Raw genomic sequence first — 57,671 nt, 5'->3', positions numbered from 1 at the left:
TTTTGTTGTCGGCCTGACCTTTTTCTGACGGCAGCCGCTCACTTTTAAGGAACAGAAGATGAAAAATTGTGTCATCGTCAGCGCAGCACGTACCGCCATCGGCAGCTTCAACGGCGCGCTGGCAACAACCAGCGCCATCGATCTTGGCGCAACCGTGATTAGCGCCGCGCTGGAACGCGCACAACTCGATCCGCAGCGCGTGGATGAAGTGATCATGGGCAACGTGCTGCAGGCCGGTCTTGGACAAAACCCGGCGCGCCAGGCGCTGCTAAAGAGCGGTCTTAGCGAGACGGTCTGCGGTTTTACCGTCAACAAAGTCTGCGGCTCCGGCCTGAAAAGCGTCGCGCTGGCTGCCCAGGCGATTCAGGCCGGTCAGGCGCAGGCGTTGGTCGCCGGCGGCATGGAAAACATGAGTCTGGCACCGTATCTGCTGGAAGCGAAAGCCCGCTGGGGCTATCGCCTCGGCGACGGTCAGTTATCAGATGTGATTTTGCGCGATGGCCTGCTCTGTGCCACCCACGGCTATCACATGGGGATCACCGCCGAAAACGTCGCCCGCGAATACGGTATCAGCCGCGAAATGCAGGATGAGCTGGCGTTGCTCTCCCAGCAAAAAGCGGTAGCGGCCATCAATTCTGGTGCCTTCCAGGCCGAGATTGTGCCGGTCAGCGTCACGTCGCGGAAGAAAACCATCGTCTTTGACCGCGATGAATTCCCCAAAGCTGACTCAACAGCGGAAGGTCTTGCCGCGCTACGTCCGGCATTTGATAAAGCTGGCACCGTCACCGCCGGTAACGCCTCAGGGATCAACGACGGTGCGGCGGCGCTGGTGGTAATGGAAGAATCTGCGGCACTGGCGGCGGGGCTGAAACCGTTGGCACGCATTAAGGCCTACGCCAGCGGCGGCGTCGCCCCGGCGCTGATGGGAATGGGTCCGGTGCCCGCCACGCAAAAGGCGCTGCAATACAGCGGACTACAGCTTTCGGATATCGATCTGATTGAAGCCAATGAGGCGTTTGCCGCGCAGTTCCTCGCCGTCGGCAAGACGCTGGGCTTCGACCCAGAGAAGGTGAACGTTAACGGCGGCGCGATTGCTCTTGGTCATCCGATCGGTGCCAGCGGCGCGCGAATTCTGGTGACATTACTGCATGCGCTTGCCGCGAGAGATAAAGCGCTGGGTCTGGCGACGCTGTGTATCGGCGGCGGTCAGGGAATAGCCATGATTGTGGAAAGGATGAATTAATACCTGGAGTCCCCCGGTTATACACAACATCATTCAGTTGGCATGGATGCCGCTCCTGTAAACCCCTGGCACAGAGATAACGATGTGTCAGGGGTTTTTTACAACCCGGCAAAGCGACGGTCCGTAAGAACGAGGTTCATGGATGAGCCGAGTAATGCCGTAGCCAACACAGAGGCCGCTTGAAGGATAAAGTGTATCTGTCATAATAAACAAAACCGAGGGACCTTAATGAACATTATCGAACAACTTCAGTTACTGGTAAAAACAGGCTCGCACGCGGAACAAACAATTAGCCGTTACATTCTGGCTACATTATCGGGCGCGGAAAAACTGACGTCGACGGCAATTTCAAAAAAGACACAGACCAGCCAACCCTCCATCGTTCGTTTTGCGCAATCTCTCGGTTATACGGGTTTTACTTCATTTAAATATGATTTAATTAAATGTCTGCGTAGTGAACCTGAGACGCTACTCCCGGCCCAGGCAACGAAGAACAACGTTATCCTTAGCGAGTTTATTAATAATAATAACCCGGCGGCACTCAATACCTTCTTTGAAATTATTAATTCCAGTCGTAACCTCTATTTCTGTCATCCACGGGAATTGAGTTCCTTACTCAGCAATATCATTCAGGACTATAGCGATATTGGTAAAGTCTGTATTCCCGTGGAGTACCAGAATGCCCATTCACTGTTGACAAACGCCCTGACGGATTGCGATTCGGTGATCCTGCTGCCAGGACTTAAAGATGAGCCGGATAATCAATTGATTACCTTGATTCGAGAGCATGAGGCAGCCTCGCTGGCGGTTGCCTGCCATCAGAGCGGCGCGTCGCTGGCCGATGTGACCTTATATACGCCGCAGTCCAGCGCCAGCCCACTGAGTTTTGCCGCGCTGAAAATGTCATTGCATACGCTTTTTTTCCATGCGCTGCAATATTGCTATCTGAATATGAATAATGAAAAGACACCTCATAAACGCTGATCATCGACCGGGTTGCGGGGGAATAAAGAACCCTGCCTTAATCAGAGAAATTAAAGCCAGAAAAGACTGTCTATGAGGCGTAAATTGCAGATTAATTATAACTGTACAATACTTCCTGTTGATAACGAGTGATGCACGGCTTCGCAAATTAACGTGGCTTGCAACCCATCGTCTGCGGTTGCCAGATAAGGGGTATCAAATAAAACGTGCTCAACAAAATCATGTATTGGCTGAATTCCGTAACCGCTAGCCTTATTATTAACGTAGTTAATAAAATTATAATTTGGCGTTGCGCTGCGCTGTGGCGTAAACATTTCATAACCCCGCAACTGCGCGTCGGCACGATAATAGTTATTCTCTGTGATAACAAAACTACGACCGTCATTTGCTTTGGGGAAGGAAGGAGGCAAGCACCACCCCACTTCAACAGTCCATTGCGCGCCATTATCAAACGTGACGAAAGACTGAATGGTGTCCCAGGAATCGATGCCTTCCGCAACCAGCTTCTTCTTCTGTCCTATCGCATAGACGCTCACTGCATTGGCGCCATTCATATAATATCGAATCAAATCAAAACAATGTGTTCCAAGGAAATGAACGGGAGAGCTCTCGTTCGCCCATGACAGCCAGTTTTTCGGCACGTCGATGATGTCGTCCATGCTCATGTAGCCACGCAGGACCTGGCCGGTTTCGGGTTTCAACAGTTCATGATGAATATGCTGTGCCATTCCGTCCCAACGCTTGTGGTAATCGACACCAATCTTCACCCCCTGCTGCTGTGCACAACGGATGATTTCCCGACATTCCGCTGACGTTGTCGCCATCGGTTTTTCAATCAGCACATGTTTACCCGCGTTGATGGCCTCAATGGTGGCATCAAAGTGGAACGGATCCGGTGTGGCAATTGACACCAGATCAACCTCCGTCGCGGCAAATAACTCTGCCAGCGAGGCATAACCCGGCACCTGAAACTCCGCCGCCACTCTGGCGCGGATTTCCGGATTGATCTCGCAAAAACCCACCAGATTCACCCACGGATTATAGTGATACGCATTGATATGATGTTTGCCGTAAATACCCGCCCCCACCACTGCGGCATTGATTTTGTTCATTACACGATTCCTCAGTTAAACAAGCCAAACGAAAACAGATAACCGATGGCCACCGCCAGAGGTGCGGTAATCATCCGTGATAACAAGAACGAGGGAACACCGAGACGGATGGTCTTCTCTTTCGCCTCCTGCATGGAAAGCCCAACGGGAATGAAGTCAGCCCCCACCTGGACGTTAATCGCGAACAGCGCCGGCAGCGCCATCAGAGGCGAAACCACCCCGCTACCGATTAACGTTCCCACCAGCACGCCAACAACCTGCGCAATCGCCGCGCCGGGAGCCAGAATGGGAGAGATAAAGGGCAGGCCACAGATAATTGCAATCACAAACAGCCCGGTTAACGATCCGGCAAGCGGCGATAGCGCATTCCCGGTCCACTGACCAATCGCCGTCTCCTGAACCAGGGCGATCAGCACCGAGATAAAGGCCATAAAGGGGATCACGTTTTTAATGCACAACTCAACCGATTCACGCGCAGAGGAGTAGAGAAGGCTGACAAAGTTACCGATCCCCGTCGCAAAACGCGTCATCAACTCCAGCGCGGTGTTAGTTGCTGAGGCGCGTGGTTTTACCGCCTCGGTATCGCGAGCAACCGCGAAGACGTCGCCTGCGGGGAGTGGCTCAATGTGCTCAACGTTTTCCTCCCCGTTTACCGGTTGATTAATGGTCTCAATCAGCGAAAGCGAGTCAAGGCTGACATCCGAGATGTAGATATCCTCGGTGATATATTTCGCCAGCGGCCCCATCGCACCGGTAGGCAGCACGTTGATCGTCTTGATTCTTTTTTGCGGATAGATGCCACAGCGAAGTGAACCGCCGCAGTTGATCACCACACAGAGGATTTTCTTATCATCCGGCATGGCATCAAAACCGTTAACCACGGTCATCTCCAGCATTTCACCCAGTTTTTTCGCGACCGGATCAATGGTTTTTCCGGTTAGCGACAGAATCACCATGCGGGTATCGCGATATAAATACATATCATCGCCAATCCCTGAATGACCTTTTTTAATCAGTACGGTTTTCATTGGTTTTCCTCATTATTTTCAATGGGCCAATCAATTCATTTACGGATGGAGAACAATGACTGTTTACGTGTAATGAACCATAGGCTATTGGCTTTTCAGCCCCGTCAAATACCACCGTCACATGACCTAACTCGCATAAATTTTGCCATGCAGCCTCCCCCCAGCAGGTTATATTCCAGGTGTGATGATTCATCTGCAGAACATAATCCATTGTTTTTTGTAATGGGGTAACATCACAAACAATATTCTTAATAACCAGCACGTAGTCGAGATAATCTTCCGGAGCGCGGTCATTAAAGGTAATCAACATGCCATTAAGCAGTCCCTCTTCCACTTTTCTTCCAGCTTTTACGACGTCAGCCGAAAATAGTACTTTCATTGTTTTCCCTTATTCCTGATTAAGTTCGCGTTTCTCCAGCCGGGTGAAGATATATTCCGTAAGAAAACCACGGATAAAGCCGAGTAGAATACCCGCGGCGATATAGCGCAAAGCCAGGTCGGCAACCGGAAGGTCGAGTCGGGTCAGACCGGCGGCGACGCCCAGCCAGATAAAGAGCTCCGATGGTACAATGTGGGGGAACAGAGACGTCAGCGGGTGTACGGTGCTACCCAGCGCATCCTGATAAGCAGGTTTACAGCGTTCTGGTAAAAATTTACCCATCGTCAGCGCACCTGGACTGCTGAGGAAGAACCAGGCAAAACTGGGTAAAATTCCATAGGTTAATATTTTTGATTTCCCCATCAGGGTGGCGACTTTTTCCATTCGCTGTTGGCCAATTAATTTCATAATAAAATTAACGGTCAAAATTAAGGTTATCAGCATCGGAATGGTACTGACGATCATCCCGGAGAATATCTTACCTGCGCTCTGAAAAAGATGGATAAAGCCTTCTGCAATTTCAACTATCATAGTTAACTCCCAACGTGTAGGTATAAGTATATTCATCCGTCAGAAGTGAACTGACAGACGAAGGCAGCCAACGCATTTTTCTTCAAAACCTCAGATGTTTTTATTTAATATTTTTTCAGCTCTCCTCCAGAAGTGAATCTTAAATATCGGTATTCGGTAACAGGAAAGTTAACGGTAAATGGCTGAACAAACAGTGAGCACCTTCACAGAGTTATAATTATTCATTTAATTTTGTATTTTTATACATAAAATACAAAACCACGCTGACACGAATGTTGACAAGGGGAATGGTGAATTCAGGACGTAAAAAAGGGAGGCTAAGCCTCCCTTTTGCGCAGTATTTAAACCCGCCGATTACTCGTCAGCATCATCTGCGACATCGTCGTCGGTTTCCGCTTCCGGAGCGATATCATCATCCCCTTCCGCTGCACTACCGTCGATAGAATCGAGGTCTTCGTCATCCACTGGCTCAGCCACACGCTGCAGACCCACTACGTTTTCATCTTCCGCGGTACGGATGAGGATCACGCCCTGAGTGTTACGCCCTACCACGCTGATTTCCGACACGCGAGTACGCACTAACGTACCGGCATCGGTGATCATCATGATCTGGTCGCAGTCATCGACCTGCACCGCGCCAACAACGGAGCCGTTGCGCTCGGTCACTTTGATAGAGATAACGCCCTGCGTCGCACGGGACTTGGTCGGATACTCTTCCGCCGCCGTACGCTTACCGTAACCGTTTTGCGTTACGGTCAGGATCGCGCCTTCACCGCGTGGGATAATCAGGGAGACGACTTTGTCTTCGCCCGCCAGTTTGATACCCCGGACGCCGGTCGCGGTACGGCCCATCGCACGGACGGCGTTTTCTTTAAAGCGCACCACTTTGCCCGCCGCCGAGAACAGCATGACTTCGTCGGAACCGGAGGTCAGATCCACGCCAATCAGTTCGTCGCCGTCGTTCAGGTTGACCGCAATGATACCGGCAGAACGCGGACGGCTGAACTCGGTCAGCGCCGTTTTCTTCACCGTACCGCTGGCAGTCGCCATAAAGACGTTCACGCCCTCTTCGTACTCGCGTACCGGCAGGATGGCGGTGATGCGTTCGTTGGCTTCCAGCGGCAGCAGATTGACGATCGGACGACCACGCGCGCCACGACTCGCTTCAGGCAACTGATACACCTTCATCCAGTACAGACGACCACGGCTGGAGAAGCAGAGGATCGTGTCATGGGTGTTGGCCACCAGCAGGCGGTCAATAAAGTCTTCTTCTTTAATACGCGCAGCAGATTTGCCTTTCCCACCACGACGTTGTGCTTCGTAGTCGGTCAGCGGCTGATACTTCACGTAGCCCTGATGAGACAGGGTGACAACCACATCTTCCTGGTTGATCAGATCTTCGATATTGATATCGGCGCTGTTGGCGGTGATTTCAGTACGACGCTGGTCGCCAAACTGATCGCGGATCAGTTCCAGCTCTTCGCGGATCACTTCCATCAGGCGATCGGCGCTGCCCAGAATGTGCAGCAGTTCCGCAATCTGTTCCAACAGCTCTTTGTATTCGTCGAGCAGTTTTTCGTGCTCAAGGCCGGTCAGTTTCTGCAGACGCAGATCCAGAATCGCCTGGGCCTGCTGTTCCGTCAGGTAGTACTGACCGTCACGCACGCCGAATTCAGGCTCCAGCCACTCCGGACGCGCGGCATCATCACCGGCACGTTCCAGCATCGCCGCCACGTTGCCCAGATCCCACGGACGCGCAATCAGCCCCGCTTTCGCTTCCGCCGGGGTCGGCGCGCGACGGATCAGTTCAATGATCGGGTCGATGTTCGCCAACGCAATCGCCAGCGCTTCGAGGATATGCGCACGATCGCGGGCTTTACGCAGTTCGAAAATGGTACGGCGGGTCACCACTTCACGACGGTGGCGCACAAACGCTGAAATAATGTCCTTCAGGTTCATGATCTTCGGCTGACCATGGTGTAGTGCCACCATGTTGATACCGAAAGAGACCTGCAGCTGGGTCTGGGAGTAGAGGTTGTTGAGTACCACTTCCCCAACCGCGTCACGTTTAACTTCAATCACGATGCGCATACCGTCTTTATCAGACTCATCACGCAGCGCGCTGATGCCTTCAACGCGTTTGTCTTTTACCAGTTCCGCAATTTTCTCGATCAGGCGCGCTTTGTTCACCTGATACGGGATTTCATGAACAATGATGGTTTCACGACCGGTTTTCGCGTCAGCTTCCACTTCCGCGCGGGCGCGAATGTACACTTTGCCGCGACCGGTACGGTAGGCTTCTTCAATGCCGCGACGACCGTTGATAATCGCCGCCGTCGGGAAGTCCGGACCCGGGATGTATTCCATCAGCCCTTCAATGCTGATGTCTTCATCGTCGATATACGCCAGACACCCGTTGACCACTTCAGTCAGGTTGTGCGGCGGAATGTTAGTCGCCATCCCAACCGCGATACCGGAGGAGCCGTTCACTAACAGGTTAGGGATTTTGGTCGGCATAACGTCAGGGATTTTTTCCGTGCCGTCATAGTTGTCGACAAAATCAACCGTCTCTTTTTCCAGATCCGCCATCAACTCATGGGCAATCTTCGCCAGACGGATTTCCGTATAACGCATCGCCGCCGCAGAGTCGCCGTCAATGGAACCGAAGTTCCCCTGACCATCCACCAGCATATATCGCAGCGAGAACGGCTGAGCCATACGAACAATGGTGTCATATACCGCAGAGTCGCCGTGCGGGTGGTATTTACCGATGACGTCGCCAACGACACGGGCTGATTTTTTGTAGGCTTTGTTCCAGTCATTGCCCAATACGTTCATGGCGTAAAGTACGCGACGGTGTACCGGCTTCAGGCCATCTCGGACATCCGGCAGCGCACGGCCAACAATGACCGACATCGCATAATCCAGATAAGAGTTCTTCAGCTCTTCCTCAATGTTGACCGGTGTAATTTCTCTCGCAAGGTCGCTCATCTAACCGCTATCCCTCTACTGTATCCCGGATTCAAAGGTCGCAAATTATAACACATCCGCACCGATTGAGGTAAACCAATAAGCTTTATTCACCCGCGTTGACTGATATACTCCTGTAACAAGCCATAGAAGGAGTAAAAGCCCCGATGAATGCCGTAAAACCACCGGTAAACCACAACGTTGACCACGAAGAAATTGCCAAGTTTGAAGCCGTCGCGTCACGCTGGTGGGATCTGGAAGGCGAATTTAAGCCATTGCATCGCATTAACCCGCTGCGACTGGGTTACATTGCTGAACGCGCAGGCGGCCTGTTTGGTAAAAAGGTGCTCGATGTGGGCTGCGGCGGCGGCATTCTGGCAGAGAGTATGGCCCGTGAAGGTGCCACGGTGACCGGTCTGGATATGGGCTTTGAGCCCTTGCAGGTAGCAAAACTGCATGCGCTGGAAAGTGGTATTCAGGTGGATTACGTGCAGGAAACCGTGGAAGAACACGCAGCGAAACATGCCTACCAGTATGACGTGGTGACCTGCATGGAGATGCTGGAGCATGTGCCCGATCCGCAATCGGTGGTCAGAGCCTGTGCGCAACTGGTCAAACCCGGCGGCGAGGTGTTCTTCTCAACCCTTAACCGCAATGGCAAATCCTGGCTGATGGCCGTTGTCGGCGCGGAATATATTCTGCGCATGGTGCCGAAAGGGACCCATGATGTTAAAAAATTTATTAAACCTGCGGAGCTGTTAGGCTGGGTGGATCAGACGGTATTGCAGGAACGCCATATGACCGGGTTGCATTTCAACCCTATCACCAACACCTTCAAGCTTGGCCCCGGCGTTGATGTGAACTATATGGTGCACACCACGGCGAACGCGGAATAATCCACTTGCCTGATGGCACTACGCTTATCAGGCCTACGGAAATATGCCCTGTAGGCCGGATAAGACGTTTACGTCGCCATTCGACATCTCTCGTCTGTATCCAGGTTACAAAACTTGCGCCAGGTCATAAGAAGATTCTACACCTTCGTTGAAGAAATCAGCACTCGATCAAATTATCTATTTTTTTTATAAATTATTGACATCCCCGCCAGGCCTTATAAGACGCGCACTTAGCCTTTCTTACCCTTTTGCAACCTCAATTTAACCTCAAAATCAACTCTTGTGCTGAAAAGAATCCCTACTAGAATACTCACCATATAGCGTTTACTTTAACACTCAACCCCTATATATAGTATTTATCCACAGAGTTAGTCACAAGGTGGCATTGTGGATAATGCAGGGGATATTTTTTCTTTCACGGACAGGTAAAAACCACATGAATCAGAGTCTGCTGGTGACAAAGCGTGATGGTAGTACAGAGCGCATCAATCTCGACAAAATCCATCGGGTTCTGGATTGGGCGGCAGAAGGACTGAATAACGTATCGATTTCTCAGGTCGAACTGCGCTCCCACATCCAGTTTTATGACGGTATCAAGACCTCCGATATTCATGAAACCATCATTAAAGCGGCGGCGGACCTGATCTCTCGCGAAGCGCCGGATTACCAGTACCTGGCTGCGCGCCTGGCGATTTTCCATCTGCGTAAAAAAGCCTACGGCGAGTTCGAACCGCCGAAACTGTTTGACCATGTGGTGAAAATGGTTGAAATGGGCAAATACGACAATCATCTGCTGGAAGACTACACGGAAGAAGAGTTCAAGCAGATGGACTCGTTTATCGTACACGACCGTGATATGACCTTCTCCTACGCCGCCGTTAAGCAGCTGGAAGGGAAATATCTGGTCCAGAACCGTGTCACCGGTGAGATCTACGAAAGCGCCCAGTTCCTCTATATTCTGGTGGCGGCTTGCCTGTTCTCTAACTACCCGCGTGATACCCGTCTGGAGTACGTAAAACGTTTTTATGACGCGGTCTCAACGTTCAAAATTTCGCTGCCGACGCCGATTATGTCCGGCGTTCGTACCCCGACGCGCCAGTTCAGTTCCTGCGTACTGATCGAGTGTGGCGACAGCCTGGACTCAATCAACGCCACCTCCAGCGCGATTGTAAAATACGTCTCCCAGCGTGCCGGTATTGGTATCAACGCGGGTCGTATTCGTGCGCTGGGCAGTCCGATTCGCGGTGGCGAAGCGTTCCACACCGGCTGTATCCCGTTCTATAAACACTTCCAGACCGCAGTGAAGTCCTGCTCTCAGGGCGGCGTACGCGGCGGGGCGGCCACGCTGTTCTACCCGATGTGGCATCTGGAAGTTGAAAGCCTGCTGGTACTGAAAAACAACCGTGGTGTGGAAGGCAACCGCGTTCGTCACATGGACTACGGCGTACAAATCAACAAGCTGATGTACACCCGTCTGCTGAAAGGCGGCGACATTACGCTCTTCAGCCCATCCGATGTTCCGGGGCTGTATGACGCCTTCTTCGCCGATCAGGATGAATTCGAACGCCTGTACGTGAAATATGAAAACGATGACAGCATCCGCAAACAGCGTGTCAAAGCGGTCGAACTGTTCTCTCTGATGATGCAGGAACGTGCGTCTACGGGTCGTATCTACATTCAGAACGTTGACCACTGCAACACCCACAGCCCGTTTGATCCGCAGGTTGCGCCGGTACGTCAGTCCAATCTGTGTCTGGAAATCGCCCTGCCCACCAAACCGCTGATGGATGTGAACGACGAAAACGGTGAAATCGCCCTGTGTACACTCTCCGCGTTCAACCTGGGGGCGATCAACAGCCTCGAGGAACTGGAAGAGCTGGCGGTACTGGCCGTTCGCGCCCTTGATGCGCTGTTAGATTATCAGGACTACCCGATCCCGGCCGCCAAACGCGGAGCGATGGGTCGTCGTACGCTGGGTATCGGCGTGATTAACTTTGCTTACTGGCTGGCGAAAAACGGTAAGCGCTACTCCGACGGCAGCGCCAACAACCTGACGCACAAGACGTTTGAAGCCATTCAGTACTATTTGCTGAAGGCCTCTAACGAACTGGCTATCGAACAAGGCGCCTGCCCGTGGTTTAACGAAACCACCTACGCGCAGGGCATCCTGCCGATCGATACCTACAAGAAAGATCTGGATGCTATCGCCGACGAACCGCTGCATCATGACTGGGAAGCGCTTCGTGAGTCCATCAAGACCTTTGGTCTGCGTAACTCAACGCTCTCTGCCCTGATGCCGTCCGAAACCTCTTCGCAGATCTCGAACGCTACTAACGGTATCGAGCCGCCGCGCGGTTACGTCAGCATTAAAGCGTCGAAAGACGGTATTCTGCGTCAGGTCGTGCCGGACTACGAGCACCTGGGCAACGCCTATGAACTGCTGTGGGAAATGCCGGGCAACGACGGTTATCTGCAACTGGTCGGCATCATGCAGAAGTTTATCGATCAGTCGATTTCGGCCAACACCAACTACGATCCGTCACGCTTCCCGTCAGGAAAAGTGCCGATGCAGCAGTTGCTGAAAGACCTGCTCACCGCCTATAAGTTCGGGGTCAAAACGCTGTATTATCAGAACACCCGCGACGGCGCGGAAGATGCCCAGGACGATCTGGTGCCCTCCATTCAGGATGATGGCTGCGAAAGCGGCGCATGTAAGATCTGATATTGTGATGCCGGATGGCGGCGTAAACGCCTTATCCGGCCTACAAATGCATCGTGTTGTAGGCCGGATAAGCGTAGCGCCATCCGGCATTAACGTGTTGTAAGCCGGATAAGCATAGCGCCATCCGGCATTAAAGCGTTGTAGGCCGGATAAGCGTAGCGCCATCCGGCATTAAAGTGTTGTAGGCCGGATAAGCGTAGTGCCATCCGGCATTAAAGTGTTGTCGGCCGGATAAGCGTAGCGTCATCCGGCATTAAAGCGTTGTAGGCCGGATAAGCGTAGCGCCATCCGGCATTAAAGTGTTGTAGGCCGGATAAGCGTAGCGCCATCCGGCATTAAACTCCAAACAGGACATATTCATGGCATACACCACTTTTTCACAGACGAAAAATGACCAGCTTCTGGAACCGATGTTTTTTGGTCAGCCGGTTAACGTGGCCCGCTACGATCAGCAAAAATATGACATCTTCGAAAAACTGATCGAAAAGCAACTCTCATTCTTCTGGCGTCCTGAAGAGGTTGACGTTTCCCGCGACCGCATCGACTACCAGGCGCTGCCGGAGCACGAAAAACATATTTTTATCAGCAACCTGAAGTACCAGACGCTGCTGGACTCCATTCAGGGACGTAGTCCGAACGTGGCGCTGCTGCCGCTGATCTCCATTCCGGAACTGGAAACCTGGGTCGAAACCTGGGCCTTCTCTGAGACCATTCATTCGCGCTCTTACACCCATATCATCCGTAATATCGTTAACGATCCGGCAATCGTGTTTGATGACATCGTCACCAACGAGCAGATCCAGAAACGGGCGGAAGGGATTTCCAGCTATTACGATGAGCTGATTGAGATGACCAGCTACTGGCATCTGCTGGGCGAAGGGACGCACACCGTGAACGGCAAAACCGTCACCGTGAACCTGCGCGCGCTGAAGAAAAAACTGTATCTGTGCCTGATGAGCGTCAACGCGCTGGAAGCGATTCGCTTCTACGTCAGCTTCGCCTGCTCTTTCGCTTTTGCCGAGCGCGAACTGATGGAAGGCAACGCCAAAATCATTCGCCTGATTGCCCGTGACGAAGCGCTGCACCTGACCGGCACTCAGCATATGCTGAACCTGCTGCGCAGCGGCGTTGACGATCCGGAAATGGCGGAAATCGCGGAAGAGTGTAAGCAGGAGTGCTATGACCTGTTTGTGCAGGCCGCGCTGCAGGAAAAAGAGTGGGCAGACTACCTGTTCCGCGACGGTTCGATGATCGGCCTGAACAAAGACATTCTTTGCCAGTACGTCGAATACATCACCAACATTCGTATGCAGGCGGTCGGACTGGATCTGCCGTTCCAGACCCGTTCAAACCCGATTCCGTGGATCAACACCTGGCTGGTGTCCGATAACGTTCAGGTGGCCCCGCAGGAAGTGGAGGTAAGCTCTTATCTGGTCGGGCAGATCGACTCCGAAGTCGATACCGACGATCTGAGTAATTTCCAGCTCTGATGGGACGCGTCACGCTACGCATCACTGGCACACAGTTGCTGTGCCAGGATGAACACCCTTCCCTGCTCGCCGCGCTTGAGTCGCACAACGTTGACGTGGAATACCAGTGTCGCGAAGGCTATTGCGGCTCGTGCCGCACCCGGCTGATTGCCGGCCAGGTCGACTGGATCGCCGAGCCTTTAGCGTTCATTCAGCCGGGTGAAATTTTGCCCTGCTGTTGCCGGGCAAAAGGCGACATTGAAATTGAGATGTAGCGTGCGCTACAGCGCGTAGTAATACGCCTTCACCTGTTCCCAGTCCGCTTTCGGGATGGGACTCAGGTACTTCTCAAGCTGGGAGAAGTCATGCTGTGCCGCTTTATGGCGACGTAAACGGCGGCGGCTTTTTTCCAGATCTAAAAACCCGGCTTCTACCGTCCCTTCCGTTTTCACATAGATATGACGTACGTAGCAGCAGCCGTGCTGACGATTGACGCTGTGCATCTTTTTAAAGGCCAGCGCGACCGCTTTTAGCATTGCATCACGCACCTCATCAGGATACGGCGTCACCGCATGCTGTTTATACCACTCTTCGATGCTCACAAAGCCTTTCATATCTTCGGTGATCAGCAGCGCACGCCACTCACCGTCAATTTTTGTCGCTTTGCCATAAACAATTTTCGGCACGATAACGCCCGCGCGGGCCAGTTCGTTGATCACCTCGATTTCACGCACAATCGTCGGACGTCCGAAGGGATAGCGTACCGAGTGAAACAGGTGTTGAGTCATCCGCTTCACGTACAGTTTCTTCCCGTCGCGCTCGATGCATTGCACACCGCTCATCCCTTTGCGTCGATAATTCGGTTCTTCGACCCAATCGCCTTCCGTTGCCCACCAGTGATTAAACTCTTCCTGCACCATTTCGGCCTCATCCGTTACCATAACGTCATAAACTATTCAGACAATTAATATAAATCGTCCGCTTAAGGATTTCTTAAGATATTTATGTTCTGGTCTGGATTTCTTGATCTGGTGTGCGTTTTTTATGGCTTATCGTGAAAATGAGATAAAAAAACTGCACCTTACTCAGCGGTTTCCCGCTTTTGGGGTGCAGTGGAGAGGGATAACGCGGTTTTTACTCTTGACGTAAGAACATCACCGCTTTGTCGGGGAAGTCGGTGAACAGCCCGTCCACACCCGCCTGGTTGTACAGAATGTCGTACAGTTGATTCACATCCGTCGTGTAGTCCGGCAACTGATCGGCGCGCACCGTATAAGGATGAACCGTCATCTTATTCTGATGGGCGTCCTGCACCATGCCAGTCAGCGCGATATTGCCTTTCGTCGACTTCTCATCAATCAGCATGTGGTAGTCCGGACCGATGCCGTCCGCATACTCCGCCACCTGCTTCATCGCCCCGGGTTTGAACATCCAGTCATAGTTGTAATTGACCCAACTGCCGTCCGGCTGCTTCTCCTGGGTTTCATTCCAGTCGGTATAGGCGATCAGCTGTACCAGGTTCAGATCCATCCCCATTTTGGGTTCCAGCTCATTTTTGATGCGCTTGAGTTCTGCTACATCAAAACTTTGCAGCCAGACCTTGTCCTGCTTGTCGCTGTAGCCGTACTGTTTCAGCACTTCCAGCGTCTTGGTCGCAATGTCCTTCCCTTCCTGATGATGGAACCACGGCGCTTTGATCTCCGGATAGATACCGATGTTTTTGCCGGTGGAATGGTTCAGCCCCTGAATAAACTCGATCTCTTCGGCAAAGGTATGCACGCGGAAGTCCGACTTGCCCATCGGGAAACGGCCTGGATAGGTCTGTACCTTCTTGCCGTTTTCCAGATCAAACCCTTCGGTAAACTTCAGGGATTTGATTTCATCCAGCGTAAAGTCGATGGCGTAGTAACGACCGTCTTTGCGCGCACGATTCGGAAAACGCTCGGCGACATCCGTCACGCGATCCAGATAGTGGTCATGCAGAACGACCAGTTGGTCATCTTTGGTCATCACCAGATCCTGCTCCAGATAATCCGCTCCCTGTGCATAGGCCATCGCTTTCGCGGGCAGCGTATGCTCCGGCAGATATCCGCTCGCACCACGGTGGGCAATCACCACTTTATCCGTAGCCGTGGCCGCCAGTGCATGACTTCCCATTACCGCGCCCGCCATCATCAGCGTCAGACTCAGGTTTTTCAGTGCTGTCTTCATTCACTTAGCCCCCGTTGCGTTTCAGTTGCATCTCAGCATGGTGGCGTTTCTCGCCGAACATCACCACAATGAGCAGGATAACCGCCAGAATGCTGCCGCCGATCATCACCATGAAGCCACCGTCCCAGCCGAAGAAGTCAACGGTGTAGCCGACAATGGCGCTGGCCGCCACGGAACCACCGAGGTAACCAAACAGGCCGGTAAAGCCAGCTGCCGTCCCTGCGGCTTTTTTCGGTGCCAGCTCCAGCGCATGCAGACCAATCAACATCACCGGGCCGTAAATCAGGAAGCCGATCACAATCATACAAATCATATCGACGGTCGGGTTACCTGCCGGGTTCATCCAGTAAATGATGGTGGCGATAGTCACCAGCGTCATAAAGAACACGCCGGTCGCACCACGGTTGCCACGGAACACTTTGTCCGACATCCAGCCACACAGCAGCGTCCCGGGGATCCCTGCGTATTCATAGAAGAAGTAGGCCGAGGAGGATTTATCCAGCGCAAAATGCTTCACTTCTTTCAGATAGGTCGGAGACCAGTCGAGAATGCCATAGCGCAGCAGATAGACGAACACGTTCGCAATAGCGATGTACCACAGCAATTTGTTCGGCAGGATGTACTGCATGAAGATCTGCTTCGCCGTCAGTTCTTCTTCCGCTTTTTCGTTGTAATCATCCGGGTAGTCGTTTTTGTACTCTTCGATGGGCGGCAGACCGCAGGATTGCGGAGTATCACGCATCAGCGCGAAAGCGAAAATTGCCACCAGAATGGCGCCGAACGCTGGCATATACAGCGCCGCTTTCCAGTCGTTAAACCAGGCCATCCCGAGCAGGAACAGCAGCGGAGGGATCCCGCCACCGACGTTATGCGCACAGTTCCAGACGGAGACGATTCCGCCACGTTCTTTCTGCGACCACCAGTGCACCATGGTGCGTCCGCACGGCGGCCACCCCATCCCCTGGAACCACCCGCAGAGGAACAGCAGCACAAACATCACGGCAATGCTCGATGTCGCCCACGGCACAAAGCCCATGAACAGCATCACTGCCGCGGCAAGAATCAGGCCGGCAGGGAGGAAAACGCGCGGATTCGAGCGATCCGAAACCGAGCCCATGATGAATTTCGAAAATCCGTAAGCAATGGAGATCCCCGAGAGGGCAAAACCTAAATCTCCCCGCGAAAAGCCTTGCTCTACCAGATAGGGCATCGCCAGAGCAAAGTTCTTGCGCACCAGATAATACGCGGCATAGCCAAAGAATATTCCCAGGAATATCTGCCAGCGAAGCCGACGGTAAGTCGGATCGATTTCCGCCGCTGGCAAGCGAGCTTTATGCGCCGCTGGTTTAAAAATACTCAACATAATGTAGCCTCCGTGGCCCGTCTTTTATAAGTAGTAAACACCGCAGGTAGTTCGAGCGCCCCCCGCAGATTCCCGTATGGCGGCGATGTTAGGTAAAGATACCTGTCGTGAATGTGAATTGCAGCACATATTGTTACAGATTTATGACAAATGTTCAGAAAGGCGCACGAAATCACGTTTCATTTTCGAATCATGAGCGAATATGCGCGAAATCAAACAAACCATGTTTTTTATGTGGCTAAATGATAAAAAACGAACTGTGAGGGAAAGCAATGAAAACTCGCGACTCGCAAACAAGTGACGTGATTATCATTGGAGGCGGTGCCACAGGCGCAGGGATTGCCCGTGACTGCGCGCTACGCGGTCTACGTGTCATCTTAGTCGAACGTCATGATATTGCGACCGGTGCAACCGGCCGTAACCATGGACTGCTGCACAGCGGTGCGCGCTATGCCGTGACTGACGCGGAATCTGCCCGTGAATGCATCAGCGAAAACCAAATTCTGAAACGTATCGCCCGCCACTGCGTTGAGCCAACGGACGGTCTGTTTATTACCCTGCCGGAGGATGAACTTTCCTTCCAGGCCACCTTTATCCGCGCCTGCGAAGAAGCGGGGATTCGTGCAGAAGCAGTCGATCCGCAACAGGCGCGGATTATTGAGCCGTCGGTAAATCCGCAACTGATCGGCGCGGTCAAAGTGCCGGACGGCACCGTTGACCCGTTCCGCCTGACCGCGGGCAATATGCTCGATGCGAAAGAGCACGGCGCCATCATCCTGACCGCCCACGAAGTGACTGGACTTATCCGCGAAGGCGCGACCGTCAGCGGCGTCCATGTGCGCAACCATCTCAACGGCGAAACACAAACCCTGCATGCGCCGGTGGTGGTTAATGCCGCCGGGATCTGGGGACAGCGGATCGCGGAATATGCTGATTTGAGTATCCGCATGTTCCCGGCAAAAGGATCGCTGCTGATTATGGACCACCGCATCAACCAGCACGTCATTAACCGCTGCCGTAAGCCGTCTGACGCCGATATTCTGGTGCCCGGCGACACGATTTCGCTGATTGGCACGACCTCAACCCACATTGATTACAACGATATCGACAGCAACAGGGTGACCGCCGATGAGGTCGATATTCTGCTGCGCGAAGGTGAAAAACTGGCGCCGATTATGGCGAAAACCCGTATTCTGCGTGCCTACTCCGGGGTGCGCCCGCTGGTAGCCAGTGATGACGATCCGAGTGGTCGTAACGTCAGCCGCGGCATTGTGCTGTTCGATCACGCGAAACGCGACGGCCTCGACGGGTTTATCACCATTACCGGCGGCAAACTGATGACCTACCGCCTGATGGCGGAATGGGCCACCGACGCGGTCTGCCGTAAGCTTGGCAATACGTGCCCTTGCATCACCGCAGACACACCGCTACCGGGTTCACAGGAACCGACGGAAAGCACGCTGAAGCGTGTGATCTCCTTGCCCGCCCCACTGCGCGGATCAGCGGTGTATCGCCACGGCGACCGTACGCCGGCGTGGCTGAGCCATGGCCGCCAGCACCGCAGCCTGGTCTGTGAGTGCGAAGCCGTCACCGCGGGTGAAGTACAGTACGCCGTCGAAAATTTAAACGTTAACAGCCTGCTGGATCTCCGTCGTCGCACCCGCGTAGGGATGGGCACCTGTCAGGGCGAACTCTGCGCCTGTCGTGCTGCCGGGTTGCTGCAACGCTTTAACATCACCACCGCTGCACAATCCATCACCCAGCTATCGGATTTTCTCAATGAACGCTGGAAAGGCGTGCAGCCGATCGCCTGGGGCGATGCGCTGCGCGAAAGCGAATTTACCCGCTGGGTGTACCAGGGATTATGTGGTCTGGAAAAGGAGCCGCGCGATGAGATTTGATACGGTCATTATGGGCGACGGTCTCGCCGGACTCTTGTGCGGTCTACAGTTGCAAAAGCGCGGCTTACGCTGCGCGGTGGTCACCCGTGGACAGAGCGCGCTGCACTTCTCCTCCGGCTCGCTGGATCTGCTCAGCGCGCTGCCGGATGGGCAGCCGGTGCATGATATCACTGCGGGCCTGAACGCCCTGCGCGAACAGGCCCCCACACACCCTTACACGACACTCGGCACCCAACAGGTGCTGATGCTCGCAGAGCAAGCGCAGGCGCTGCTAAACGCATCCGGTGCGCATCTGCAGGGCGAGGTTCAGTCGTCGCATCAGCGGGTCACCCCGTTAGGTACTCTGCGTTCGACCTGGCTCAGTTCACCGGAAGTCCCTGTCTGGCCGCTGGAGGCTAAACGTATCTGCGTAGTGGGCATTAGCGGCCTGCTTGATTTCCAGGCACACCTGGCTGCCGCCTCTCTCGGTCAACGCGACCTGGAGGTAGAAACCGCCGAGATTGATCTGCCTGAACTGGACGTTTTGCGCGACAACGCCACCGAGTTTCGGGCGGTGAACATCGCCCGTTTTCTGGATAACGAAGACAAATGGCTCCTGCTATATGACGCGTTATTGCCGATAGCAAAAACGTGCGAAATGATCATCATGCCCGCCTGCTTTGGCCTGGCGGATGACGGTCTCTGGCGCTGGCTCAACGAGCGCCTGCCCTGCTCGCTCAGGTTACTTCCCACTTTGCCGCCGTCGGTGCTGGGGATCCGACTGCATAACCAGTTACAGCGTCAGTTCGTCCGCCAGGGCGGACTCTGGATGCCCGGCGATGAAGTGAAGAAAGTCACCTGTAAAAATGGCGTGGTGAGCGAAATCTGGACGCGCAATCACGCGGACATCCCTCTGCGCCCGCGCTTTGCCGTGCTCGCCAGCGGAAGTTTCTTTAGCAGCGGCCTGCTCGCCGAACGTGAAGGTATTCGCGAGCCCATTCTGGGGCTGGATGTTCAGCAAGCGGCGGCCCGCGCCGAATGGTATCAACGCGATTTCTTTGATGCGCAACCCTGGCAGCAGTTTGGCGTCACCACCGATGAGACGCTGCGCCCGTCGCTGGCGGGACAAACGGTAGACAATCTGTATGCCATTGGATCTGTTCTCGGCGGATTCGACCCGATTGCCCAGGGATGCGGAGGCGGCGTCTGTGCGGTCACCGCTTTACATGCCGCCCATCACATTGCAGCACGTGCAGGAGGTGAGCAATGAGCGATACCCGTTTTGAAAGTTGCATCAAATGCACGGTGTGCACCACCGCCTGTCCGGTCAGCCGCGTTAACCCGGGCTATCCGGGCCCTAAACAGGCCGGCCCCGACGGCGAACGCCTGCGCCTGAAAGATGGCGCACTGTACGACGATGCGCTGAAATATTGCATTAACTGCAAACGCTGCGAAGTAGCCTGTCCATCTGACGTGAAAATCGGCGATATTATTCAGCGCGCGCGCGCCAAATATGACACGTCGCGTCCGTCGCTGCGTAACTTTATCTTAAGCCATACTGACCTGATGGGCAGCGTCTCCACGCCGTTCGCGCCAGTGGTCAATACGGCAACCTCGCTGAAACCGGTGCGCCAGTTGCTCGATTACGCGCTGAAAATCGATCATCGTCGTACATTGCCGAAATACTCTTTTGGCACCTTCCGCCGCTGGTATCGCAGCGTGGCGACCCAGCAGGCGCAGTACAACGATCAGGTTGCCTTCTTCCACGGTTGCTTTGTGAATTACAACCACCCACAGCTCGGCAAAGATTTGATCAACGTGCTGAACGCGATGGGCACAGGCGTCCAGTTATTGAGTAAAGAGAAGTGCTGCGGCGTACCGCTGATTGCCAACGGGTTTACCGATAAAGCGCGTAAACAGGCGGTATCCAACGTCGAGTCGCTACGTGAAGCAATTAGTGTGAAGGGAACTCCGGTGATTGCCACGTCTTCGACCTGTACCTTTGCACTGCGTGACGAGTATCCGGAAGTCCTGGACGTCGACAACAGCGGTCTACGGGAACATATCGAACTGGCGACCCGCTGGCTGTGGCGCAAACTGGATGAAGGAAAAACGCTGCCGCTGAAAACACTGCCGTTAAAAGTGGTTTACCACACCCCGTGCCATATGGAAAAAATGGGCTGGACGCTGTACACCCTTGAACTGCTGCGTCGCATTCCGGGGCTGGAACTCACGGTGCTGGATTCCCAGTGCTGCGGGATTGCCGGCACCTACGGCTTTAAGAAGGAAAACTACCCCACCTCGCAAGCCATTGGCTCTCCACTGTTTAAACAGATTGAAGAAAGCGGTGCGGATATTGTGGTTACCGACTGCGAGACCTGCAAATGGCAAATCGAGATGTCCACCAGCAAACGCTGCGAACATCCGATTACCCTGCTGGCGAAAGCATTAGGCTAAATGACTCGCCCGGCGGTACTGTGCCCCGGGCGTTTTTGCGTTTAGCATTCCACAAAATTGAATACGTTACCGTCGTACGTATTTATCTCCCGCCCCTCTTCGCAAAGACTGAATTTCGCGCATGCAGCCCTTAATATAACCTCGTATCGTCACGTCACTGGATTCTTTGGTGACGGACAACCATGGCAAAATCAACGACGTCAACACCGCACGATGCCGTGTTTAAAAAGATGATGACCCATCCTGACATTGCGCAGGATTTTCTTAAGATTCATCTTCCTGAGTCGTTATGCAAACTCTGCGATTTAACCACGCTCAAGCTGGAATCCACCACCTTCATTGAAGACAACCTGAGAACCTACTATTCCGATGTGTTGTGGTCGCTGAAAACACGCGAGGGTGAGGGTTACATTTACTGCGTTATCGAACATCAGAGTACCGCCGTGCCACACATGGCATTTCGTTTGATGCGTTATGCCACTGCCGCTATGCAACACCATCTTGATAGCGGAAATAAAACCCTGCCGCTGGTGATCCCGATGCTGTTTTATCATGGCGAACCAAGCCCATACCCTTTTTCACTGAACTGGCTGGACGAATTTGACGACCCACAGCTGGCGCGGCGACTCTACACGGAAGCCTTTCCGCTGGTCGATATCACGGTCATCTCTGACGACGAAATCATGCAGCATAAGCGCATAGCCCTGCTGGAACTGATGCAAAAACACATCCGCGATCGTGATTTGATGGGGCTGGTTGACCGACTGGTTTCGCTTTTAATAACGGGTACCGCTAATGACAGCCAGTTGCATACGCTGTTTAATTACCTGGTGCAGTACGGCGATGCGTCCCGCTTCAGTGACTTTATCCATGAGGTCGCCAGACGCGTTCCCCATCACAAGGAGAAATTGATGACGATTGCAGAAAGGCTTCGGCAGGAAGGCCACCACACGGGGCTGCAGAAAGGACTACAAAAGGGACTACAGGAAGGATTACAAAAAGGCACCAGGGAGGAGGCATTACGTATCGCGCGGATGATGCTGAAAAGCGGGATCGAACGCGACAAGGTACTGGTGATAACCGGACTGTCACTCGACGATATCATGGCAAACAGTCCGTAAAGCCTGACAGATAGCCCGGTGACACAGTGCCGCCGGGCTATGGATTTAGTAACTGCTTTTCAGTTTCGGCATCGTCTGACCGGGCTTAAACATTGCCAGCCGCTGGTCCAGCGCCTCGGTATACAGCATGGTATCAACGCCGACGGCGACAAAATTCGCGCCCCACGCCAGACATTTCTGCGCCATGAGCGGATCGACGGCGAGAAAGCCCGCCGCTTTTCCAGCCGCACGAATGCGCTGAATACTCTCTTTGATAATCCGCTGCACCTCCGGGTGTCCGCTGTTGTCCGGATACCCCAAAGACGCCGAAAGATCGGCAGGACCAATAAACACACCGTCAATACCGTCCACGTCCAGGATCGCATCCAGATTCTCCAGCGCGGCTTTACTTTCGACCTGTACCAGCAAACAGAGTGACGCATTGGCCTGCGCCATATAGTTGTCAATACGCCCCCAGCGCGCCGCTCGCGCCACGCTAGCCCCGACGCCGCGCTCGCCAACGGGCGGGTAACGGGTGGCCGCAACCACCTGCCGTGCCTGCTCTGCACTATCAACCATCGGAATCAACAGCGTCTGTGCCCCGATATCCAGAACCTGTTTGATCAGCGCCTTAGCGCCTTCGACCGGGCGGATCACCGGTTGGCTGGCGTAGGGAGCAATCGCCTGCAACTGATGATAGAGATCCTGCACCGTGTTCGGCGCGTGTTCGCCGTCGATCAACAGCCAGTCATAACCCGACGTTGCGGCAATTTCCGCCATGTAGGAGGTTGTCGAACTCAGCCACAGTCCGATTTGTACTTCCCCTCTGCGGAGCGCATCTTTAAAAGGGTTTGCTAACAATCCGTTCATAATGATCCTTACAACGTGGATAAAATTATTGATGCGCAGCACCCGGTTGCGTCGCGGGACGGTTCACGCTCAGCGTGAAGATAATCAATGAGCCGATAATCGCGACACCCGCCAGCGTCAGCAGTCCTGCGGCATCGCTGGCAAACATCGTTTCCGCCTTAACGCGCAGAATTGGCGCGATAAACCCGCCTACCGCACCAAACAGGTTCACGAAACCGATCCCCGCCGCCAGCGCTGTGCCGGAAAGCAGTTGCGTCGGCATTGTCCAGAACACAGGCTGTACGGCGATAAAACCCACAGCCGCCACGCAAAGCGCCAGAATCGCCACCACCGGTGATGCCAGGCCGGATACACCAATACCAATCCCCGCAGCCAGCAGCGTCAGCGCGGCGACATTACGGCGTTCGCCAGTGCGATCGGAGTAGCGAGGGATAAGCCAGGTCCCGAACAGTGCGGCAACCCACGGAATGGCGGTGACCACCGACGCCGTGAAGCCGACTTTGGTTCCCAGCAGCGCGGCAACCTGGGTTGGCAGGAAGAAAATCAGTCCGTACACCGCCACCTGAATCGTCAGATAGATAATCGCCAGTTGCCAGACGCGTCCGTTACGCAAGGCATCCGAGAGTTTTGACGTGGTCTTCTTCTCTTCTTCGCTCGCCAGCTGGCTAATGAGCGCCGCTTTTTCTTCAGCGCTGAGGAAACGCGCCTGTTGTGGGGTGTCATCCAGCCAGAAGAAGGTGAAAATCCCTGCGCCTACCGCCAGCAAACCTTCGATAACGAACATCCAGAACCAGCCGGGATGGCCCATAAAGCCGTGCATCTCCAACAGTGCGCCGGACAGCGGCGATCCCAGCGTCAACGCCAGCGGTGCCCCCATGTAAAACAGCCCCATAATGCTGGCGCGGTTACGCTGCGGGAACCATTGCGAGGTGAGATAGATCATGCCGGGGAAGAAACCGGCTTCTGCCGCCCCCAGCAGAGTACGGATAATGAGGAATTTCGCCTCGGTATCCGCCCACGCCATCGCGGCGGAGAGGAATCCCCACAGCAGCGTAGTGGTGCCAATCCAGGTTCTGGCCCCCAGTTTGCGCATCAGCAGGTTAGCGGGCACGCCGAGAAAGGCGTAGACCACAAAGAAGATCCCCGCGCCGAGCGCGTAGGCCTCATTGCTCAGCCCGGTATCGATCTGATAGGTCTCTTTGGCAAAGCCAATGTTCGAACGGTCCAGAAACGCCAGTACATACAGTGCCAGCATGAACGGGATCAAACGTGCGCGGTTTTTCTTCACTACGCCGTCAAGAAGAGTGGTACTCATAGCAAGATCCTCAAAGAAATGAGGGCGTTGCCGTCTCTGCGGCAACGCACAGGTCATTAGTGGCTATAAGGGCGTTTCAGGTTACAGTCGCGGTTAAGCTCGACGCCGAATCCCGGTTTATCCAGCACGGACTTATGAATGCGGCCATTCACCGGTACCGGCTCATCAAGCAGAATCGGGTCAAACTGCGGACGCATCGTTGAGCAGTCCGGACTGGTCATCAGGAACTCACTGAACGGCGTGTTGGTGAAAGTAATCACCGCATGGTGCGAATAGACCGACGAGCCGTGCGGTACGACCAGTTGTCCACGCGATTTCGCAATTGCAGCAATCTCGACCAGCGTGGTCAGGCCGCCGCACCAGCCGACATCCGGCTGCATGATATCGATTCCAGTTTCCGCCAGCGTGCGGAAGGACTGCAGCGTGCCGTGGTGCTCGCCGCTGGTGACCATCATTCCGGCTGGCGCATTGCGTTTCAGTTCGCGATAGCCTTCGTACTGCTGCGGCGGCAAACACTCTTCAATCCACTTCAGGTTAGATGGCGCGCAGGCGTGGGCCAGTTTCGTTGCGTAATTCACGTCCTGACTCATCCAGCAGTCCAGCATCAGCCAGAAATCCGGGCCGCATTTCTCACGCATTTCCGCTACCATGGCGGCATCTTTGCGGATCCCCGCGTCGCCATCGTGCGGTCCCCAATGGGTCGGCATTTTGCCGCCAATGAAGCCCATCTCTTTTGCCAGGTCAGGACGCGCGCCGGTGGCATAGAACTGAATTTCATCGCGCACCGCGCCGCCCAGCAGTTTGTAAACCGGCAGGCCCACCACCTTGCCAAACAGATCCCACAGCGCCAAATCAACGCAAGAGATGGTGTTCATCACCAGACCGCCGGATCCCGAGTAATACAGGGTCGCACCGAGCATCTGATCGTGAATGAGTTTGATATCGCTGACGCATTTCCCTTCGATAAAACGGTTGAGATGTTTTTCAACGATAAAGCAGCCCATCTCTCCTGCCGTGGAGACCGCAAAGCCCGTCTGTCCGTTTTCGGCTTCAACTTCAACAATCAGCGTACCCAGCACGTTAATCCCAAACGACTGACGCGACTGTTCGTACTCACGATATTTACTCATCGGCGTGGCGATGTGATCGTCAATCCAGTGGTTAGCGCCCTGGTCATGATAATCGCCGCCGCCGGCTCCTTTTTCTGCCGTTGCTCCACCGGTAAACCAGGCGCGGACATGTTTAATTTTGGGTAGGGTCATGATGTTCTCCATTATTATGATGCGAGTGAATCGAAGGGACTTTTCCATCCCAATAGACGTGAAATATCCTTCGCGCAGGCAATGGCTTTGCCAGCAAGATAATCACGATTCTCTTCGTTGATTTCTAAACGGGTGCCGACCACCGAAATGGCGGCGGCGGGTTCGTTATTGGCATTAAAAATGGGGGCGGCGACGCAGCGCACATCCGGATAATCTTCTCCGTTATCAAAGCTCCAGCCGCGCTGGCGGATGCGTTCCAGTTCGTCTCTGAGTTGCTGAGGTTGAGTGATCGTGGTGGGGGTCGCCTGCTCCCACACCAGTTGCTCAATGATAGCGTTGCGCACGGCAGCAGGCTGCCACGCCAGCAGACATTTACCAATGCCAGAGCGATACAGCGACAGGCTTTTCCCTTCATGGGAGCGCACGCTGATGGTCGAAGACGATTCCACCTTCAGAATGTAATACGCGCTCTCATGGTCGATGATCCCCAGATGGCAGAGCAGCCCTGTTTCATCCATCAGTTTCGTCAGGCGTGGACGCGCCAGTTCGCGCAGATCCATTTTGCTGAGCGCATGGCCGGAAAGCTCCACCAGCTTGGTCCACAGACAAAAGTTCTCCTGATGATCGACGCTGATAAACCGCTGACGCTTCAGTTCACTCAACAGCAGGTAAGCCGTGCTTTTGGGAATACCCAGCATTTCAATGATGGTGGCGGCGCTGCAGGGGCCAATCCGCGCAATCAGATTGAGAATATCAATGGCGCGGGTGAGCGCCGGGACTTTGCTTGATTCCAACATACTGGACTCCAGTCTGAGATACTGGAATCAGTGTGATCGGTCATGGCGGGTAAATTTGTGAAGCGCGTCATGTCGCGTCTTTCTTCCAGCAGAATGGAGAAATAACGTGCAAAAATGCGAGATGAATCACGGATTTTTTCGCGGGGAGTACAGCAGGTTGGACAAAAAGGGAATCAGCCCGAAAAGCACAGCGCCATCGGGCGATTAAAAACTACAGCGTCAGCGATTCAACCACGTCAATCCAGCCATGCTCGCTGGCAATATCCTGTTCGTTGAACCAGCGACGCAGCATGTTAAGCGCCATCATCGCGCAGACCTCCTGACGGACCAGCAGGCTGTGACGGGTCACGCTGAAATGCACGCGCAGAGCAAACGTCCCATCTGGCGTCGCCAGCGCAAAGTTCAGGTGATCGTTTTCCAGCCCGGAGATCGCCAGCGCCAGTCCGGCGTAATGTTTACCGCGTCGTTCCGACGTCCAGTGCGCGGTCTGCGCCAGCGTCTCTTCCTGCGAAGGCACCACTTCGCTGGCCAGCAGCGGCGCACCCACGCGAGAAAGCTGCAATGCCACCAGCCCGCCGGTGAACTGCTCACTCAACGTCAGGCTGAGCTGCCTTTTCTGCAACTCGCGCGCAATCTGCAAAGGAAGTCCTTCGGTGCCTTCAAAAATCAGATTTTGCCCGGCAACGCGCTTGACCTCCTGCCACAGGTTGCGCATCGCCTCGCGCTGGGCGTACGGTCCGGTCAGTTTAAGCTCGATAATTGGCATCGATGAGCGATAACCCAGGGTCACCCCTTCCGGTAGTGAAAGCGAGTCGAGGCTTTGCGCCAGATCGCTTTCCGAACGGCCAAAGGTGGTCAGACGCAGACACAGCGGCGGCTCGGTGAGAGAGAAACGCTCGCGCAAACGCGGCAGGATCTCATGTTCCACCATCACTTTAAATTCTGACGGTACGCCCGGCGTAAAGAACATCAGACAACGATTGAGCTGCACGGCAAAGCCGCAGGCGGTGCCGACAGGGTTATTGATGAATTCGGCGCTGGCGGGCAGTTCCGCCTGTTTACGGTTGCTGGGCGCCATCACTCTGCCGCGCTCCCGGAAGAATCGCTCCATCTCGGCAAGCCAGGCCTCGTGCAGAACCAGCCCTTCCCCTTTCGCCGTCGCCGCAGCAAGCGCGCTGAGATCGTCGCTGGTCGGCCCCAGGCCGCCGTTGACGATCAAAACATCAGCATGCTGACTCCGCTCGCGCAAAATGGCGACCAGATCGTTGAGGTTGTCGCCCACCGTATTACGGCGCGTTAAGGGCAATCCCTGATTAAAGAAAAAATCGGCCAGCCAGGCAGCATTCGTGTCGACGATTTGCCCGTGCAACACTTCATCCCCGGTGGATAACATCTCCACGTTTAACATCGTGTTCTCCTGCTTTTATGATGAAAATACTATAACGCAAAGGGGGAAGTGGCGTGGCAGAGAAATATCCTGAAGGGAATAAAAGTGGCGCGACAGGAGATCGCGCCACCGGGGTCAGAAGCTGGCGTTGACCCCAACGTATGGGCCGTCCGCAATGGCATTATCGCGATTGCCATCTTTACCCGCCAGATTCAGGTAGCGATAACCCGCTTCAATGCTAAGCGGACGCATGATCGTCAAGCGCGCGCCGGCATTTGCCTCTTCATAGCTCTGGATACCGCTGGATAACGAATCCGGAGAGTAGTAGTACTCACCGAACAGGCGGACGCTGTCGCCTATCGGCCACTGTAATCCACCGCCAACGGCTGCCGCATAACCTTCATCACTGTCGTTCGGGCTGGTATAGACCCCTTTGCCGCCCACGGTCGCCAGCATCGGGCCGAGTGGAATATTCATACCCAATCCCAGCCCCGCAGCGTCGCCGTCGTCATCGCTATGCATCCAGTTACCGCTCAAGGCCAGTCCGGTAGACTCCGTGCCAAACCCGACGCCAATGTTGGTATATTCTTTACCCGCCTGACCGCTGATGCTCATGGCACTCGCAGAAGCAGAAACGAACAGCATTCCAGCTATTCCAAATAATACGCTTTTCTTCATTTTTACCCTTTCCAGCAAGCAAATACATAACGTTTCCCAAAGCTGCGGGATTGTACTGCCAACGCCAAAGGAATCAATGAGCTAAAAAAGCGATCGCTCAACGTTTTGTAACCAAATAATACCAGTGCATGGGAAGAAGAGAGCCGTTAATTCCCTTTATCGACCCGGAGAGAGTCCGGGAACCATTTCTTATTTATCGCTATCCCTTACAGTACATTTCTCATGTGAATGGAAAATAAACATGTTATCTGATGTTGCCAGGGGATAAACTTTTCCCTGCTAACTCTACCTCTGCTTCAAGGAACATTACCGTGCGTCAAAGGACTATTGTTTGCCCCTTAATACAGAATGCAGGAAGTTATCTCCTGTGCCAGATGGCTAACGATCGGGGAGTTTTCCCGGGTCAATGGGCGCTGTCTGGCGGTGGCGTTGAGCCAGGAGAACGTATTGAAGAGGCCCTGCGCCGTGAGATTCGCGAAGAACTGGGCAGTGCGCTGGTTCTGACTGACATCAAACCCTGGACCTTCAGTGACGATATCCGTACGAAAACCTACCCCGATGGCAGTCAGGAAGAGATCTATATGATTTACCTGATTTTTGACTGCACCGCCGCCAATCGCGAAGTGCATATCAATGAAGAGTTTCAGGCGTTTGCCTGGGTCAAGCCGGAAGATTTACCGCAATACGATCTGAACGTTGCGACAGTGAAAACCTTAACGCTGAAAGGGTTATTATAATCTCTGATGACAGCTGTTGCGGCTGTCATCTTTTATTCATAATGTTGGTTAAGGTGTGACCAGTTTACCGTCAAGATACAGTTTCCCCTTATCAACATGCATCACCAGACCGTCCAGATAATCCGGTGTCAATTTTACGCCGCGCATATTTTTTGCCAGATAGGTCAGGCAATGATTATGAGTAAAAATAACCACGTCTTTATTTTCCGACTTATTTGCTAAACGCTCAATGGCCTGCCCGGTTCCCCGGCCACAGGCATGCATGCCTTTATCTACCGTCAGTTTTTTATCCGCAGAAAACCAGGTTGCTGACTGAACAGTGCGCACCGTATCGCTGGCATACAGATCGTAGTCTTTAATCTCTTTGTTAAACGAGGCGCCCAGCGCGCGAGCCTGCATCGCCCCATGCTCGGTGATGCCAGTTTTATCCGACAGACAGGTATTGTCTGACCGGTCACAGCGCTCAGCATGGCGAAACAGCACCACTACCGGATGCTGTTTTGCCAGTACCGCCAGGGTACGGGAATCGATTCTCGGTAGACCGTTGCTGCTCCAGGCGAAATGGCTGCCCAGCCCCACCATGATCGCCAGTGCCGATAGCAGAACAACGGTATATTTTTTGTATTTAACAAAATATTGGGATACTACAAACACATTAAACTCCACTTGATACCGGCAAACAGAAATATAACCTTGCAGCGTACTGCTTAATGAAAGGTACGATCGTTTATGTGGGAAAAATGCCCGAAAGCCACGGCCATTGCAAATGCAACGTGGGTAAAAAAGCATATATTTCCATAACGTTAAGTTCTTAAGGTTAATTTAATATTCATATACTACTATTTAGGTCTGACTGGATAATCCTCATTTAGCCTCCTGTTTATGACGCAATAAATAAGAGGTTCGCAGTATCCAAATGGCTGAAGGAAATATAATGTCTGATTTTCTGCCTTTCTCTCGCCCGGCGGTAGGTACGGAAGAACTTGCCGCTATCAAAGCGGTTCTCGATTCTGGATGGATTACCACTGGCCCGAAAAATCAGCAACTGGAAGAGGCTTTCTGCCAGTTGACGGGAAACCAACACGCCATTGCCGTGAGTTCTGCCACGGCAGGTATGCATATCGCCCTCATGGCGCTGGGAATCGGTGCCGGTGATGAAGTCATCACCCCGTCAATGACCTGGGTTTCCACACTGAACATGATTGTGCTGCTGGGGGCAACCCCGGTCATGGTGGATGTTGACCGCGACACGCTGATGGTCACTGCTGAACACATTGAAGCCGCCATTACCCCGCGCACGAAAGCCATCATTCCCGTCCATTACGCGGGCGCACCGGCCGATCTGGATGCTATTTACGCCCTCGCGGAACGCCACGGTATTGCGGTTATCGAAGATGCCGCCCACGCGGTCGGCACTTATTATCAGGGTCGCCACGTCGGCGCTCGGGGCACCGCGATTTTCTCCTTTCACGCCATCAAGAATGTCACTTGTGCGGAGGGAGGACTCATCGTCACCGATGATGAGCAACTCGCCAGGCAGTTACGTAACCTGAAGTTTCACGGACTCGGCGTTGATGCCTTCGATCGCCAGACCTGGGGTCGCGCGCCACAGGCGGAGGTCCTGACGCCAGGCTATAAATACAATCTGACCGACATTAACGCGGCGATGGCCCTGGTTCAGTTAGAGAAGCTTGAGACACTCAACCATCGTCGGGCGGCCATCGCTCAGGAGTACCAACACGCGCTGGCCGATCTCCCGTTTCAGCCGCTGAGCCTGCCGCCGTGGCCCCACGTACATGCCTGGCATCTGTTTATTATTCGTACCGACGAAGATCGGTGCGGCATCAGTCGCGACGCGCTGATGGAGGCACTTAAAGCCAAGGGGATCGGTACAGGTTTGCATTTCCGCGCGGCACACACGCAGAAATATTACCGCGAACGCTTTAACACCCTGTCGCTCCCCAATACCGAATGGAACAGCGCGCGTATCTGCTCGCTACCGCTGTTTCCCGATATGACCCCGGCGGATACCGCTCGCGTCATTACCGCGCTTCGCCAGATTGCAGGAAAATAGCCATGTTTGAAGCCCTCCCGATAACGAAAGTATCGGTGGTGATCCCTGTCTACAACGAACAGGAAAGCCTGCCGGAACTGCTCAGGCGAACCACCGCAGCCTGCGAGAGTCTGGGAAAAGATTATGAGATCCTGTTGATTGATGACGGCAGCAGCGACAACTCCGCACAGTTGTTGATTGACGCGTCAGAAGCCGAAGGCAGCCACGTTGTTTCGATTTTGCTGAACCGCAACTACGGGCAGCATTCCGCCATCATGGCAGGATTCAGTCACGTCACCGGCGACCTGATTATTACGCTTGATGCCGATCTGCAAAACCCACCGGAAGAGATCCCACGCCTGGTGGCAAAAGCCGACGAAGGGTATGACGTGGTCGGCACCGTGCGCCAGAATCGTCAGGACAGTCTGTTTCGCAAGACAGCCTCGAAGATGATCAACCATCTGATTCAGAGAACCACGGGCAAAGCGATGGGCGACTACGGCTGCATGCTTCGCGCTTATCGCCGTCACATTATTGATGCCATGCTGCATTGCCATGAACGCAGCACGTTTATCCCGATTCTGGCGAATATCTTTGCCCGACGCGCCACGGAGATCCCCGTTCATCACGCTGAACGTGAATTTGGCGACTCCAAATACAGCTTTATGCGGCTGATTAACCTGATGTACGACCTGGTGACCTGTCTGACGACAACGCCTCTGCGCATGCTGAGCCTGCTCGGCAGCGTCATTGCCGTCACCGGATTTACCCTGTCGATACTCCTCGTCATCCTCCGCCTGACGCTGGGCCCCCAATGGGCGGCAGAAGGGGTTTTCATGCTGTTTGCCGTTCTGTTTACCTTTATTGGCGCGCAGTTCATCGGCATGGGTTTACTCGGCGAATATATCGGTCGGATTTACAACGATGTACGCGCCCGTCCCCGCTATTTCGTCCAGCAAGTTATTCGTCCGGAAAGTCTGCACTCTACTAAGGAAAACCAACAATGAAAGCCGTTGTCTTCGCGTATCACGATATGGGGTGTTTGGGCGTTCAGGCCGTGCTCGACGCTGGCTATGACATTGCCGCCATTTTTACGCATGCGGATAATCCGGGAGAAAACGCGTTTTTTGGCTCCGTTTCTCGACTGGCAGCTGACGCGGGGATCCCGGTCTATGCTCCCGATGACGTCAATCACCCAATCTGGGCCGAGCGTATCGGCCAACTCGCTCCCGACGTTATTTTCTCTTTCTACTATCGCCATCTGCTCAGCGATGCGATTCTGGCGCTGGCACCGGCAGGCGCATTTAACCTGCACGGTTCGCTACTGCCGAAATATCGCGGTCGCGCTCCGCTGAACTGGGTGCTGGTGAATGGCGAAAGCGAAACCGGCGTGACGCTGCACCGCATGGCGAAACGCGCCGATGCGGGTGCCATTGTCGCGCAACAGCGCGTCGCCATCTCGCCTGACGACACGGCCCTTACGCTACATCATAAGCTTTGCCAGACCGCGCGGCAGGTGCTGGAACAAGCATTACCGGCCATCGAACGAAAAGAGATACACGACGTCCAGCAAAACGAGAGTGAAGCGACCTACTTTGGTCGCCGCACGCCCGAAGACAGCTTCCTGACCTGGAACAGACCGGCAACAACGCTGCACAACATGGTGCGGGCGGTCGCGGCCCCCTGGCCGGGCGCGTTCAGCTATTCCGGTACGCAGAAATTCACTATCTGGTCATCCCGCGTCCACGCTCAGAACCAGACCGCGCAACCGGGTACCGTGATTTCCGTCTCCCCTCTGCTGATCGCCTGTTCCGAAGGTGCGCTGGAAGTGGTGACTGGACAGGCTGGCAACGGCATCACGGTGCAAGGCGCACAGTTAGCACAGATTCTCGGCCTGGTTGCGGGTTCTCGTTTAAACACCCCATCGCTGGCCGCCAGCAAGCGCCGCACCCGCGTGCTGATCCTCGGCGTGAATGGCTTCATCGGCAACCATCTTACCGAACGTCTGTTACGCGAAGACCACTATGAAATCTATGGTCTGGACATCGGCAGTGACGCAATCAGTCGTTTCCTCAGTCATCCGCGCTTTCATTTTGTGGAAGGCGACATCAGCATTCATTCTGAATGGATCGAATATCACGTTAAGAAATGTGATGTCGTGTTGCCGCTGGTGGCCATTGCCACGCCTATTGAATATACCCGCAACCCGCTGCGCGTCTTTGAACTGGATTTTGAAGAGAATCTGAAAATCATTCGCTATTGCGTGAAATACCGTAAGCGCATCATTTTCCCATCGACTTCCGAAGTTTACGGGATGTGTACCGACAACGTGTTTGATGAGGATAGCTCGAATCTAATTGTCGGGCCGGTCAATAAACCCCGCTGGATTTACTCGGTGTCCAAACAGCTTCTCGATCGCGTCATTTGGGCATACGGCGAAAAAGAAGGACTGCGCTTTACCCTCTTCCGCCCGTTCAACTGGATGGGACCGCGTCTGGACAGCCTGAATTCCGCGCGAATCGGCAGCTCGCGCGCCATTACACAGTTGATCCTCAATCTGGTAGAAGGCTCGCCGATCAAGCTGATCGAAGGGGGGAAACAGAAGCGCTGCTTTACGGATATTCGCGACGGTATCGACGCGCTATACCGGATCATTGAAAACGCGGGTGGCCGCTGTGACGGTGAAATCATCAACATCGGTAACCCGGAAAACGAAGCCAGCATCAAGGAACTGGCGGAAATGCTGCTGGAGAGTTTCGACAAACATCCACTGCGCAATCACTTCCCGCCGTTTGCCGGGTTACGGGTCGTCGAGAGCAGCAGCTACTATGGCAAAGGCTATCAGGATGTTGAGCACCGTAAACCCAACATCCGTAATGCAAAACGTTGCCTGGACTGGGAACCGACCATCGACATGCGCGAAACGGTCGACGAGACGCTGGATTTCTTCCTGCGCAGCGTGGATCTCACGGAACATTCATCATGACAAAAATAGGCTTGCGAATTGATGTCGATACCTTCCGTGGCACCCGCGAAGGTGTGCCACGCCTGTTAGCGTCATTGAGCCGATACCACATTCGGGCAAGTTTTTTCTTTAGCGTCGGACCAGACAACATGGGGCGCCATCTCTGGCGCCTGATCAAACCGCAGTTTCTGTGGAAGATGCTGCGCTCAAACGCGGCTTCTCTTTACGGCTGGGATATTCTGCTGGCCGGTACCGCCTGGCCGGGGAAAGAAATCGGCCGCGCAAACGCAGAGATTATCCGGGAAGCGGCGCGCCTGCATGAAACCGGGCTACACGCCTGGGATCACCATGCCTGGCAGTCCCGTAGCCCTCAGTGGAGCAAACAGCAGCTGATCGCCGATATTTTGCACGGGATAACCGCCCTGGAGGCGATCACCGGCCAGCCGGTGACCTGTTCAGCCGTCGCAGGCTGGCGCGCTGACCAGCGTGTGGTTCTCGCCAAAGAGGCATTCCCTCTGCGTTACAACAGCGATTGCCGCGGCAGGACGCCGTTCCGTCCGCTTCTCGAGGATGGTTCGTTCGCCACACCGCAAATTCCGGTCACGCTGCCCACGTGGGACGAAGCGGTGGGTCGCGAGGTTCAGGCGGAAGATTTCAACGACTGGATCCTCTCCCGGATGCAGCAGGATACCGGTACCCCCGTGTATACCATCCATGCCGAAGTCGAAGGCGGCGCCTGGCATAGCCAGTTTGAGGATCTGCTTGCGCGTGCGGCAGATGCGGGCATCACCTTCTGCCCGCTTGGCGACCTGCTGCCTGCCGATCGCAATACCTTGCCGTCGGGAGAGATTATTCGCGGTAAAATCGCGGGAAGAGAAGGATGGTTAGGCTGTCAGCAAGCGACGAGCGTCACACGATGAAGAACACCCGTTATTATCAGATACTGATCGCACTTATCGCGTTCTGGTACATCATCCCCATCGACCTGCGCCTGCTGTGGCAGCCTGATGAAACGCGCTATGCCGAGATCAGTCGCGAGATGCTGGCATCCGGCGACTGGCTCGTCCCCCATTTTTTGGGGGTGCGTTACTTTGAAAAACCGATTGCCGGATACTGGATCAACAGCATCGGGCAATGGCTGTTTGGAGCGAACAACTTCGGCGTTCGCGCTGGCGCGATTTTTGCGACGCTGGTAACCGCCGCGCTGGTGGGATGGCTCGCCATGCGCTTATGGCGGGATACGCGTACCGCGCTGTTGTCGGCCATTATCTTTTTGTCGTTGTTCATTGTTTACGGGATTGGCACCTATGCGGTACTCGATCCGCTGATCGCGCTCTGGCTGATGGCGGGAATGTGCTGCTTCTGGCTGGCGATGCAGTCCACCACCTGGCACGGGAAAAGCATGGGATTCCTGCTGCTGGGCGTGACCTGCGGGATGGGCGTCATGACCAAGGGCTTTCTGGCGCTTGCCGTACCGGTGATCAGCGTGTTGCCGTGGGTCGCCGCGCAGAAACGCTGGAAAGACCTGTTTCTTTACGGCGGATTGGCGGTCATCAGCTGTATCGCCGTCATCCTGCCGTGGGGACTGGCTATCGCCCAACGTGAACCCGATTTCTGGCACTACTTTTTCTGGGTTGAACATATCCAGCGTTTCGCGATGGACGACGCCCAGCACAAAGCGCCATTCTGGTACTATCTGCCGGTGCTGATCGCCGGAAGTCTGCCGTGGCTTGCACTGCTTCCGGGAGCATTAAAAACCGGCTGGCAGGCGCGCGATGAATCGCGCGGTGCCCTCTATCTGCTCGGTTGGATAGTGATGCCGCTGGTGTTCTTCAGCATCGCCAAAGGTAAATTGCCCACCTATATCCTGTCATGTTTCGCCCCGCTCGCGATACTGATGGCGAGATATGGGCTGAACGCCGCGGAAAAGGGCTATGCCGCGCTGCGCATCAACGGCTGGATCAATATCCTGTTTGGTATTATCGGGATTATTGCCACGCTGGTCGTCTCGCCGTGGGGGCCGCTGAAATCGCCGGTCTGGGTGCACATCGAGGTATACAAGGTCTTCTGTTCGCTGGGTATTTTTTTCCTGTGGACCTTTTTCGGCTGGTATACGCTGAGTAACACGGAGAAAAGCTGGGTTTACGCCGCGTTGTGTCCACTGGCGTTGGCATTATTGTTTGGTTTTTCCGTTCCCGATCGGGTGATGGAATCCAAACAGCCGCAGTTTTTTGTCGAAATGACCCGAGAAAACCTCGCGCCGAGCCGCTACATTCTTACCGATAGCGTGGGGGTCGCCGCTGGTCTGGCCTGGAGTCTGAAGCGGGATGACATCTTAATGTATGGGCAAACCGGCGAACTGAAATATGGCCTTAACTATCCCGATGCCAAAGGCCGGTTCATTCGCTATGCCGATTTTGCGGACTGGCTCAGCCAACACCGTCAGGAGGGGATTATTACGCTCGTGCTCACTATCGCGAAAGATGAAGACATCAACCGCCTTGCCATTCCGCCTGCCGATACCATCGATAATCAGGGGCGTCTGGTGCTGATTCAGTATCGCCCCAAATGATCTGGCTGGTTTTAGTGATGGCCAGCCTGCTCAGCGTTGCGGGGCAGTTATGCCAGAAGCAGGCGACGTTCCGCGTGCCAACACGCGCGCGAAGACGTCATATTACCCTGTGGCTGGGGCTGGCGCTCGCCTGCCTCGGTCTGGCAATGGTCTTGTGGCTGCTGGTATTGCAGCGCATTCCTGTGGGTATTGCTTACCCCATGCTCAGCCTGAATTTTGTCTGGGTCACACTGCTGGCATGGAAAATCTGGCGCGAACCGGTAACATTTCGTCACTGGTTGGGCATCGCCTTGATTATCAGCGGTATTTTTATTCTGGGGAGCGCGGCGTGATGGGATTACTGTGGGGACTGTGCAGCGTTATCATCACGTCCGTCGCGCAACTGGGTCTGGGCTTTGCGATGGCACAACTGCCGCCGATGACGCAGTGGCAGACGTTTATCCCGGCGCTGTTCTCCGGTCATACCGGTACCTTCGTGCTATTCGCCGGCCTGGTGGGCTATTTGCTGTCGGTTTTCTGCTGGCATAACGCGCTGCATCACCTCGCGCTGAGCAAGGCTTACGCGCTGCTCAGCCTGAGTTATGTGCTGGTGTGGGTGGCGTCGATGACCTTACCCGGCTGGCAGGGCGCATTTTCCCTGAAAGCGTTGCTGGGCGTACTGTGCATCATGACCGGACTGATGTTCATTTTTCTGCCTGCACAGCGGAGAACGCGCTGATACTCATTTTTTAACCAGTAGCGTCTTCAGGCGCTCCCACTCGTCGCAGGTATAGCTTCTGGCATCCAGAATCTTCACCGTCCGCCCGTTATCACGGTTGACGGAATACAGGGCATCCTTCTGCGGGGACAGGATATCACCGGCATTCACCATAATGTCGGACTGAACTTCGGCGATCATTTTCAGTGAACCGCCGGCATCACTCAACACTAATGCATGCTTCCCTGACGTTTTGTCATAGCATGACTTCTTCACCTGCCATTCCATTGCTTACCTTTACTTATCGGGGACGTTCACATTACGTTACACAGTAGCAGATAAACAAAGTGGCAATGGGCGTCAGTTGGCAAATTGCGAAGTGAAATTAATGTTTTCTTAATATTTCATTCACCCAATCAACAATTGCCCGTCGGGAAATCTTGATTCCCCCATTTTTCAATTCTGCAGGCAGAGAAAGCCAGTGGACCGGCTGCTGGAAGCGCGCCAGTTTGTCCTTCACCCATTCACTAAGAGCGGTCTCAGAAACATCAGCGTCATATTCAACCACCGCCACCGGACGATGACCAAACTCGGCGTCCGCGATCGGGACGATAAACGCCTGCAGCACATGGGGATGTGTCACAATTACCCGTTCCACCTCTTCGGGCTGAATCCCCTCTCCGCCGCTAAAAAAGAGATTATCCAGACGCCCGGCGATGGTCAGTTTGCCATCATTCAGCACGCCGCGATCGCGTGTGGCAAACCAGCCTTCGTTGTTGACCAGCGGAACCAGTTTACCGTTTCGCCAGTAGCCTTCCGCCATACTGGCCGCCCGCAGCCAGACTTCATCATCCACGATTCTGACTTCTCGTCCCGGCAAGGGCATACCCACGTCAGCCAGACCGTCCGCCTCTTTCGCACACACCGTCGAGGCAAATTCCGTCAGGCCGTAACCACACCAGCAGCGAATGCCCTGTGCGCGCGCCTGTTCGGTTAACGCGACCGGAATCGTCGCGCCGCCCAGCAAAACCGCTTTCAGCGCCACCGGCGTCTGGTTCACCAGCAGTCGCCAGAGTTGCGTCGGCACCAGCGAAGCATGCGTACAGCCGACCAGCATCTGTTCCAGCGGCTGTTTTTCCCGCACGGTTATCCGCGCCCCGGCGAATAACCAGCGCCACAGAATCCCCTGTCCGGAGACATGAAACAGCGGCAGAGAGAGCAGCCAGTCATCCTCTTTTGCCAGCGGCATCAGCGACAGCACGCCTTCAGCACTGGCAAGATGCGCCTGGCAGGTATGGACCGCTGCTTTCGGCAGACCCGTCGAGCCGGAGGTCAGCGTCATGGAACACAGACGCTGCGGTTGCCAGTCGACGGCATGCTGACCGTCAGCGTCCTGACAGTCCAGCGAGATCAGAAAGGGAAACGAATTTTCTCCCTCCAGATCCAGCGCAAACTGCAACGTGAGATCGGGTAACAGGGTTGCCAGCAGCGGGTGAGGAAGCTGCGGGTTGACCGGCAAAATCCTTGCTCCGCACTGCAACAGCGCCAGCCACGCCAGCAGGGTCTGCGGATGATTCCAGGCGCGCAGCATAACGCCGCTGCCTTCGGTGACGCCCTGTGCGGCAAAACCGCTCGCCAGGGCATCAGTCCGGTCACAGAGTGCGCGCCAGCTTAGCACCTCATCATTCAGGCGTAAGGCTGGCACGTCTCCCTGAACCTGCCGCCAGTAACGCCACGGCCAGTCAGGAAAGGTCATCGCAGGCGTTCCAGCGCGTCGTCCTTAATCAGCGGCAAGGCGCTGCCCGGCCAGCGACGAATCTGCTGTGCCTGCATCAGACTCAGCGTATCCAGTCCCGGAATGGTATCTGGCGTGAGCCACGCGGCAATGCGCGCCAGTTGCGTCAGGCCCAGGCTCGACTCAATAGACGAACTGATCACCGCCGTCAGCCCCAGCGCATGCGCCGCCTGCACCTGTTCGCGTACTTTCTCCAGCGAACCGGTCAGCGTCGGTTTGATAACCACCGCACGGACGCCCTCTTCTGCCTCAAAGGCAAAATCCGCTTCACGCAGGCTCTCGTCCCAGGCGATGGCAATACCGGTTTCCCGGGCAAAGGCTCGCGAGTCATCGCGTGTTCTGCACGGTTCTTCGAGGAAAGCGATGCGGTTGCGGTAGTCCGGGTTCACGTACTTCGCGAACTGCCGGGACTTCAGCGGCGTCCAGGCACGGTTAGCATCCAGCCGCAACTGCAGCTCCGGTATCGCCTCCAGCAGCAAATTGACCACCATGCCGTCGCGAACCGCTTCGTACAGTCCGACCTTCACCTTCGCCACTTTTTCGCCGGGCATGTCGGCAAGCTGGAGCACCAGATCGTCAGGATCCCCGGTACACAGCGGCGCTGCCCGGTAATCCGCTGCCTCTGGCAAGACGCCTTCCAGTTCCGCCAGCGCACAGCTGACGCCAAAGGCCACAGAAGGCATTGTCGGCAATGCGTCTTCTCCTTGCTGCCAGCCGTCAACCCAGGTCAGCAGCGCAACCTGCGCCTCTTCCCAGGTTTCCTGACTGAAGCCCGGCAGTGGAGAGATCTCTCCCCATCCCTGACGCTCGCCGTCGTGCAGACGGACATACAGCCCGTCACGCGTTTTTAACCGCCTGTCGCGCAGAACCACCCCCGCGTCCATGGGGATCTGCCAGCGGTAAACCTGCGCGCTACGCATTACGGATTCCGTTTGAATTTGCTGAAATCAGGCTGACGTTTCTGGTTGAAGGCGTTACGGCCTTCCTGACCTTCTTCCGTCATATAGAACAGCATGGTCGCGTTACCCGCCAGTTCCTGCAGGCCGGCCTGACCATCACAGTCAGCGTTCAGCGCGGCTTTCAGGCAACGCAGCGCCATCGGGCTGTTTTGCAGCATTTCACGACACCAGCGCACGGTTTCTTTTTCCAGATCCGCCAGCGGAACCACGGTGTTGACCAGCCCCATATCCAGCGCCTGTTTAGCGTCGTACTGACGGCACAGGAACCAGATTTCACGCGCTTTCTTCTGCCCAACGATCCGCGCCATGTAAGATGCGCCCCAGCCGCCGTCGAAAGAGCCGACTTTCGGGCCGGTCTGGCCGAAGATGGCATTTTCCGCCGCGATCGTCAGGTCGCACATCATGTGCAGCACATGGCCACCACCGATGGAGTAACCCGCCACCATCGCCACAACCGGCTTCGGGCAGGTACGGATCTGGCGCTGGAAGTCCAGCACGTTCAGATGATGCACGCCGGAGTCATCCTGATAGCCGCCGTAGTCGCCGCGAACCTTCTGGTCGCCGCCGGCACAGAAGGCTTTATCACCTGCGCCAGTCAGAATAATCACACCCACGTTATCGTCGTAACGGGCATCCGCCAGCGCCTGAATCATCTCTTTGACGGTCAGAGGACGGAATGCGTTGCGCACCTGTGGACGATTAATGGTGATTTTTGCGATACCGTCGGTCGATTTCTCATAGCGAATGTCGGTGTAGCCTTCGGAGCAATCTTGCCATTCTACCGGCGCATAAAGCATTGTTTCATCAGGATAGATCATAGTGTGTCCTTTAGTCAGAGACGCAGAATCTGAGCCAGACAGTCCACCACGCCCGCGGGATTTTCCCGATGCGCGTTGTGTCCGGCGTTACGAATCACATAGCGGGTCGCCGCTAACTCCGTCGCGAGAGCGCAGAATTTGCTGTCACGTTCACCACATAAATAATAAAACGGAAATGCGCGCGCGTTGAGCGCCTCGCGTAAATCAGGCTGGACCGCCAGCGAAGTGGCCTCCAGCATTGCCGCCAGCGTTTCGCCGTTATTCTGGCTACGCAGAACAACCAGCGCTTCTCGTTGCTGCGCGTTCAGCGAGGCAAACACCGGCTGCTGATACCAGTCAGTAAACACGTCAGCCAACGCGTCATGGCGAAAACGTTCCGCCCAGCGATGATCGGAACGTCGGCGCGCGTCGCGTTCAGCCTCGCTTTGCAGTCCCGGATGACCGCCTTCAACCACCAGGCCGCAAAGCCCCGGCATCCCCTGACAGGCCGCCATCATCGCCACTCTGCCGCCGAGAGAATATCCCACCAGCCAGTAGTTTAGTATGTTGTAACTAATAAGGGTATTACGCAGCAAGACAATGACATCGGTAAACCCGCTGACGCGAATATCCGCCGATCCGTCGTGACCGGGTAAATCGACATACAGCCGGGAAAAATTCGTAAGCTGCTCGCCAACCGGTTGCCACTCCTGACCGTCACCCGAAAAGCCGTGCAGAAAAACCAGCCAGGGTGAACCTGGCTGGGCGTCTTTTGCCTGCGCGTGCAGGATCATAGATGGCTTACCTGCGCCAGCAGTTGTTGCAGAGTTTGTGCGCCGTCGGTGTCGTTGACCACCAGTTCAATCACCGTGGTTGCCGGGGTACGCCATGCACCCGCCAGCGCCGCCTCCAGTTCATCCCAGCTTTCCGGGCGATGGTACTTGAGGTTAAACATTGCGGCCGCGTGTTCAAAATGGACATTCTGCGGCATCAGATAGAAGCGCTCACGTTCGCTCTGCGGCGTGGGCAGTAGCGAGAAAATCTGCCCGCCGTTATTGTTCACCACAATCAGGACGAACGGCGCAGAAACCTGGCGCAGCAAGGCTAACGCATTGAGGTCATACAACGCCGATAAATCACCCACGACAGCCAGCGTCGATTTCGCGCTGGCGCGCTGCACACCCGCGGCCGTCGATAACAGGCCATCAATGCCGCTGGCCCCACGATTACTGTAAACCGGGTAACCGGCCGGGAGTTTTGACAGCGCATCAATCAGGCGCACCACCAGGCTATTGCCGACGAAAAGCTGCCCCTGTTCAGGCAGATAGTCACGAATACGATGTGCCAGTTGTGCCTCGCCAAAGGTATCCCGACGCGCCACCACGGCCTGCCAGGCCTGCTCCGCCAGACGCGGGATGTCCACACACCACGGCTGACGTTTTTCCGCTGGATGCAGTTCCAGCCAGTCGCCGATTTTTGCGACCAGACGACGACCACGATGATGCGCCGGATCCAGCCGTCCTTCGATATTATCGACAATCCAGTACTCTTCAGGCGTACAGCTTGCCTGCCATTGCAGTAAGCGCTTTCCGGTCAGGCTGCTCCCCAGTTGCACCACAATTTGCGCCTGTTGGAGTTCCGTCACCGCCTTCGCATTACCGAGCCAGAGATCGGCGCACGGAAGCGGCTGTCCGGTTTGCGACAGCACATCGCCAATCAGCGGCCAGCCTAACGTCTGCGCCCACAGCGCAACTTTTTTGCCCTCTTCCGCGCTCATTCGCCCGGCGACGACGACGCCGCGTTTTTGGCGCCAGAAGAACCAGTCGCGCTGTTTGTCACTCTCCAGCCGACGCGCTTCGCGCAGCCAGGGCTTGTCATCCTGCCACCAGTCACCGAGGCGCTGTTGCCAGGCCAGACCGGTCTCATCCATCTCGCCATACAGCGGCTCGGCAAATGGACAGTTGATGTGAACCGCGCCAGCATGTAGCGAGGTCAACGCATTGTCGATGGTCGACACCAGCCAACGGGCCGGAATGTCCTGCGTCGGACGCGGGAGGGAAAGCGTTTGTGACGGATGCGAGGCAAACATGCCCGCCTGGCGAATCGCCTGGTTCGCGCCGCAGTCAATCAGTTCAGGGGGACGATCGGCCGTCAGGAGGATCAATTTTTCACCGGTCAGCCCCGCTTCAATCAGTGCCGGATAAAGGTTAGCCACCGCCGTGCCGGAGGTCACTATCACGGCAACGGGCTGTTTGCTCACCTTCGCCAGTCCCAGCGCCAGATGACCAAGACCACGCTCATCAAAATGGGTGTGGTGAATAAAGGTCGAATTTTCCGCCGCCGCCAGGGTGAGCGGCGTGGAACGTGAGCCAGGGGCAATACAAACATGCCTGACACCGTGGCGAGTTAATGCTTCCAGAATGACCGCCGCCCAGCGTCGGTTAAATGCGCTTACTGACATGAGATTGTCCGGTATCAATATTGCGACTCAGTATAAAGAACGGAAAAAAGGGATTATTGATATGAATCGGGAATATGTGACTCATTATCCATCCATCTGTAACAAAGATCGCAGGCCGGCGGCTTTATTGTCGATTTCCTGCCACTCCTGCTCAGGATCTGACCCGCGAACAATACCCGCGCCGGCATACAGTCGAACCACGTTACCGCTGATTTTCGCCGACCGCAGCGAGACACAAAATTCGCTTTGCTGTAATGACAGATAACCCGCCGACCCGGCGTACCATTCCCGCGCAAAAGGTTCATGCTGTTGAATAAATGCCCGCGCCCGCTCGCGGGGGATCCCGGCGACGGCCGCCGTCGGCTGCAACTGCAGTAAACACAACGTGTCGTCCGCCTGATTCAGCGCCGTCCAGATGCAACGTCGCAGGTGCTGCACTTTTCGCAACCGCAGCACCTGCGGTGGCAAAACGTCCAGTGAGTGAGTGTAGTCCTGCAGGCGCTGACAAATATCCTCGACCACCAGCATATTTTCGCGCTGGTTTTTGTCATCCTTCATCAGCCATTCGCCCAGTTGCCAGGCCTTATAATCATCAGGATGATTCGCCACCGTACCGGCGAGCGCTTCGGTGCGTAGCGCGGTATCACGACGACGCCAGAGACGTTCCGGGGACGAGCCAAGGAACGCGCGCTCGGCGCAAAAAGCCATGTAAAAATGGTAGCAGTTCAGATTCAAACGGCGACTCGAGGCCATAACGGCAGCGGCATTCACCGGGCGAGAAAATAGCAGGTCGCTGGCGCGTGCCAGCACCACTTTATCCAGTTCACCGTCGGCAATCGTCTGAGTGGCCTGCTCAATCAGGTTTATCCAGCCCGCTTTTTCAGGCCAGTGCTGTTCACCCGTTTTGCTCAGACGTAGCGTCGGCAACGGTTTTACGCTCGCCAGCGAAGCCAGGAAGGTCAGCGCCCGGTCAGCATCCTCGCGCAGAGAAACATCGCTCCACAGATGCAGACGCAGCACCACTACGCCCGCACAGCGCCGCCACTCAAGTCGCGGTAACACGAGATTGCCCTGCTGAGGGTCGAACGCGTTTAACCCCCAGATACGCAGGTCGGTTTGCTGCGGATGTTGGCGAAGAAAGCGTTGCGCCTCATCAAGCGAGGAAAAAAGGGCAACGACACCCAGCACCGCGGCCTCTTCATCGCCATTGCGCTGCTGCCAGTAAAATTGCGGATAAATGGACTGACTTGCCAGCCAGCTTAACGCATCAAAGGCGTCATTGAGGGGGAAAGGAACATCGAGAACCCGAATGCCTGGTGCCGCCGGGATCGCCTGCGACAAAAGACGCGTCAGACCTTCCAGCGCAGTAGTGAGTGAATGCACGCGGACCTCTCCCTGTTAAAAACCTCACATTATACGGGGTACTGCGGAAAAAAAGCAGTACCCCAGTTTAGGGAGGAAATGCGATCCTGGTTACAGGTTAGCGCCGTGCCAGCAGTAAACCGAGCACCAGTCCGACCGTTGCGCCCACACCAATCCCCTGCCAGGGCTTTTCGTGTACATAATCATCCGCACGATAAACCGCCTGCCTGGCGCGATAATAGTAGCTATCTGAAGCCTGGCTTACGCGTTTTTTGACCTCATCCAGCGCCTGTTCCGCCCGCGCTTTCAGTTCGATGTACTTTTGATCGGCAGGATCCCCTGAGGAACGCAGCACCTCTTCCAGCGTTTCACTCAGCAACGTCAGGTCGTCATCAATACGCGAATCACCAAATTGATAAGACATTCTCGTTCTCCATGTTAGTAAAACCTGCCCCTAACTATAGACAATGACTCAGGATCACGCCCGAATCGCTTCGCGCGCCATCCCCACATGAGGGATGCCATCTTCATCGTACACGTCAGTGACCGGCGTAAAACCAAATCGCGCATAGAATTCCTGCAAATGCGCCTGTGCGCCCAGATACAGCGCCTTCTCCGGCCAGTGTCGTTGGCAGGATGCCAGCGCCTGCGCCATCAGGTTTTGACCCAGTTTTTCACCACGTAACGCTTCACTGACGATCACCCGTCCAATCACTACGGGTTCAAGATCTTCAGCACTTTTCAGAATCCTCGCATACGCCACCAGTTCGCCATCATGCCAGCCAAGGATATGACGGTTATCACCCACGAGGTCGTCGCCGTCCACATCAAGATAGGGGCAGTTCTGCTCCACGACAAACACCGCGCAGCGCAGTTTTAACAGCGCATAGAGTTGAGGGACGGTTAATTCCGAATGATGCAGGTCTTGCCAGGTAATCATCGTGCGCTCCTTTTTCCGTAAACGATTTATACTAGCCAGATTATTTTTCAAAAGTGTAATGAAATAATGGAATTTCTCTTTTTAGGCAGCTCGGCTGGCGTTCCCACGCGGGCACGTAACGTGACGGCCATTTTGCTGCATCATCAGCACCCGACGCAGCCCGCTCTGTGGCTGTTTGACTGTGGTGAAGGCACACAACATCAGATGTTGAGCACGGCACATCATCCCGGCAAGATTGAACGGATTTTCATCAGCCATCTGCACGGCGATCATCTGTTCGGTTTACCGGGATTATTGTGCAGCCGTTCGATGGCGGGCAATGCTCACCCGCTGACGCTTTACGGCCCGAAGGGACTGCGTGAGTTTACTGAAACCGCGCTGCGACTGAGCGGCTCCTGGACCGACTATCCGCTGGAAATCGTCGAAATCACCGCCGGGGAAATTCTTGATGACGGGCTGCGAAAAGTGACGGCTTACCCGCTTGAACACCCGCTGGAATGCTACGGCTACCGCGTTGAAGAGCATGATAAACCCGGCGCGCTGAACGCCAGGGCGCTGAAAGCCGCAGGAGTGAAAGCCGGGCCCTGGTTTCAGGATCTGAAAGCCGGCAAAACGGTTACGCTGGAAGACGGCAGCGTGATACGCGGTGCGGATTTTCTTGCCCCGGCGACGCCCGGTAAAGCGGTTGCGATTTTTGGCGACACCGCGCCCTGTGCATCCTCGCTTGCGCTGGCGAAAGGGGTTGATGTGATGATTCACGAAACCACGCTGGATGCGTCTATGGAAGAAAAGGCCAACAGCCGTGGACACAGTTCTACCCGCCAGGCGGCGCTGCTGGCTCGGGAGGCCGAGGTCGGGAAACTCATCATGACGCACGTCAGTTCTCGCTATGACGCCGCAGGCTGCCAGCGACTGCTGGCAGAGTGTCAGGCAATCTTTCCTGCCACGGAACTTGCCGACGATTTCGCCGTTTTCGCGGTTTAGTGCTCCATTTTTCGCCCTCAGTGCCGATAACAGTAAAAACGCTGTATTCACACTGAGGGCAGAATGGATAATTTCCAGAAAGATATCGATGACAGGGCGAATCTGACCCTGTCCAACCGCTTTGAGCTGCTGCTGTTTCGCCTGGGAAACTCCCTGCACGAACAGAAGTCCGAGCTGTTTGGCATTAACGTGTTTAAATTGCGCGAAATTGTACCCATGCCTGCCTTTACCCGTCCGGCGGGGATGAAGGCCCCCCTGCTGGGAATGGTCAACATTCGCGATCAGGTTATTCCGGTCATTGATCTCCCGGCCGTTGCCGGCTGCAAACCGGAGAATGGGCTCAACATTCTGCTGATCACCGAATACGCCCGTAGCGTGCAGGCCTTCGCCGTCGAGTCAGTGGAAAACATCATGCGCCTGGACTGGAAGCAGGTACACACCGCAGAGAAAGCGGTGAACGGCCGCTATATCACCAGTATCGCCTGTCTGGATGAGGACAAAGAGACCAACAACCTGGCGCTGGTGCTCGACGTTGAGCAGATCCTGTATGACATCGTGCCGTCGAATCACGACCTGCGCGCAACGGAACTGAAAACCAATAAGTTCAACATCACTCCCGGTGCCGTCGCCATTGTCGCGGAAGATTCCCGCGTGGCCCGCGCGATGCTGGAGAAAGCGCTGACGGCGATGGAGATTCCCCACCAGATGCACGTCACCGGTAAAGATGCGTGGGACAAAATCCAGCAGTTGACGCAGGAAGCGGAGGCGGAAGGCAAAGCGATCAGCGAGAAGATCGCACTGGTGCTAACCGATCTTGAAATGCCGGAGATGGATGGTTTCACCCTCACCCGGAAAATCAAAACCGACGAGCGGCTGAAGAAGATCCCGGTGGTGATTCACTCTTCCCTCTCCGGCAGCGCCAACGAAGATCACGTCCGCAAAGTTAAAGCCGATGGCTACGTGGCGAAGTTTGAGGTCAATGAACTGTCATCCGTTATTCAGGAAGTGATGGACCGTGCGGCGCAAAACGTCAGCGGCCCGCTGGTCAGCCGTCAGCTGATTGCCTGATGTTCGCTTAAGATGTTTTGAGTGCACGGAATACTGAGTATTGAAAGACGAACGGCCCTCTCTTCGGGCCGTTTCTCTTTTGCGCCAGGCTGGCACGCTGGAGTCTTTATTTATACCCTACCGCAGCCCCCCTGGGCGGTCACGAATGCAGGGTTTCCCGACAAAAACAGCGTTCCAGCTTTGGCTTAATTGAGCGAACTCGCTCGGGCTAAGATATTCCCGTTCTGCCAACGCCATCATCCGAAACAACAGCGCCCGTATCGCCGCTGACCACAGTGGCGTCAGATATTCTTCTGTCTCTCCGTCCTCCTCAACCCGGATAAAGGCCGCAGAGCCTTGAGTTTCGCGGACATGCTGGCGGAAGAGTTCCTGTGCCAGCATAAAACCACGTCCGACAGGAGAGACCTCCTTGTCATCACGCCCAGGCCATCCCAGCGTTAATTCTTCGTTTTCATCATCATACTCAGTTCTTGGTGAGGGCAAACGACGGTTCCAGTTTTTCCAGGCCAGTTGCCAGAGTTGTTGCGCATCCGCTGGCAGGTTTGTCTGTAGTAGCGCAGCCCGCTCTGTGTCTATACGTTTGATATCTTGCAGTAGCGTCACTATTGCTTCCCCTGCCATGCCAAACAGCACACCGCAGGAAAGTGCTTCGATCAGCTCAATTTTACTGGCGCGCCAGTAGCCAGGGTTAGCGACCAACCCAGACATGTCGCCCATCCTGATGACACGAACACGCCATAAACGACCAGGCCAGTGCCTGGCCGTTACAATCACCGAGGAGATCGTTTGATCCACAACCATCCACGGTGGACCACGGTGCGCATTTTTAATCTTATTACCGACAATAAGATTCTGGTGCTCATCTGCACCTGTAAACCAATAGCCAATGGATGAAGTTGATGAATGTGTAAAGAACATTTTTGCATCCTGTCACGTAGGCATCTGCGTTATACCATAACCGAATCATGCCTTACGTATTTCATCGTATGGAATACGGCATAAAAAAACCCGCCGGAGCGGGTTTGTCGTTTCTGCTTTTCGCTTACATCAGCGGTGCGGCTAACTGCACGATGCTTATCAGCGGCTGCGGGTAGATACCCAGCACCAGCACCAGCAGCGCGGAGATCAGCACCACGATGCCGCCTGCGCTGTACTGCCAGTTAGACGGCGCATCACGGTTAAGCTGCTGCGGTGCGCTCAGGTACAGACTCACGGCAACGCGCAGGTAGTAGTACAAACCAATCGCGGAACCCACCACCACAGCGGCAACCAGCCACCACAGGTGCGCCTGCACACCGACTGCCAGCACGTAGAACTTACCGATAAAGCCCAGCGTCATCGGGATACCGGCCAGAGACAGCATCATCACCGTCATCACTGCCGCGAGGATCGGACGATGCCAGAACAGACCACGGTAGGAGAACAGAGAATCGGCATCCGGGCCACGATACGGGCTGGACATCAGGCTGACTACGCCGAATGCGCCGAGGCTGCTGAACAGGTAACCGGCGAGGTAAACGCCGACCGCTTCCATTGACATCTCGCCGCTCTGCAAGGCAATCAGTGCCACCAGCAGGTAGCCGAGGTGAGAGATAGACGAGTAACCGAGCAGACGCTTGATGTTGGTCTGGCTCAGTGCCATCAGGTTACCGAAGATGATGGAGGCAAAGGCAATCACGCCCAGCACCACGCGAACCGCTTCACTGTTACCAACCGGCGCGTACAGGAACAGACGCATCACCACACCGAAGATAGCGATTTTGCTCGCCGTCGCCAGGAAGGTGGAAACCGGAGCCGGAGCGCCCTGGTACACGTCTGGCGTCCAGAGGTGGAACGGAACCAGCGAGAGTTTAAAGCCCAGACCCACAATCATCATCCCGAAGCCTGCCAGCAGCAGCGGCTCGTTCAGCATACCGTCGCCGAGGCTCTTACCAAGCGCAACAAACGACAGGTTGCCAGACTGCGCGTACACCAGCGCCATACCGAACAGCAGGAATGAAGAGGCGGCGGCAGACAGGATGGTGTATTTGATACTGGCTTCAAGCGATCGTTTCTGACGGAACGCATAACCTACCAGGCCGAACAGCGGCAGGGAGATAAGCTCGATACCGAGGAACAGCGCCGCCAGATGATTCGCGTTCGCCAGCAGAATACCGCCCAGCGCGGCAATCAGCACCAGCAGGTAGAACTCTTCCCGGTTGTCGTCATAGCCTTCCAGCCACGGGTAGGCAAAGGTACAGGTCGCCAGACTCGCCAGCAGAACCAGTCCGGTGTAGAGCATCGCGAAACCGTCAACCCGCATCAGCGGGGTGACATCCATCGCGCCAGCCTGGCCAACAAACCAGAGCGAAACCAGCGCGGCGTTAAGCCCAATGACCGACAGCGTGGCATTGAGGAAGTGATTGCGTCGCCACGCAATGGAGAGCATCACAACCACCACCGTCAAGCCGACGATCAGCAGCGGTAGCAGCGCAATCAGGTGTTGTGGAGTTATTGTCATGGCGATTTACGGCCTTGTAGTAGTAACGGAATTAACAAACCACTGCTGGATGTTGCTCATCGCAGAATGCGAGGTATCCAGAATCGGCTGCGGATAGAAGCCAAGCAGTACCAGAAGCACGACCAGCAACAGGATGATAAACAGCTCACGCAGCGACATCCCTGGCAGTTCTTGTTTTGCAATCTGGCTCTTTGCTTTACCGAAGTAAGCGCGATGCAGCATCGCCAGCGAGTAAACAGAGGCAAACACCAGACCAAAGGTCGAAATCACGGTGATGACCGGAACCACCTGGTAGCTGCCGAACAGGATCATGAATTCGCCAACGAAGTTACCGGTACCTGGCATACCCAGCGTCGCCACCGCGAAGAACATAGACAGTGCAGGCAACCATTTCATTTTGCCCCACAAACCGCCCATCATGCGCATGTCGCGAGTGTGCAGACGTTCGTACAACTGACCACACAGAATGAACAGACCCGCCGCGGACAGGCCGTGCGCGATCATCTGAATCACCGCCCCCTGATATGCCAGTTGGCTGCCGGTGTAGATGGCAATCAGCACGAAGCCCATGTGTGAAACCGAGGTGTAGGCGATCAGACGTTTGATGTCGTACTGCGTGAACGCCATCCACGCACCGTAGAAGATACCGATGACGCCCAGCCACATCGCGATAGGTGCGAATTCCGCCGACGCGTTCGGGAACAGCGGCAGGGAGAAGCGGAGCAGACCGTAAGCGGCGGTTTTCAGCAAAATACCGGCGAGGTCAACGGAACCCGCGGTCGGTGCCTGGGAGTGCGCATCCGGCAGCCAGCCGTGCAGCGGAACCACCGGCATTTTCACCGCAAACGCGATGAAGAAGCCCAGCATCAGCAGATACTCGACGCCGTGCGACATCGGGGTTTTCAGCAGGTCTTCATAGTTGAAGGTCCACACGCCGGTCGCATTGTGGTGAACAAACACCAGCGCCAGGATGGCAATCAGCATCACCAGACCACTCGCCTGGGTGTAAATGAAGAACTTGGTTGCCGCCGTGATACGCGTTTTACCGTCAGACGCCTTATGGCCCCACAACGCGATCAGGAAGTACATCGGCACCAACATCATTTCCCAGAAGAAGAAGAACAGGAACATGTCGATGGCAAGGAACACACCGATAACGCCGCCGAGGATCCACATCAGGTTCAGGTGGAAAAAGCCCTGATATTTTTCGATTTCTCGCCAGGAGCACAGTACCGCCAGAACGCCGAGCAGGCCGGTTAGCACCACCATCAGCAGCGACAAGCCGTCGATTGCCAGATGAATTGAGATGCCAAAGCGCGGGATCCACGGCAGGACAAATTCAGACTGCCACTGCGGAATGCCAGAAGATTGCGTCAGCGAATAGCCGCCCTGTAGCCACAGTTGCAGGCCAAGCGCGAGCGTCAGTCCCATGGTTACCAGCGCTATCCAGCGCGGCACCTTCACGCCAAAGCGTTCGGTCTGCCAGCACAGAAAGCCACCGATAAAGGGGATTAGTATCAACCAGGGTAATAACATGGTGATCTTTATTCCTTGTAAAAGTCCTCTAAAGGACCTGATTTTCAACGAATTTCGAAAATTCTTTTGGGTACTGTCGGATGGCGCTAGCGCTTATCCGACCTACGTTTCGTAGGCCCGGTAAGCCCTGCGCCACCGGGCAAAACACCCCAATCCTCAAACTCAACGCAATACCATCAGCAGTGCCAGCACCACGACGGCGCCAATGCTCATTGACGCGACATACCAGCGCAGATAACCGTTCTCGCTGAACAGCAGGCCTTTACCTGCGAAGCGGGAAAGAATTGCCGGTACGTTCATCAGCGCATTAAGCGGATCGCGTTTAAGCAGCCAGGCGACGCCAAGGAATGGCTTAACGAACACTTTGTCGTACAGCCAGTCGAAGCCCCAGGCGTTATACCACCAGGTCCCCAGCAGACGGCCAGGCGCACTGTTGGCAATCGACGTCACAAGCGTACGTTTACCCAGCCACAGCCATGCAGCAATCAGGATGCCCGCAATCGCCACCACGCCAGAGGTAATTTCCAGGGTCATCACGCGGCCATGCTCAAGTTCTGTTGTCTGCGGCAATACCCCCTGCAGCGGCGGTACAATCAGCGCGCCAATGAAGGTGGACAGAATCATCAGGACAATCAACGGCAGGTGGTGAGTAATCCCCTTCCCTGCATGAGCGTGAATTTGTTCTTTACCGTGGAACACGATGAAAATCATACGGAAGGTATACAGGGAGGTCATGAACGCACCGACCAGACCTGCCACCATCAGATTGATATGACCATTTGCCATGGCCCCCGCCAGAATCTCATCCTTACTGAAGAAGCCAGCAGTAATCAATGGCAGTGCCGACAGCGCCGCGCCGCCCACCAGGAAGCAGAGATAAACCAGCGGAATGGACTTACGCAGGCCGCCCATCTTGAAGATGTTCTGTTCGTGATGGCAGGCCAGAATGACGGAACCGGACGCCAGGAACAGCAGCGCTTTAAAGAAGGCGTGCGTCATCAGGTGGAAAATCGCCGCATCCCATGCCTGAACGCCCAGCGCCAGGAACATGTAGCCTATCTGGCTCATGGTGGAATAGGCGAGTACGCGTTTGATGTCGGTCTGTACCAGGGCAGCAAACCCTGCCATCACCAGCGTCACCGCACCAACGATACCCACCAGATGCAGAATTTCGGGGGTCATCAGGAACAGGCCGTGGGTACGGGCAATCAGGTAGACACCGGCGGTGACCATCGTTGCGGCGTGGATCAACGCGGAAACAGGCGTCGGGCCCGCCATCGCGTCAGCCAGCCATGTCTGCAACGGCAGCTGTGCCGATTTACCGACCGCGCCACCCAGCAGCATCAGCGTCGCCCACGTCAGCATATTGTTGCCTGCGGCGAAGTGTGCCGGCGCCAGTTCCACCATCTCGCGGAAGTTCAGGGTGCCCAGTTCGTTGTACAGAATGAACAGTGCGAAGGCGAGGAACACGTCACCCACACGGGTCACGACAAACGCTTTCATGGCCGCCGCGCCATTCTTCGGATCGGTGTAGTAGAAACCGATCAGCAGATAGGAGCACAGACCCACGCCTTCCCAGCCGAGGTACATCAACAGCAGGTTATCGGCCAGCACCAGAACAACCATGCTGGCGATAAACAGGTTGGTGTAGGCGAAGAAGCGGGAATACCCCTCTTCACCGCGCATGTACCAGGACGCGAACATGTGGATCAGGAAGCCAACACCGGTGACCACCGACAGCATGGTCAGCGACAGGCCGTCCAGTACCAGGTTGAAACCAATGTTGAAGTCACCGACAGACATCCACGTCCACAGCGGTACGCTAAACGCCTGCTTGCCGTTCGCGAAGAAGTCGACACCCACAAAGGCGGTGACCAGCGCCGCCAGACCGATGGAGCCGACGCCTACGGTGGCGGAGAGATTTTCTGACCAGCGTCCGCGAGAGAACGCCAGCAGGACAAAGCCAATCAATGGCAGAATGATGGTTAAGGCAAGCATGTTCATCCACGCATCTCACTTACTGAATCGATGTTCAGGTTCTGGCGACGGCGATGAAGTTGCAGCAACAGCGCAAGTCCAATACTCGCTTCGGCAGCCGCAAGGCTGATAGCGAGAATATACATCACCTGACCATCGGTCTGGCCCCAATAGCTACCGGCGACCACAAAGGCCAGCGCGGAAGCGTTGATCATGATTTCCAGACCGATCAGCATAAACAGCAGATTGCGGCGGATAACCAGACCGGTTAAGCCCAGAACGAATAAAATCGCAGCGAGGATCAGTCCATGTTGTAAGGGGATCATGCGTGCTCCTCCGTTTTTCTTTTCGCGCTGTCGTCTTTCCGGTTGTTCAGCACTTCGCCAGAGCGCTCTTCGCGACCGACGTGGAAGGCGACAACCAGCCCCGCCAGCAGCAGCATAGACGCCAGCTCTACCGCCAGTACATAAGGCCCGAACAGCGTAATACCGACCGCTTTCGCGCTGATTGGCGTACCGTCGATACCCTGGTCGTTAACACCCAGAATGGCGTACACAATCACCACCAGCATGATGGCCGACAGAATTGCCGGACCAATCCACACCTGCGGTTTCAGCCACTGGCGCTCCTGTTCGATTTCAGAACCGCCCAGGTTAAGCATCATCACCACGAACACGAACAGCACCATAATGGCGCCGGCATAAACGATAATTTCCAGCGCACCCGCGAAGTAAGCCCCCAGCGAGAAGAACACTCCAGAAATCGCCAGCAGCGAAATAATCAGGTACAGCAGCGCGTGCACCGGATTGGTATGGGTGATCACCCGCAAGGTAGCGAGAATGGCGACCAGGCCACAGATATAAAAAGCGAACTCCATTGCCCCTCTCCTTACGGTAACAGGCTCTTGACGTCGATAGGCTTAGCTTCGTTCTCTGCTTCGCCCTTATCTTTGCCGTCGATTGCCATACCTGCCATCCGGTAGAAGTTATATTCCGGATATTTACCCGGACCGGAGATCAGCAGATCCTCTTTCTCGTAAACCAGATCCTGGCGCTTGTACTCACCCAATTCGAAATCTGGCGTAAGCTGAATCGCGGTTGTCGGACAGGCTTCTTCGCACAGACCGCAGAAAATGCAGCGTGAGAAGTTGATGCGGAAAAACTCCGGATACCAGCGACCGTCTTTGGTCTCCGCTTTTTGCAGAGAAATACAGCCTACCGGACACGCTACCGCACACAGGTTACAGGCAACGCAGCGCTCCTCGCCGTCCGGGTCACGCGTCAGAACGATACGACCACGAAAACGGGGCGGTAGATAGACCGGCTCTTCCGGGTACATCTGCGTTTCGCGTTTCGCGAACGCGTGCAGGCCGATCATCCAGATACTGCGTACCTGGGTGCCGAAACCTACTAACAATTCTTTTAAGGTCATGGTCTTTGTGTCCCTTATTGCGCCTGCCAGAGAATGACAGCCGCCGTTACCAGCAAGTTGATGAGCGTCAGCGGCAGGCAGATCTTCCAGCCGAAGGACATTACCTGGTCATAACGAGGACGCGGTAACGACGCACGAATCAAAATGAACATCATCATGAAGAACGCGGTTTTCAGCGCGAACCAGATGAATGGCGGTAATAACGGGCCATGCCAGCCACCGAAGAACAAGGTAACCATCAGCGCAGAAATGGTGACGATACCGATGTACTCCCCCACAAAGAACAGACCGAACTTCATCCCGGAGTATTCAATGTGATAACCATCGGCCAGTTCCTGCTCGGCTTCCGGCTGGTCAAACGGGTGACGGTGACACACCGCCACGCCTGCGATAGCGAAGGTGACAAAACCAAAGAACTGCGGAATAACGTTCCAGATATCGGCCTGATTGTTGACGATGTCGGTCATGTTAAATGAACCGGCCTGCGCCACCACGCCCATCAGGGAAAGTCCGAGGAACACTTCGTAGCTGAGCGTCTGCGCAGACGCACGCATTGCACCCAACAGCGAGTATTTGTTGTTGCTCGACCAACCGGCGAACAGCACCGCATACACCGCCAGACCCGCCATCATCAGGAAGAACAGGATCCCGATGTTCAGATCCGCAACCACCCAACCCGGACTCACCGGCACGATGGCAAACGCCAACAGCAGCGAAGTAAAGGCAATCATTGGCGCAAGCGTAAAGATGACGCGATCCGAGAATTTCGGGATCCAGTCTTCTTTAAAGAACATCTTGATCATGTCCGCGACCAACTGGAGCGAACCGCCCCAGCCTACACGGTTCGGTCCGTAACGGTTCTGGAACAGCCCCAGCAGACGACGTTCGCCAAAGCTCATGAATGCCCCGCAGGTGACCACCACCAGCAGGATCACCACCGCTTTGAGGATGGTCAGCAGGATCTCAATCAGATCCGGTGTAATCCAACTCATTGTTGTGCCTCCTGCAGATCCTCAAGACGTGCGCCCGCCAGAACAGGGGCAATGCCCGGCATGCCCATCGGCAAACCGACCTGCCCTGCCGTCAACCCTTCAGCGATTTCAACCGGCAGCGTGACCGTATTGCCATCGTAGCTAAAGGAGACGCGGGTACCGGCATTCACACCCAACTTCGCGGCATCGGCCGGGTTGAGTTTGATGTACGGTTGCGGCATGCGGCTCTGGAAGACCGGCGCGCGCTGAGACAATTCGTCGCTACCAAACAGATGGTAGTACGGCGCGATACGCCACTGTCCGTCCTGCGCCTGGAAGCTCGCCGGAACGGTCGTGAAGTAATCCAGACCGCCTTCTGACGCTTCAATCAGACGCACACCCGGATCGCCATGACGCAGCTTACCGCCCACTTCATCCTGGAACTTGTTCCACGCCTGCGGGGAGTTCCAGCCCGGAGCCCAGGCAAATGGAATCTGTGAACGCGGCGCGGACGGCTGGTTGTTCCCTTCCATGGAGAAGGCAAACATCGTGTCTTTGTCCTGCGGCTGACGCGGTTCGTGAACGCTGATGTTCGCGCGCATCGCCGTACGACCGCTGTAACGGTGCGGCTCACGCGCCAGTTTCTGTCCACGAATGCGGAAAGTGGCATCCGGCGCAGCGTCTTTAATGCCGGCCAGTTCAGGTATCGCGGCAACTACAGCGTCGATAACGTGGTCAAGCTGCGTCCAGTCCACTTCGCGGCTCTGCACGGTGCTGTGCAGCGAATGCAGCCAGCGCCAGCTTTCCAGCATAATGGTGTTGGCGTCGTAGTACGCCGGATCGTAAACCTGGAAGAAACGCTGAGCGCGCCCTTCGTTGTTGATGACCGTACCGTCGCTTTCGGCAAAGCTTGCCGCAGAAAGCACCAGGTGGGCGTTTTCCATGATCGCGGTGCGCTGATGGTCAACCACCATTACCAGCGGCGCTTTTGCCAGCGCGGCATTCACGCGCGTTGCCGACGCGTGACGATGCAGATCGTTTTCCAGCACCACCACCGCGTCTGCACGACCGGTTTCCAGTTCAGTCAACGCATCATCAAGTGAACCGCCGCCCATAATGCCCAGGCCCATACTGTTAACAGAACGGGCAATCATCGTGATGCCGACGTCAGCCCCGCGACCTTTCAGCGCTTTCGCCACGTTGGCAGCCGCC

At 55.2% G+C, this 57,671-nt stretch carries 53 protein-coding genes and 1 pseudogene (2 of these 54 cut by a window edge); 21 read left to right on the top strand and 33 right to left on the bottom strand.

From position 1 onward, the window contains the following. The 3 genes and pseudogenes from OGY35_RS02775 to OGY35_RS02765 all read left to right on the top strand — a co-directional run. Positions 1-28, top strand: a pseudogene (locus OGY35_RS02775) (TIGR00366 family protein) (it extends 1,295 nt beyond the left edge of the window). A gap of 30 nt (positions 29-58) precedes the next feature. Continuing rightward, entirely contained in the window at positions 59-1,243 is a 1,185-nt protein-coding gene (locus OGY35_RS02770; RefSeq protein WP_286631355.1) for an acetyl-CoA C-acetyltransferase, read from the top strand. A 228-nt stretch (positions 1,244-1,471) separates the two neighbouring features. Beyond that, a complete protein-coding gene (locus tag OGY35_RS02765; protein WP_046482684.1) occupies positions 1,472-2,227 on the top strand; it encodes a MurR/RpiR family transcriptional regulator in 756 nt (251 codons plus the stop codon). Between the two features lie 95 nt (positions 2,228-2,322). On the opposite strand, the gene OGY35_RS02760 is transcribed toward OGY35_RS02765, so the two are convergent. The 5 genes from OGY35_RS02760 to gyrA form a co-directional block, all read right to left on the bottom strand. Beyond that, a complete protein-coding gene (locus tag OGY35_RS02760; protein ID WP_152403440.1) occupies positions 2,323-3,339 on the bottom strand; it encodes a Gfo/Idh/MocA family protein in 1,017 nt (338 codons plus the stop codon). Between the two features lie 11 nt (positions 3,340-3,350). Further along, positions 3,351-4,367, bottom strand: coding sequence for a PTS glucitol/sorbitol transporter subunit IIB (srlE, locus tag OGY35_RS02755; RefSeq protein ID WP_178824055.1), 1,017 nt, complete (start codon positions 4,365-4,367; stop codon positions 3,351-3,353). After that, positions 4,348-4,746 carry a PTS glucitol/sorbitol transporter subunit IIA gene (locus OGY35_RS02750; RefSeq protein WP_178824057.1) on the bottom strand — a complete coding sequence of 133 codons (399 nt, stop codon included), beginning with the start codon at positions 4,744-4,746 and terminating at the stop codon, positions 4,348-4,350. Before OGY35_RS02750 ends, srlE begins: the two co-directional genes overlap by 20 nt. 9 nt (positions 4,747-4,755) lie before the next feature. Next, positions 4,756-5,277 carry a PTS glucitol/sorbitol transporter subunit IIC gene (gene srlA, locus OGY35_RS02745; RefSeq protein WP_042317872.1) on the bottom strand — a complete coding sequence of 174 codons (522 nt, stop codon included), beginning with the start codon at positions 5,275-5,277 and terminating at the stop codon, positions 4,756-4,758. Between the two features lie 354 nt (positions 5,278-5,631). Next, positions 5,632-8,268, bottom strand: a complete 2,637-nt coding sequence (gyrA, locus tag OGY35_RS02740; RefSeq protein WP_046482694.1) for a DNA topoisomerase (ATP-hydrolyzing) subunit A — start codon at positions 8,266-8,268, stop codon at positions 5,632-5,634. A gap of 146 nt (positions 8,269-8,414) precedes the next feature. Between gyrA and ubiG the strand changes: the two genes are divergently transcribed. The 4 genes from ubiG to yfaE all read left to right on the top strand — a co-directional run bounded on the left by ubiG (position 8,415) and on the right by yfaE (position 13,609). Further along, positions 8,415-9,143 (top strand): bifunctional 2-polyprenyl-6-hydroxyphenol methylase/3-demethylubiquinol 3-O-methyltransferase UbiG, encoded by a 729-nt coding sequence (gene ubiG, locus OGY35_RS02735; RefSeq protein ID WP_286631354.1) that lies wholly within the window; start codon positions 8,415-8,417, stop codon positions 9,141-9,143. Between the two features lie 436 nt (positions 9,144-9,579). Beyond that, complete coding sequence (gene nrdA / locus OGY35_RS02730; protein ID WP_178826575.1) at positions 9,580-11,865, top strand: class 1a ribonucleoside-diphosphate reductase subunit alpha; 2,286 nt, start codon at positions 9,580-9,582, stop codon at positions 11,863-11,865. Positions 11,866-12,224: 359 nt separating this feature from the next. Beyond that, positions 12,225-13,355: a class Ia ribonucleoside-diphosphate reductase subunit beta gene (gene nrdB, locus OGY35_RS02725; protein WP_042317865.1), complete on the top strand. Its 1,131-nt coding sequence runs from the start codon at positions 12,225-12,227 to the stop codon at positions 13,353-13,355. Beyond that, positions 13,355-13,609 (top strand): ferredoxin-like diferric-tyrosyl radical cofactor maintenance protein YfaE, encoded by a 255-nt coding sequence (yfaE, locus tag OGY35_RS02720; RefSeq protein WP_046482703.1) that lies wholly within the window; start codon positions 13,355-13,357, stop codon positions 13,607-13,609. Before nrdB ends, yfaE begins: the two co-directional genes overlap by 1 nt. 6 nt (positions 13,610-13,615) lie before the next feature. Here the strand turns inward: yfaE and inaA are convergent, their stop codons facing one another. The 3 genes from inaA to glpT form a co-directional block, all read right to left on the bottom strand. Next, positions 13,616-14,254 (bottom strand): lipopolysaccharide kinase InaA, encoded by a 639-nt coding sequence (gene inaA / locus OGY35_RS02715; RefSeq protein WP_286631385.1) that lies wholly within the window; start codon positions 14,252-14,254, stop codon positions 13,616-13,618. A 214-nt stretch (positions 14,255-14,468) separates the two neighbouring features. Then, positions 14,469-15,545 carry a glycerophosphodiester phosphodiesterase gene (gene glpQ / locus OGY35_RS02710; protein ID WP_286631353.1) on the bottom strand — a complete coding sequence of 359 codons (1,077 nt, stop codon included), beginning with the start codon at positions 15,543-15,545 and terminating at the stop codon, positions 14,469-14,471. Between the two features lie 4 nt (positions 15,546-15,549). Next, positions 15,550-16,908 carry a glycerol-3-phosphate transporter gene (gene glpT / locus OGY35_RS02705; RefSeq protein WP_286631352.1) on the bottom strand — a complete coding sequence of 453 codons (1,359 nt, stop codon included), beginning with the start codon at positions 16,906-16,908 and terminating at the stop codon, positions 15,550-15,552. Between the two features lie 272 nt (positions 16,909-17,180). On the opposite strand from glpT, the gene glpA reads away from it, so the two are divergent. The 4 genes from glpA to OGY35_RS02685 all read left to right on the top strand — a co-directional run bounded on the left by glpA (position 17,181) and on the right by OGY35_RS02685 (position 22,366). Then, positions 17,181-18,809, top strand: coding sequence for an anaerobic glycerol-3-phosphate dehydrogenase subunit A (glpA, locus tag OGY35_RS02700; protein WP_286631351.1), 1,629 nt, complete (start codon positions 17,181-17,183; stop codon positions 18,807-18,809). Beyond that, positions 18,799-20,058, top strand: a complete 1,260-nt coding sequence (gene glpB / locus OGY35_RS02695; protein ID WP_286631350.1) for a glycerol-3-phosphate dehydrogenase subunit GlpB — start codon at positions 18,799-18,801, stop codon at positions 20,056-20,058. Before glpA ends, glpB begins: the two co-directional genes overlap by 11 nt. Further along, positions 20,055-21,245 (top strand): anaerobic glycerol-3-phosphate dehydrogenase subunit GlpC, encoded by a 1,191-nt coding sequence (gene glpC / locus OGY35_RS02690; protein WP_286631349.1) that lies wholly within the window; start codon positions 20,055-20,057, stop codon positions 21,243-21,245. The genes glpB and glpC overlap by 4 nt, the downstream gene beginning before the upstream one ends. A gap of 182 nt (positions 21,246-21,427) precedes the next feature. Beyond that, the gene (locus OGY35_RS02685) at positions 21,428-22,366 is read left to right on the top strand and encodes an Rpn family recombination-promoting nuclease/putative transposase (RefSeq protein WP_286631348.1); all 939 of its coding nucleotides are present in this window, start codon (positions 21,428-21,430) and stop codon (positions 22,364-22,366) included. A 45-nt stretch (positions 22,367-22,411) separates the two neighbouring features. Here the strand turns inward: OGY35_RS02685 and yfaU are convergent, their stop codons facing one another. The 6 genes from yfaU to OGY35_RS02655 all read right to left on the bottom strand — a co-directional run bounded on the left by yfaU (position 22,412) and on the right by OGY35_RS02655 (position 28,654). Further along, complete coding sequence (gene yfaU / locus OGY35_RS02680) at positions 22,412-23,215, bottom strand: 2-keto-3-deoxy-L-rhamnonate aldolase (protein WP_152403429.1); 804 nt, start codon at positions 23,213-23,215, stop codon at positions 22,412-22,414. A gap of 25 nt (positions 23,216-23,240) precedes the next feature. Continuing rightward, the gene (locus tag OGY35_RS02675) at positions 23,241-24,530 is read right to left on the bottom strand and encodes an MFS transporter (protein WP_286631347.1); all 1,290 of its coding nucleotides are present in this window, start codon (positions 24,528-24,530) and stop codon (positions 23,241-23,243) included. Between the two features lie 56 nt (positions 24,531-24,586). Continuing rightward, the gene (rhmD, locus tag OGY35_RS02670; protein WP_178825367.1) at positions 24,587-25,792 is read right to left on the bottom strand and encodes an L-rhamnonate dehydratase; all 1,206 of its coding nucleotides are present in this window, start codon (positions 25,790-25,792) and stop codon (positions 24,587-24,589) included. A 14-nt stretch (positions 25,793-25,806) separates the two neighbouring features. After that, a complete protein-coding gene (locus OGY35_RS02665; RefSeq protein WP_286631346.1) occupies positions 25,807-26,589 on the bottom strand; it encodes an IclR family transcriptional regulator in 783 nt (260 codons plus the stop codon). Between the two features lie 211 nt (positions 26,590-26,800). Further along, positions 26,801-27,997 (bottom strand): nicotinamide mononucleotide deamidase-related protein YfaY, encoded by a 1,197-nt coding sequence (locus OGY35_RS02660; RefSeq protein WP_286631345.1) that lies wholly within the window; start codon positions 27,995-27,997, stop codon positions 26,801-26,803. A gap of 114 nt (positions 27,998-28,111) precedes the next feature. Continuing rightward, a complete protein-coding gene (locus OGY35_RS02655) occupies positions 28,112-28,654 on the bottom strand; it encodes a YfaZ family outer membrane protein (RefSeq protein WP_286631344.1) in 543 nt (180 codons plus the stop codon). A gap of 311 nt (positions 28,655-28,965) precedes the next feature. Here OGY35_RS02655 and nudI point away from each other — a divergent pair, with 311 nt between their 5' ends. Beyond that, positions 28,966-29,391, top strand: coding sequence for a nucleoside triphosphatase NudI (gene nudI, locus OGY35_RS02650; protein WP_152403416.1), 426 nt, complete (start codon positions 28,966-28,968; stop codon positions 29,389-29,391). 48 nt (positions 29,392-29,439) lie between these two features. Here nudI and OGY35_RS02645 read toward each other — a convergent pair whose 3' ends face one another. Continuing rightward, positions 29,440-30,045: a histidine phosphatase family protein gene (locus tag OGY35_RS02645; RefSeq protein WP_286631343.1), complete on the bottom strand. Its 606-nt coding sequence runs from the start codon at positions 30,043-30,045 to the stop codon at positions 29,440-29,442. Between the two features lie 280 nt (positions 30,046-30,325). Here OGY35_RS02645 and arnB point away from each other — a divergent pair, with 280 nt between their 5' ends. From arnB to arnF, 7 genes are read left to right on the top strand one after another with little or no spacing between them, the layout of a single operon-like run. Then, a complete protein-coding gene (arnB, locus tag OGY35_RS02640) occupies positions 30,326-31,465 on the top strand; it encodes a UDP-4-amino-4-deoxy-L-arabinose aminotransferase (RefSeq protein ID WP_286631342.1) in 1,140 nt (379 codons plus the stop codon). Between the two features lie 2 nt (positions 31,466-31,467). Further along, positions 31,468-32,451, top strand: a complete 984-nt coding sequence (gene arnC / locus OGY35_RS02635) for an undecaprenyl-phosphate 4-deoxy-4-formamido-L-arabinose transferase (protein WP_152403410.1) — start codon at positions 31,468-31,470, stop codon at positions 32,449-32,451. Then, a complete protein-coding gene (gene arnA / locus OGY35_RS02630; protein ID WP_286631340.1) occupies positions 32,448-34,430 on the top strand; it encodes a bifunctional UDP-4-amino-4-deoxy-L-arabinose formyltransferase/UDP-glucuronic acid oxidase ArnA in 1,983 nt (660 codons plus the stop codon). The genes arnC and arnA overlap by 4 nt, the downstream gene beginning before the upstream one ends. Then, positions 34,427-35,329 carry a 4-deoxy-4-formamido-L-arabinose-phosphoundecaprenol deformylase gene (gene arnD, locus OGY35_RS02625; protein ID WP_286631339.1) on the top strand — a complete coding sequence of 301 codons (903 nt, stop codon included), beginning with the start codon at positions 34,427-34,429 and terminating at the stop codon, positions 35,327-35,329. Before arnA ends, arnD begins: the two co-directional genes overlap by 4 nt. Beyond that, the gene (arnT, locus tag OGY35_RS02620; RefSeq protein ID WP_286631384.1) at positions 35,326-36,981 is read left to right on the top strand and encodes a lipid IV(A) 4-amino-4-deoxy-L-arabinosyltransferase; all 1,656 of its coding nucleotides are present in this window, start codon (positions 35,326-35,328) and stop codon (positions 36,979-36,981) included. Before arnD ends, arnT begins: the two co-directional genes overlap by 4 nt. Beyond that, complete coding sequence (arnE, locus tag OGY35_RS02615; protein WP_286631338.1) at positions 36,978-37,313, top strand: 4-amino-4-deoxy-L-arabinose-phosphoundecaprenol flippase subunit ArnE; 336 nt, start codon at positions 36,978-36,980, stop codon at positions 37,311-37,313. The genes arnT and arnE overlap by 4 nt, the downstream gene beginning before the upstream one ends. After that, positions 37,313-37,699, top strand: a complete 387-nt coding sequence (arnF, locus tag OGY35_RS02610) for a 4-amino-4-deoxy-L-arabinose-phosphoundecaprenol flippase subunit ArnF (RefSeq protein ID WP_286631383.1) — start codon at positions 37,313-37,315, stop codon at positions 37,697-37,699. The genes arnE and arnF overlap by 1 nt, the downstream gene beginning before the upstream one ends. A gap of 3 nt (positions 37,700-37,702) precedes the next feature. Here the strand turns inward: arnF and pmrD are convergent, their stop codons facing one another. The 9 genes from pmrD to OGY35_RS02565 form a co-directional block, all read right to left on the bottom strand. After that, on the bottom strand, positions 37,703-37,954 hold the full coding sequence (pmrD, locus tag OGY35_RS02605) for a signal transduction protein PmrD (protein WP_502872689.1): 252 nt from the start codon (positions 37,952-37,954) through the stop codon (positions 37,703-37,705). 109 nt (positions 37,955-38,063) lie between these two features. Then, the gene (menE, locus tag OGY35_RS02600) at positions 38,064-39,434 is read right to left on the bottom strand and encodes an o-succinylbenzoate--CoA ligase (protein ID WP_286631336.1); all 1,371 of its coding nucleotides are present in this window, start codon (positions 39,432-39,434) and stop codon (positions 38,064-38,066) included. Further along, positions 39,431-40,393 carry an o-succinylbenzoate synthase gene (gene menC / locus OGY35_RS02595; RefSeq protein ID WP_286631335.1) on the bottom strand — a complete coding sequence of 321 codons (963 nt, stop codon included), beginning with the start codon at positions 40,391-40,393 and terminating at the stop codon, positions 39,431-39,433. Before menC ends, menE begins: the two co-directional genes overlap by 4 nt. Then, positions 40,393-41,250 carry a 1,4-dihydroxy-2-naphthoyl-CoA synthase gene (menB, locus tag OGY35_RS02590; protein ID WP_046482766.1) on the bottom strand — a complete coding sequence of 286 codons (858 nt, stop codon included), beginning with the start codon at positions 41,248-41,250 and terminating at the stop codon, positions 40,393-40,395. Before menB ends, menC begins: the two co-directional genes overlap by 1 nt. A gap of 14 nt (positions 41,251-41,264) precedes the next feature. After that, positions 41,265-42,023: a 2-succinyl-6-hydroxy-2,4-cyclohexadiene-1-carboxylate synthase gene (menH, locus tag OGY35_RS02585; protein ID WP_286631334.1), complete on the bottom strand. Its 759-nt coding sequence runs from the start codon at positions 42,021-42,023 to the stop codon at positions 41,265-41,267. After that, on the bottom strand, positions 42,020-43,690 hold the full coding sequence (gene menD / locus OGY35_RS02580) for a 2-succinyl-5-enolpyruvyl-6-hydroxy-3-cyclohexene-1-carboxylic-acid synthase (protein WP_286631333.1): 1,671 nt from the start codon (positions 43,688-43,690) through the stop codon (positions 42,020-42,022). Before menD ends, menH begins: the two co-directional genes overlap by 4 nt. Positions 43,691-43,774: 84 nt before the next feature. Beyond that, positions 43,775-45,073: an isochorismate synthase MenF gene (menF, locus tag OGY35_RS02575; RefSeq protein ID WP_286631332.1), complete on the bottom strand. Its 1,299-nt coding sequence runs from the start codon at positions 45,071-45,073 to the stop codon at positions 43,775-43,777. 97 nt (positions 45,074-45,170) lie between these two features. After that, entirely contained in the window at positions 45,171-45,476 is a 306-nt protein-coding gene (elaB, locus tag OGY35_RS02570) for a stress response protein ElaB (protein WP_042317819.1), read from the bottom strand. A 54-nt stretch (positions 45,477-45,530) separates the two neighbouring features. Then, positions 45,531-45,992 (bottom strand): GNAT family N-acetyltransferase, encoded by a 462-nt coding sequence (locus OGY35_RS02565; protein WP_178828520.1) that lies wholly within the window; start codon positions 45,990-45,992, stop codon positions 45,531-45,533. A gap of 66 nt (positions 45,993-46,058) precedes the next feature. Between OGY35_RS02565 and rbn the strand changes: the two genes are divergently transcribed. Beyond that, positions 46,059-46,976, top strand: a complete 918-nt coding sequence (rbn, locus tag OGY35_RS02560; RefSeq protein WP_286631331.1) for a ribonuclease BN — start codon at positions 46,059-46,061, stop codon at positions 46,974-46,976. Between the two features lie 63 nt (positions 46,977-47,039). Then, positions 47,040-48,044, top strand: a complete 1,005-nt coding sequence (locus OGY35_RS02555; RefSeq protein WP_152403384.1) for a chemotaxis protein — start codon at positions 47,040-47,042, stop codon at positions 48,042-48,044. Positions 48,045-48,161: 117 nt separating this feature from the next. On the opposite strand, the gene OGY35_RS02550 is transcribed toward OGY35_RS02555, so the two are convergent. From OGY35_RS02550 to nuoG, 9 genes are all read right to left on the bottom strand, one after another. Then, on the bottom strand, positions 48,162-48,752 hold the full coding sequence (locus OGY35_RS02550) for a hypothetical protein (RefSeq protein ID WP_286631330.1): 591 nt from the start codon (positions 48,750-48,752) through the stop codon (positions 48,162-48,164). 334 nt (positions 48,753-49,086) lie between these two features. After that, positions 49,087-50,544 carry an NADH-quinone oxidoreductase subunit NuoN gene (gene nuoN / locus OGY35_RS02545; RefSeq protein WP_152403381.1) on the bottom strand — a complete coding sequence of 486 codons (1,458 nt, stop codon included), beginning with the start codon at positions 50,542-50,544 and terminating at the stop codon, positions 49,087-49,089. Between the two features lie 6 nt (positions 50,545-50,550). Next, positions 50,551-52,080, bottom strand: coding sequence for an NADH-quinone oxidoreductase subunit M (gene nuoM / locus OGY35_RS02540; RefSeq protein WP_152403379.1), 1,530 nt, complete (start codon positions 52,078-52,080; stop codon positions 50,551-50,553). A 162-nt stretch (positions 52,081-52,242) separates the two neighbouring features. After that, positions 52,243-54,084, bottom strand: a complete 1,842-nt coding sequence (gene nuoL, locus OGY35_RS02535; protein ID WP_152403377.1) for an NADH-quinone oxidoreductase subunit L — start codon at positions 54,082-54,084, stop codon at positions 52,243-52,245. Further along, positions 54,081-54,383: an NADH-quinone oxidoreductase subunit NuoK gene (nuoK, locus tag OGY35_RS02530; protein ID WP_000612644.1), complete on the bottom strand. Its 303-nt coding sequence runs from the start codon at positions 54,381-54,383 to the stop codon at positions 54,081-54,083. The genes nuoL and nuoK overlap by 4 nt, the downstream gene beginning before the upstream one ends. Beyond that, the gene (nuoJ, locus tag OGY35_RS02525) at positions 54,380-54,934 is read right to left on the bottom strand and encodes an NADH-quinone oxidoreductase subunit J (protein ID WP_152403375.1); all 555 of its coding nucleotides are present in this window, start codon (positions 54,932-54,934) and stop codon (positions 54,380-54,382) included. The genes nuoK and nuoJ overlap by 4 nt, the downstream gene beginning before the upstream one ends. An 11-nt stretch (positions 54,935-54,945) precedes the next feature. Further along, positions 54,946-55,488, bottom strand: a complete 543-nt coding sequence (gene nuoI / locus OGY35_RS02520) for an NADH-quinone oxidoreductase subunit NuoI (protein WP_005129470.1) — start codon at positions 55,486-55,488, stop codon at positions 54,946-54,948. Positions 55,489-55,502: 14 nt separating this feature from the next. After that, positions 55,503-56,480 (bottom strand): NADH-quinone oxidoreductase subunit NuoH, encoded by a 978-nt coding sequence (nuoH, locus tag OGY35_RS02515; protein WP_152403373.1) that lies wholly within the window; start codon positions 56,478-56,480, stop codon positions 55,503-55,505. Beyond that, positions 56,477-57,671, bottom strand: partial view of an NADH-quinone oxidoreductase subunit NuoG gene (gene nuoG, locus OGY35_RS02510; RefSeq protein ID WP_286631329.1) — the 3' portion only. Its footprint extends 1,532 nt past the window's final position; only the last 1,195 of its 2,727 coding nucleotides appear in the window; its start codon lies beyond the right edge, outside the window; its stop codon occupies positions 56,477-56,479. The genes nuoH and nuoG overlap by 4 nt, the downstream gene beginning before the upstream one ends.

This window comes from Citrobacter sp. Ct235 (assembly GCF_030332305.1).
In the GTDB taxonomy this organism is placed as follows: Bacteria; Pseudomonadota; Gammaproteobacteria; order Enterobacterales; family Enterobacteriaceae; genus Citrobacter_A; species Citrobacter_A telavivensis.
Note: the sequence above shows the minus strand (reverse complement) of the source record. Positions and strands in the feature narration are given on the sequence as shown.

Bases quoted from the DNA above. Each gene is read 5' to 3' on its own strand.
- arnT (WP_286631384.1), top strand. From the start codon at position 35,326: ATGAAGAACACCCGTTATTATCAGATACTGATCGCACTTATCGCGTTC.
- nrdB (WP_042317865.1), top strand. From the start codon at position 12,225: ATGGCATACACCACTTTTTCACAGACGAAAAATGACCAGCTTCTGGAA.
- OGY35_RS02565 (WP_178828520.1), bottom strand. From the start codon at position 45,992: ATGATTACCTGGCAAGACCTGCATCATTCGGAATTAACCGTCCCTCAA.
- nuoJ (WP_152403375.1), bottom strand. From the start codon at position 54,934: ATGGAGTTCGCTTTTTATATCTGTGGCCTGGTCGCCATTCTCGCTACC.
- nrdA (WP_178826575.1), top strand. From the start codon at position 9,580: ATGAATCAGAGTCTGCTGGTGACAAAGCGTGATGGTAGTACAGAGCGC.
- OGY35_RS02675 (WP_286631347.1), bottom strand. From the start codon at position 24,530: ATGAGTACCACTCTTCTTGACGGCGTAGTGAAGAAAAACCGCGCACGT.
- yfaU (WP_152403429.1), bottom strand. From the start codon at position 23,215: ATGAACGGATTGTTAGCAAACCCTTTTAAAGATGCGCTCCGCAGAGGG.
- menC (WP_286631335.1), bottom strand. From the start codon at position 40,393: ATGCGTAGCGCGCAGGTTTACCGCTGGCAGATCCCCATGGACGCGGGG.
- arnB (WP_286631342.1), top strand. From the start codon at position 30,326: ATGTCTGATTTTCTGCCTTTCTCTCGCCCGGCGGTAGGTACGGAAGAA.
- arnD (WP_286631339.1), top strand. From the start codon at position 34,427: ATGACAAAAATAGGCTTGCGAATTGATGTCGATACCTTCCGTGGCACC.
- nuoN (WP_152403381.1), bottom strand. From the start codon at position 50,544: ATGACAATAACTCCACAACACCTGATTGCGCTGCTACCGCTGCTGATC.
- OGY35_RS02660 (WP_286631345.1), bottom strand. From the start codon at position 27,997: ATGTTAAACGTGGAGATGTTATCCACCGGGGATGAAGTGTTGCACGGG.
- OGY35_RS02760 (WP_152403440.1), bottom strand. From the start codon at position 3,339: ATGAACAAAATCAATGCCGCAGTGGTGGGGGCGGGTATTTACGGCAAA.
- rbn (WP_286631331.1), top strand. From the start codon at position 46,059: ATGGAATTTCTCTTTTTAGGCAGCTCGGCTGGCGTTCCCACGCGGGCA.
- srlE (WP_178824055.1), bottom strand. From the start codon at position 4,367: ATGAAAACCGTACTGATTAAAAAAGGTCATTCAGGGATTGGCGATGAT.
- glpQ (WP_286631353.1), bottom strand. From the start codon at position 15,545: ATGAAGACAGCACTGAAAAACCTGAGTCTGACGCTGATGATGGCGGGC.
- OGY35_RS02750 (WP_178824057.1), bottom strand. From the start codon at position 4,746: ATGAAAGTACTATTTTCGGCTGACGTCGTAAAAGCTGGAAGAAAAGTG.
- OGY35_RS02665 (WP_286631346.1), bottom strand. From the start codon at position 26,589: ATGTTGGAATCAAGCAAAGTCCCGGCGCTCACCCGCGCCATTGATATT.
- arnE (WP_286631338.1), top strand. From the start codon at position 36,978: ATGATCTGGCTGGTTTTAGTGATGGCCAGCCTGCTCAGCGTTGCGGGG.
- glpC (WP_286631349.1), top strand. From the start codon at position 20,055: ATGAGCGATACCCGTTTTGAAAGTTGCATCAAATGCACGGTGTGCACC.
- nuoM (WP_152403379.1), bottom strand. From the start codon at position 52,080: ATGTTATTACCCTGGTTGATACTAATCCCCTTTATCGGTGGCTTTCTG.
- nuoK (WP_000612644.1), bottom strand. From the start codon at position 54,383: ATGATCCCCTTACAACATGGACTGATCCTCGCTGCGATTTTATTCGTT.
- yfaE (WP_046482703.1), top strand. From the start codon at position 13,355: ATGGGACGCGTCACGCTACGCATCACTGGCACACAGTTGCTGTGCCAG.
- arnA (WP_286631340.1), top strand. From the start codon at position 32,448: ATGAAAGCCGTTGTCTTCGCGTATCACGATATGGGGTGTTTGGGCGTT.
- glpB (WP_286631350.1), top strand. From the start codon at position 18,799: ATGAGATTTGATACGGTCATTATGGGCGACGGTCTCGCCGGACTCTTG.
- OGY35_RS02770 (WP_286631355.1), top strand. From the start codon at position 59: ATGAAAAATTGTGTCATCGTCAGCGCAGCACGTACCGCCATCGGCAGC.
- glpA (WP_286631351.1), top strand. From the start codon at position 17,181: ATGAAAACTCGCGACTCGCAAACAAGTGACGTGATTATCATTGGAGGC.
- menH (WP_286631334.1), bottom strand. From the start codon at position 42,023: ATGATCCTGCACGCGCAGGCAAAAGACGCCCAGCCAGGTTCACCCTGG.
- menB (WP_046482766.1), bottom strand. From the start codon at position 41,250: ATGATCTATCCTGATGAAACAATGCTTTATGCGCCGGTAGAATGGCAA.
- menD (WP_286631333.1), bottom strand. From the start codon at position 43,690: ATGTCAGTAAGCGCATTTAACCGACGCTGGGCGGCGGTCATTCTGGAA.
- gyrA (WP_046482694.1), bottom strand. From the start codon at position 8,268: ATGAGCGACCTTGCGAGAGAAATTACACCGGTCAACATTGAGGAAGAG.
- OGY35_RS02555 (WP_152403384.1), top strand. From the start codon at position 47,040: ATGGATAATTTCCAGAAAGATATCGATGACAGGGCGAATCTGACCCTG.
- nuoH (WP_152403373.1), bottom strand. From the start codon at position 56,480: ATGAGTTGGATTACACCGGATCTGATTGAGATCCTGCTGACCATCCTC.
- glpT (WP_286631352.1), bottom strand. From the start codon at position 16,908: ATGTTGAGTATTTTTAAACCAGCGGCGCATAAAGCTCGCTTGCCAGCG.
- ubiG (WP_286631354.1), top strand. From the start codon at position 8,415: ATGAATGCCGTAAAACCACCGGTAAACCACAACGTTGACCACGAAGAA.
- arnC (WP_152403410.1), top strand. From the start codon at position 31,468: ATGTTTGAAGCCCTCCCGATAACGAAAGTATCGGTGGTGATCCCTGTC.
- menE (WP_286631336.1), bottom strand. From the start codon at position 39,434: ATGACCTTTCCTGACTGGCCGTGGCGTTACTGGCGGCAGGTTCAGGGA.
- nuoI (WP_005129470.1), bottom strand. From the start codon at position 55,488: ATGACCTTAAAAGAATTGTTAGTAGGTTTCGGCACCCAGGTACGCAGT.
- nuoL (WP_152403377.1), bottom strand. From the start codon at position 54,084: ATGAACATGCTTGCCTTAACCATCATTCTGCCATTGATTGGCTTTGTC.
- elaB (WP_042317819.1), bottom strand. From the start codon at position 45,476: ATGTCTTATCAATTTGGTGATTCGCGTATTGATGACGACCTGACGTTG.
- rhmD (WP_178825367.1), bottom strand. From the start codon at position 25,792: ATGACCCTACCCAAAATTAAACATGTCCGCGCCTGGTTTACCGGTGGA.
- inaA (WP_286631385.1), bottom strand. From the start codon at position 14,254: ATGGTGCAGGAAGAGTTTAATCACTGGTGGGCAACGGAAGGCGATTGG.
- OGY35_RS02765 (WP_046482684.1), top strand. From the start codon at position 1,472: ATGAACATTATCGAACAACTTCAGTTACTGGTAAAAACAGGCTCGCAC.
- OGY35_RS02685 (WP_286631348.1), top strand. From the start codon at position 21,428: ATGGCAAAATCAACGACGTCAACACCGCACGATGCCGTGTTTAAAAAG.
- srlA (WP_042317872.1), bottom strand. From the start codon at position 5,277: ATGATAGTTGAAATTGCAGAAGGCTTTATCCATCTTTTTCAGAGCGCA.
- OGY35_RS02550 (WP_286631330.1), bottom strand. From the start codon at position 48,752: ATGTCTGGGTTGGTCGCTAACCCTGGCTACTGGCGCGCCAGTAAAATT.
- arnF (WP_286631383.1), top strand. From the start codon at position 37,313: ATGGGATTACTGTGGGGACTGTGCAGCGTTATCATCACGTCCGTCGCG.
- OGY35_RS02655 (WP_286631344.1), bottom strand. From the start codon at position 28,654: ATGAAGAAAAGCGTATTATTTGGAATAGCTGGAATGCTGTTCGTTTCT.